The sequence below is a fragment of the Williamsia sp. 1138 genome, from assembly GCF_002095435.2.
Classification (GTDB): Bacteria; Actinomycetota; Actinomycetes; order Mycobacteriales; family Mycobacteriaceae; genus Williamsia.
The window spans coordinates 57,672-115,342 of the sequence record NZ_MJEJ02000036.1; the positions used below are offsets into that span (position 1 = coordinate 57,672).

Consider the following 57,671-nt stretch of genomic DNA (forward strand, 5'->3'; position numbering starts at 1 on the left):
GGCTGCGGACGATACGACGAGATCATGACCGCGATGCAGCAGATCTCTCCGCCTGTCGGTGAGTCGTTGAGCGACTACGCAATTCTCACCGAACTGAGCAAGCGGCTCGGCGTCGAGAATCAGTTCACCGAAGGACGCGACGAGTGGGACTGGCTCGAGCACATCTATGAGCGCTGGCGCGAAGCGATCCCCGACCAGTTCACCCCGGGCCAGAACTTCGCCGAATTCTGGGCGTCACGCCACCTCGACCTTCCTGGCGCAGACTCGAAACATGTTCTTTTCGAAGATTTCCGAAAGGATCCCGACAAACATCGCCTCGCGACACCCAGCGGCCGGATCGAGATCTCGTCGTCGACGATTGCAGGCTTCGGCTACGACGACTGCCCGCCCCATCCGACGTGGCTCGCACCTGAAGAGACCGTGGATGTGGGATCCGGGCAATATCCGCTGTGCCTGGTGGCCAACAACCCCGCCTCACGCTTGCACAGCCAACTCGACAACGGCGCCGTCAGTGTCGAGTCCAAAGTCCTCGGCCGCGAACCGATCCGGCTGAACCCCGGGGACGCACAGGCCCGCGGGATCGCGACAGGCGACATCGTACTGGTACGCAGCGACACCGGTGAGATGCTGGCCGGCGCAGTCTTGGACGATCGCGTTTCCGGCAATGTCGTGCAGATCTCGACCGGCGCCTGGTTCGACTACAGCTCACCGGACGTCGCCGGATGCATCCACGGCAATCCGAACGTTCTGACACGCGATACCGGCTCGTCGAAACTCGCGCAGGGATCAACCGGGCAGTTGGTACGTGTCGAGGTCGAGGTCTACACCGGTGAGGTTCCGGACGTCGTGGTCCATGATCAGCACCGCTGGATGTCCCCGACCTGATCCGTAGCCGCCGTCGACCGTGGGAATGTCCTAGGGTGAACCCGTGGCACATTCGGTAGAACTCATCTTCGACGCGGCGACGGATGCGGCCATCATCGCGCAGTGGGACGCATTGGCGGCTGCCGGTTTACCGAGCCAGGGCCGCACGCGGTCCGAGTCGAACCGGCCGCATGTCACGCTCGTCGCCGCCGACGCCATCGACGGGGCCATCGACCGTGACCTGTCCACCCTCACCGACGTGCCCGGCATGGAGGTGAACATCGGCGCGATGCTCCTCTTCCGTGGTCGCCGCGCCACCGCAGCCCGGCTGGTGGTCCCGTCCCGCGAATTGTGCGATCTGCACGCCCACGTCTTCGAGTTGTCGCGTGGGCACATCAGCGGCGAGCCGCTACCGCACATCCAACCCGGGGCCTGGACGCCCCACGTAACACTTGCACGCCGCCTGGCGGACGACCAGATCGGTTACGCCCTCACCACATTGGGCTTCGCACCGGAGATCTTCACAGCAACCGTGACAGGACTACGACGATGGAACAGCGACACCCGCGAGGAGTTCTACCTACTGTGACGCGGTGAGCCGACCGATGGCGTTGAGGGGCAACGGCAGCCAACTCGGCCGATGCCTCGCCTCGTATCCCGCCTCGTAGACTGCCTTGTCGAGTTCATATGCACGCAGGAGTGCTGACTGGTCGCGAGGATCTGCGCCGGTGACCGAGGCATATCCCTCACAGAACGCCGAGGCATTCCGGTCCACCCATTCGATCGCCCGAAATGCACGCTGGGCAGTCACATTCGGAGCACCCTGGCCCAAGAGGTGCTGACCCGCATAGTCGAAGGATCGAAGCATTCCGGCGACGTCACGGAGCGGACTGTCTGGCTTACGGCGCTCGGCGACCGATTTGATGGGTTCACCTTCGAAGTCGATGAGCAACCAGGTGGAGGGGGTCCTCAGAACCTGACCGAGGTGCAGATCTCCATGGATGCGTTGCACCGTGTCAGGCCCGGATTGCGCTGCCTCGTCGTACACGGCCGCGATCGCAGCACGGTGCTCTGCGAGTTCCGGTATCGCGTCGGCCGCTACGTCCAGCCGCGACCGCATACCCTCGATTGCACTCTCCCCCGGCCCGCGCTCCTCGGAGCCCAGACTTCGCGCAAGGTCGGCATGCACGTGGGCGACAGCGGCGCCGAGTCGTTCGGCATCACCGGCGAAATCGCTGCCGAGCTCCGCCGCGTGCAGGTCTGCCTCCGTGAACAGGTCACGCACGCTGATCAAGGCCATACTCCAGCCGTCAGCCGCGTTCTCGATGAAATCCTGAGCCATCGCCAGCGTCGTCGGTTCGCCATCGACGTCCGCCTCGACCCATCCACGCAGGTCGGCGACGTACTCGCAACCCACCTCACTGAGCGCTCGGTGGAGTTCGACGTCGGGATTGATCCCGGCCTCGAGCTGCCGGAAAACCTTGAACAACAACGTTTCGCCGAAGACCAACGACGTATTCGACTGCTCGGCACCGAGCACATGACCGGCTTCAGAGGTATCGATCGTCACGCCCGGGACGGTCTCGAAACGCAGGCCCCCGAGGTGCTCCTGCGCGCTCAGCGCCGTCAGATAGCGAGCGATCACGTCCGGATCGTGCAGGCCGTCGTAGGCGGCGACGCTGCCGGTCGCCGATTCGGGCAGAGCCCAGGACAGCAGCGGCTCGGACAGATGCGTGCGAAAACCCAGCGGAACCTGATAACGAACCGACGGCCCATTCTCGAACTCGACTTCGATGAGGACGTGCTCACCGGCAAATCCGTCGTCAGCAGTCAAAGGCACACGCGACGAGATCGTCACGTGCGTGATGCCGCGGTCCTTCGCCGAGAACCATCGTTGGTCAGGGAGCCATTGCCGCAACGCCTCGGCGAGCTGCTGGTCGCTTGGTACGTGGATGCTCATGGTTGAACCGCCGCCTCGGCTTCGCTGCTGAGTGGATACCCCTGGGCCACATGCGAATCCGATGGGTCCGGTTGTAGCGCAAACCAGTAGAAGCCGTGGCCCGGCAGGGTGATCATGTAGCCGTCGGGTCCGATCTTCGGGAACGGAATCGACCCGGTGAGTTCGACGGGTATCCGGCGTTCGAACGCCGACAGGTCGAGGATCACGCCCTGCGGGAAACGCGACAGGTTGTTCACACACAAGATGACGTCGCTGGTGCGGCGCTCCTGGTTCGACGGTGCCAACTCGCGCAGGTACGTCAGCACCGACGGATTGCTGTTGCCCAGCTCCGTGAACGTGCCCAGACCGAATGCGGGGTGTTGCTTGCGGACCTCGATCATGCGTCTGGTCCAGTGCAGGAGAGTGTTGGTCGCGTTCATCTGTGCCTCGACGTTGACCGACTGGAATCCGTACGTGGGATCCATGATCACCGGCAGGTACATCCGGCCCGGATCAGTCCTCGAGAAGCCGGCGTTGCGATCGGGAGTCCACTGCATCGGTGTGCGCACCGAATCACGATCGCCCAGCCAGATGTTGTCGCCCATCCCGATCTCGTCGCCGTAATACAGCATCGGCGAACCCGGCAGGCTCAGCAGCAGCGCGGTGAACAGTTCGAGCTGGTTGCGATCGTTGTCGAGCAGGGGCGCCAGTCGCCGCCGGATACCGATGTTCGCCTTCATGCGCGGATCCTTCGCGTACTCGGCGTACATGTAGTCGCGTTCTTCGTCGGTCACCATCTCCAGGGTGAGCTCGTCGTGGTTGCGCAAGAAGATCGCCCACTGCGCAGACTTCGGGATCGGCGGCGTCTGCTCCAGGATCTCCGAGATCGGGAAGCGGTTCTGCCGGCGCACCGCCATGAAGATGCGGGGCATCAAGGGAAAGTGGAATGCCATGTGGCACTCGTCACCGACATCGGGTTCACCGAAGTACTCGACGACATCGGCGGGCCACTGATTCGCCTCGGCCAGCAGGACGCGTCCCGGATACTCCTCGTCGACCACCTTCCGGCACCGCTTGAGGAAGACGTGGGTCTCACCGAGGTTCTCGCAGTTGGTCTGGTCGCGCTCGAACAGGTAGGGCACCGCGTCCAGTCGGAACCCGTCGATGCCGAGGTCGAGCCAGAACCGCAACACGTCGATCATCGCGTCGGCGACTTCGGGATTGTCGTAGTTCAGGTCAGGTTGGTGGGAGAAGAACCGGTGCCAATAGTATTGGCCGCGAACGGGATCCCATGTCCAGTTGGAGATCTCCGTGTCGACGAAGATGATGCGCGCCTCGGGATATCCGGTGTCGTCGTCGGCCCAGACGTAGTAGTCGCCGTAAGGTCCGTCCGGGTCGGACCGCGACTCCTGGAACCACTGGTGACTGTCCGAAGTGTGGTTCATGACGAGGTCGGTGATGATGCGGATCCCACGCCGGTGAGCCTGATCGATCAGTTCGACGAAGTCGTCGACGGTACCGAACTCGGGCAGCACGGTTCGGAAGTCCCTGATGTCGTATCCGCCGTCACGAAGCGGGGAATCGTAGAAGGGCGGCAACCACAGGCAGTCGACGCCGAGCCACGACAGGTAATCGAGTTTGTCGGTGAGTCCACGGAGATCGCCGACGCCGTCATTGTTGGAATCGTTGAACGCTCGGACCAGAACCTCGTAGAAGACGGCCTTCTTGAACCAGTCATTGTCGACCCGCAGCGGTTTCGCGTGGTCGAAGTCCTCCGATTGCGCCTCGACCAGATGGCCGTCGGCGGTGTGTTCGGCTTCGTCCTGCGGGTTCTCCAACGGCATGCGCACCTCGACTGTCGGCTCTACGGTGTACTCGGTCAACCCTACGTGCCCGGGACGTAGTTGGTCCTGCGGGCGCGAGTACCCAGTTCGAGCCGAAACTAACGCATCACTCCCTCAGCGTCGAAAGAGCTTGTCACCCAACCACACCAACGGGTCGTACTTACGATCCGCAACACGTTCCTTCATCGGGATGAGGGCGTTGTCGGTGATCTTGATGTGCTCGGGACACACGTCGGTGCAGCATTTGGTGATGTTGCACATCCCCAGGCCGTGTTCCTCCTGGGCAGATTTCCGACGTTCGGCGACGTCGAGTGGATGCATGTCCAACTCGGCCACCCGCATCAGGTACCGCGGGCCGGCAAAGGCTTCTTTGTTCTCCTCGTGATCACGCACGACGTGGCAGGTGTCCTGGCACAGGAAACACTCGATGCACTTGCGGAACTCCTGCGACCGCTGCACGTCGACCTGCTTCATGCGGTACTCCCCCGCCTTCAGCCCCTCGGGCGGCGTGAACGATTGGATCTCGCGGGCTTTCTGGTAATTGAAGGAGACGTCGGTGACGAGGTCCCGGATCACCGGGAACGTGCGCATCGGGGTGACCGTGATGACCTCGTCCTCGGTGAACGTGGACATCCGGGTCATGCACAGCAACTTGGGTCTGCCGTTCACCTCCGCCGAGCACGAGCCGCATTTGCCTGCCTTGCAGTTCCATCGAACGGCAAGATCGGGCGTCTGGGTTGCCTGCAGTCGGTGGATGATGTCGAGGACGACTTCACCGTCGTTGGCCTGCACGGTGTAGTCCTGCAGATCGCCACCCTCGATGTCGCCGCGCCATACCCTGAACTTCGCGTCGTAGCCCATCTCAGTTCTCCTTGGTCCCGCCGGCATCAGGGTGTCCTGCGATTTCCCCTGCTGTGTAGTACTTTTCGATTTCGGAGAAGTCGAAGAGTTCCAGCAACTCCGGACGCATCGGCGTCTGTTCCTCTTTGACCACGGTCACCTCGGGCACCGGCGAGTCGTCGCTTGCGTCCGCAGTGCAGACCAGCAGGGTGTTACGCCAGGACGAGTCCATTCCCGGGTGATCGTCTCGGGTGTGACCGCCCCGGCTCTCGGTCCGCAGCAGCGCAGCCTTCGCCACGCACTCACAGACCAGGAGCATGTTCCGCAGGTCCACCGCGAGGTGCCAGCCGGGGTTGAACTGCCGGTGCCCCTCGACCTGCATGCCTGCAAGCCGGCCGCGGATACCTGCGAGCACCTCGATCGCCTCCTCGACCTCCTCGGCTTTGCGGATGATCCCCACGAGGTCGTTCATCGACTGTTGTAGATCCGTATGGAGGGTGTACGGGTTCTCCGCCTTGCCCTCGGCCGGCGGGTCGAACGGTGAGAGTGCGAACCTCGCGGCCCGCTCGATGTCCTCGGCTGCGACGTCAGGCCGCTTCTCCAGGCCCTCGACGTACGCGGCCGCACCCAGTCCGGCGCGGCGGCCGAACACCAGCAGATCCGACAACGAGTTGCCGCCCAACCGGTTTGAGCCATGCATGCCGCCCGAGCACTCCCCGGCCGCGAACAGTCCCGGAACTCGCGCGGCCGCGGTGTCCGGGTCGACCTCGATGCCGCCCATGACGTAGTGACAGGTGGGCCCGACCTCCATCGGTTCGGCGGTGATGTCGACGTCAGCAAGCTCTTTGAACTGATGGTGCATCGACGGCAGGCGGCGGATGATCTCGTCGGCGGGCATTCGCGAGGCGATGTCGAGGTAGACGCCGCCATGTTCGGTGCCGCGGCCGGCCTTGACCTCTTCGTTGATCGCCCGGGCGACCTCGTCGCGGGGAAGGAGATCCGGGGTCCGCCGCGCACTGTCGTTGTCCGCCAGCCACTTGTCCGCTTCTTCTTCGGTCTCTGCGTACTGGCCTTTGAAGACGGGCGGGATGTAGTCGAACATGAAGCGTTTGCCGTCGGTGTTCTTCAGGACCCCGCCGTCGCCGCGAACGCCCTCGGTGACGAGGATCCCCTTCACGCTGGGCGGCCAGACCATCCCGGTCGGATGGAATTGGATGAACTCCATGTTGATCAAACTCGCACCGGCGCGCAGCGCCAGCGCATGGCCGTCCCCGGTGTACTCCCACGAGTTCGACGTCACCTTGAACGATTTGCCGATACCGCCGGTGGTCAGCACCACCGCCGGTGTCTCGAACAGCACAAAGCGGCCGGATTCGCGCCAGTAGCCGAAGGCGCCCGAGATCGCGTCGCCGTCCTTGAGCAGTTCGGTGATGGTGCATTCGGCGAACACCTTGATCCGAGCCTCGTAGTCTCCGGTGGCCGCAAAGTCTTCTTGCTGCAGCGCGACGATCCTCTGCTGCATCGTGCGAATCAGTTCCAGGCCGGTTCGGTCGCCGACGTGGGCGAGTCGGGCGTACGTGTGGCCACCGAAGTTGCGCTGCGCGATCCTGCCGTCCTCGGTCCGGTCGAACAGGGCGCCGTAGGTCTCCAGTTCCCAGACCCGGTCCGGGGCCTCCTTGGCGTGGAGCTCGGCCATGCGCCAGTTGTTGAGGAACTTGCCGCCGCGCATGGTGTCTTTGAAGTGGGTCTGCCAGTTGTCCTTGGAGTTCGCATTGCCCATCGATGCCGCGCAACCACCCTCGGCCATCACGGTGTGCGCCTTACCGAACAGCGACTTGCACACCACCGCCACCGAGTGACCGCGTTCCCTGGCCTCGATCACCGCGCGTAAGCCGGCCCCGCCGGCCCCGATCACGACGACGTCGTACCGGTGGCGTTCGACTTCGGTCATATGTTGATCGACTCCTCGCAGATAGCAATGAATTCAGCAGCGCAGCAGGACTTCCGGAATGTTCGTCAACCGATGAACCGCAGGTCGGAGATGGTCCCGCTGGACACCATCATGATGTAGAAATCTGTGAGCACCAGGGTGCCCAGGGTGATCCATGCGTACTGCATGTGCCGGGCGTTCAGCTTGGACACCTGCGTCCAGATCCGATAGCGAATGGGGTGCGCCGAGAAGTGTTTGAGGCGGCCACCGGTGACGTGACGGCAGGAGTGGCACGAGATGGTGTAAACCCACAGCAAGATCACGTTGCCGATCAGGATCACGTTCCCGAGCCCGATTCCGAACCCGCCCCCCTTGGCATGGAAGGCCGTCAGTGCGTCGTAGGTGTTGATCAGGGACACGATGACGGCGGCGTAGAAGAAGTAGCGGTGCGCATTCTGGATGATGAGCGGCAGCTTGGTCTCACCGGAGTACTTGCTGTGCGGCTCGGCGACGGCGCAGGCCGGAGGGGAGAACCAGAACGAGCGGTAGTAGGCCTTGCGGTAGTAGTAGCAGGTCAGCCGGAACCCCAGTAGGAACGGCAGGACCACGAACCCGAGCGGGATGATCATCGGCAGTTCCGGAAAGGGCGTACCGAAGTGGCTGGACCCGGGGACGCAGGACTCGCTCAGACAGGGTGAGTAGAACGGCGTCAGGTAGTGGTAGTCCTCGACCCAATAGGCGGTTCGGACAAAGGATCTCACTGTCGCGTAGATCACGAAGGCGGATAGACCCACCGCGGTCAGCAGCGGCGACAACCACCAGCGGTCCTCACGCAGTGTGCGTACGAGTATTCGTGCTCTGCCGGGTGAGAAGACCCCGGTTTTCTCCCGCTCAGTTGCGGGGGCGCTCACTTCGTCCGCTCACGCGAGTGGAACCCCAACCCCTCATCCTGCGCGCCGAGCCACGCGGACTCGTCGGACTTGCTGTCGGGGACATAGACGACGTCATTCTTGTTCACCGGCGGGCGCATCAGCGGGGGCGGCGACTTCTCGAAGTCGTGCAGATCGATCTCGAGGCGGTCGAGATCGTTGGTCATGCGTCGCACGGAGTCGACGTCCCCATACTGCAACTTCAGTGCGACGATGTGGTGCCGCAGAGCTCCGATGCTGCGATGGAGTTCGTTCATTCCGGCAGATGCCATGGCGTTACCTCCGAGGGCTATGTGACTCACACCACATTACTGCTCGGGTCACCTCAGTCAACGGTTTTCACCGAACGTGTCGCCCAGCGCGGCCGCCTTGGCGCGCAGAACCGCGCTCTCCCTTTGGTTTCCGGCCATCTCGGCCGCCACCAAGAACTCCGCGTGTGCCTCCGTGTCGCGATGCAACCGGGCCAGCAGCTCGCCCCGGACCGCCGGCAGCAGATGGGAACGCGACAAAGCACCCGTAGCGACCAGCTCATCCACGATGCCCAACGCGGGTTCCGGCCCGGATGCCATCGATACCGCTACAGCGCGATTGAGGTCGACCACAGGCGACGGCGCGATCCGGCCCAGCGCCTCGTAGAGGATCACGATGCGCTGCCAATCAGTGTCCTGCGCGGTCGGCGCGGTGGCGTGACACTGGGCGAGTGCAGCCTGCAGGCCGTACGGGCCTCTCCCCCGCCCACAGTCGTCGGCGCGGGCCAGGGCCTGCACACCGCGGCGGATCTGCGCCTGATCCCAGCGGCTCCGATCCTGATCGGACAGCAGGATCGGGGTCCCGTCCTTGGTGGTCCGGGCACCGAATCGTGATGCCTGAAACTCCATCAACGCGACCAGCGCATGCACCTCCGGCTCGTCCGGCACGAGCCCGGTCAGGATCTTGCCGAGCCTGAGCGCCTCGGTACACAGTTCGGATCGGATCCAGCGATCCCCCGACGACGCCGAATAGCCCTCATTGAAGATGAGGTAGAGAACGGTGAGCACTGCCGACAGGCGCTGGGGATACTCCTCGCGAGGCGGTACCTCGAAGGGCACGTCTGCCGCTTTGAGGGTTTTCTTCGCGCGCACGATCCGCTGCTGGATCGTCGCCGTCGAGGTCAGGAACGCCTGTGCGATCTCATCGGTGGTCAAGCCTCCGACGACCCGCAGCGTGAGAGCGATCTGCCCCTCGCGGGCCAGCACCGGATGCGCCGAGACGAACACCAGGCGCAGCACGTCGTCGTCGATGTGGTCGGGATCCCAACCGGGGTCGGCATCCGGCCGCGTTTCGAGGTCACGGGCGATGGCGACGTACTTCTCCTCCATCCGTTCCTGACGGCGCCACCCATCGATCGCCCGGCGCTTGGCCACGGTGGTGAGCCAGGCGCCCGGATTACGCGGGACGCCTGACTCCACCCAGGATGACAGTGCTTCCACCAGCGCTTCTTGCGCGAGGTCTTCGGCGCGGCCCACATCGCCGACCATCCGGGTCAGCGTGGCGATGATCTTGGCGGCTTCGATCCGCCAGACCGCGTCGACGGTCCGGCTGATCGCTTCCGGTCCGCTCACCGGCGCCTCAGTTGGACGTGCGGTTGGCCTGCTCCTCGCGCCACTGCTCTTCTTTCTGAATCCACTCGTTGTCCTGGGGGAAATCCTCGGGGCCGGCAACCCGGCGCACCTCGAGCTTGCTGCCCGGACCCAGCGGGCAGCGCGACGCCCACTGCGCGGCCTCTTCCTTGCTCGACACCTCGAGCATCCAGAATCCGCTGAACAATTCCTTTGCTTCCGCATACGGGCCGTCGGTCACCACCGGCGGGTCTGACTCGAAGTCGACGACGAATCCCTCCGAGGCGTCGGCCAGTCCCTCGCCGGCCAGCAGCACGCCTGCCTTCATCAGTGACTCGTTGTACGCCCCCATCGCGGCGATGATCTCGTCGAACGGGATCTCTTTGCTGGCGTCGATGGCTTCTTGCGAGTCCCGCATGATCAGCATGTATCGCATGGTCTTCTCCTCATTCGTTAGGTGTTGTCGAGGCCGGCGTTTGTGGTCCTCACCCATTCGTCGAACGAGCATCGCCCAGATCGACACCTCTTTCGAAAAAACTCTTCAGGTGCCGTCAGTGGGCGGCTTCATCCCACGATCTGCCGTAGCCGATAGAGACATCAAGAGGCACCGACAGTTCGATCGCACCGCCCATCTTGGCTCGCACGAGCGCCTCGAGGCGCTCCTGCTCACCGGTGGCCACCTCGAAGACGAGTTCGTCGTGCACCTGCAGCAGCATGCGCGACGACAGCTTCTCCTCGGCCAGCGACCGCTGGACGTCGATCATCGCGACCTTGATGATGTCGGCGGCGGTGCCCTGGATGGGCGCGTTGAGGGCGGCCCGCTCGGCGACATCGCGGCGCTGCCGGTTGTCACTGTTGAGATCGGGGAGGTAACGGCGACGCCCGAACAGGGTCGAGGTGTACTCGTTGCGGCGCGCTTCCTCGACTGTCTCCCGCAGGTAATCGCGCACCCCACCGAAACGGGTGAAGTACGCCTCCATCTGCTCTTTGGCCTCACCGGTACTGATCTTGAGCTGGGCAGACAGCCCGAACGCGCTCAGGCCATAGGCGAGGCCATAGCTCATCGCCTTCACGCGGCGACGCATGTCGGGGGTGACCTCTTCGATCGGTACGCCGAACGCCCGCGACCCGACGAAGCTGTGCAGGTCTTCGCCGGTGTTGAAAGCCTCGATCAGCCCCTCGTCCTTTGACAGGTGCGCCATGATGCGCATCTCGATCTGGCTGTAGTCGGCGGTCATCAGTGATTCGTATCCGTCGGCGACGACGAATCCCTGCCGGATCTGACGTCCGGCATCGGTGCGGACCGGGATGTTCTGCAGGTTCGGTTCGGTCGACGAGAGCCGCCCGGTGGCCGCCACGGTCTGATTGAACGTCGTGTGGATCCGGGCGTCGTCGGCGACCGTTTTGAGCAGACCGGCGACGGTGACCTTGAGCCGCGTGGCGTCACGGTGCGCGAGCATGTGCTCGAGGAACGGATGTCCGGTCTTCTCGAACAGCCCGGCCAAGGCGTCGGCGTCGGTGGTGTAGCCGGTCTTGGTCTTCTTGGTCTTCGGCATCTCGAGCTCGTCGAAGAGCACCACCTGCAGCTGCTTCGGCGAGCCCAGGTTGATCTGCTTACCGATCACCTCGTAGGCGAGTTCGGCCGATTCCCGGACACGAGCAGCAAACCCCGACTCGAGGTCTTCCAGATGCGGGACATCGATGCCGATACCGGCCGCCTCGAGTTCGGCCAGCACGAACAGCAGCGGCAGTTCCATGTCGGTCAGGAGCGAGCCCGAATCGATCTTGGCCAGTTCCTCATCGAAGCGATCGGCCAGTTCGGCCACGGCCTGCGCCTGCAGCATCGCCTGATCGGCCGCCGCCTGAACACCGGAATCCTCGTCGAGCAGCGACATCTGTCCGTCGTCGGTGACGGCGTCGGCGCGCAGTTCCCGGCGCAGGTATCGCAACGCGAGATCATCGAGATTGAACGACCGTTGACCAGGCAGGATGAGATAGGCCGCCAGCGTGGTGTCGCTGGTGACGCCGCCGAGCTTCCAACCCCGACCCCGCAACGCGTGAAATGCCCACTTGGCCTCGTGGATCGCCTTCGGGACGTCGGCATCGGCCAGCCAATCCGCGAGGGCCGTCTCGTCTTCAGGGCCGATCTCTGCGGGATCGAGATAGCCCGACTCCCCGTCGGCCGCCGCGATCGCGATGCCGGTGACGTCCGAGCCGTAGACCTGTCGCGGCCCCAGAATCGTCAGTCCGCTGCGACCGGTCCCCGGTGCAGCATGCGCGGCCAGCCAGGCGGACACCTCGCCGGCGCCGAGCATGCTGCCCCGGAGATCGAATCCGGATTCGGCCTCGGGCGCGGCCGAGGTCAGGGTGGTGAACAGCCGGTCGCGCAGCACCCGGAACTCGAGGTCGTCGAACAGCTGGTGGATCTTGTCGCGGTCCCAGGGGGCCAATGCGAGCTCATCCGGTTGTAACGGCAGGTCCATGTCGCGCACGAGTTCGGTCAGTTGGCGGTTCATCTGAACACTGGCGATATGGGCGCGAAACGCTTCTCCCACTTTGCCTTTGACCTTGTCCGCGTTGTCGACCAGCCCCGAGAGGGACCCGTATTCGCGGATCCACTTGGTCGCCGTCTTCTCCCCGACCCCAGGAATTCCTGGGAGGTTGTCGGAGGGGTCGCCACGCAGGGCGGCAAAATCGGGATACTGGGCCGGGGTCAGCCCGTACTTTGTCTCGACGGCCTCCGGAGTGAACCGGGTGAGCTCGGAGACACCCTTCTTCGGATAGAGCACCGTGACGTTGTCGCTCACGAGTTGAAGCGAGTCCCGGTCGCCCGTGACCACCAGCACCCGGAACCCCTGTTCCTCCGCGCGCGTGGTCAGCGTGGCGATGATGTCGTCGGCCTCGTAGCCCTCGCGGAAGAGCACCGGAATCCCCATCGCGCCCAACACATCTTTGGTCAGGTCGACCTGGCCACGGAACTCATCCGGGGCCGAGCTGCGCTGCGCCTTGTACTCCGGGAACACCTCGGCGCGGAAGGTCTGGCGTGACACGTCGAACGCCGCAGCGATGTGCGACGGGTTCTCGTCGCGCAGCAAGTTGATCAGCATCGAGGTGAATCCGTACACCGCGTTGGTGGTCTGCCCCGACGCCGTCTTGAAATTTTCGGCAGGGAGGGCGAAGAACGCCCTGAACGCCAGCGAGTGCCCATCGAGCAGCATCAGCGTCGGCGGCTCGGCCGCTTTCGTCGAGGACTTCGCCGTGGAACGGCCGGGCTGACTTGTCTGCGCAGGACTCACGGTCCCAAGTGTATGGAGCGGGGGTGACAGGCCCGCCGGTACGGCCCAAAACGTTGAAATCGCACAGCGTTTTTCGAGGTCACAGGTCTGGTAACTCAACAGTAACTGGGCGGAAACTTAGAAAGCCTGCCGAGTGCGGTTGCGGGTTATAGAGTCCGCCAAGACGACTTTTGATGTCCGGCACACCGCCGGGCGATGACCACCTTCGGGAGGATTCAAGCGTGATGCCCCGTCCTGCTCAACGAGCACGGGTAATAGGAGCCAGGCTGGGGGCGGGCGCTCTGCTCACCCTGCTTGCGTCACTCATGTTCGCCGGACTCATGGGCTCAGGTATCGCAGCTGCGGCACCGGCCCCCACCACCGACGACACCGTGCGCGTCTTCGGAACCCTACGTAATGGTTCCGAACCCGTCGCCGGCGTCAAGGTCGACGCGAAAGACGGGGCCGGCGCGATCGTCGAATCGGCCACCTCGTCGAACACCGGCACCTGGGAGGTGAACGTCCCGCCGGGCAACTACTCGGTGGTCATCGACAAGACCACGATTCCGGACGGGGTGGAGGTCCAGAAGGACACGGTCGCCGTGGTGGTGGTCGAGGGATCACCGCGACCGGTCATCTTCTTGTTCGGTGCCGAACGGAGCGCCAACGAGGTGTCCGCGGCGGAGGAGCTGACGCGGCTGACGATCGACGGTCTGCGGTTCGGTCTCATCATCGCCATCTGTGGCGTCGGGCTGAGTCTTATCTTCGGTACCACCGGCCTCACCAACTTCGCCCACGGCGAACTGGTGACACTCGGCGCCGTGGTCGCCTGGTTCTTCAACGTGAAGATGGGGATTCAGCTGATACCCGCGACGATCCTCGCGATCGTGGTCGGCATCGGCATCGGCATCTTGAACGAACTCGGGATCTGGCGGCCGCTGCGGCGACGTCGGTCCGGGCTCATCGCCATGCTCGTCGTCTCGATCGGTCTCGCGCTGGTGATGCGCTACCTGATCCTGATCTTCTTCTCCGATCGCGCCGAACCCTTCGACGACTATCAGGTGCAGAAGCAGATCGGTTCGGGCGCCTTCGCCATCACGCCGGTCAACCTCTGGTGCATCATCATCAGCCTCGTCGTGCTGGTCGCGGTGGCCGTCATGTTGCAGAAGACGCGGATCGGCAAGGCCATGCGCGCCGTGGCCGACAACCGCGACCTCGCGGCATCGTCGGGTATCAACGTCGACCGTGTCATCTTGTTCGTCTGGGCCATGGCCGGCGGGCTCGCGACACTCGGTGGCGTGCTGTTCGCCATGTCCGAGCTCGGCGGGCGCGTTCAGTGGGAGATGGGCTTCAAACTCTTGCTGCTCATGTTCGCGGGCATCACGCTCGGCGGACTCGGTACCGCCTACGGTGCGCTCCTCGGCTGCGTGATCGTCGGTTTGCTGGTGCAGCTGTCGACGTATTGGATCGATCCCGATCTCAAGTACATCGGTGGCCTGCTGGTTCTGATCATCATTCTCACCATCAGACCGCAGGGCATTCTCGGGTCCAAAGCGAGGATCGGCTGACACATGGACATCATTTCCGCACTTCAGATCTCGATCGCCCAGTTGGTCGGTCCGTCAGCGATCTTCTACGCGCTGCTGGCCATCGGCCTCAACCTGCACTTCGGCTACGCCGGACTGCTCAACTTCGGTCAGATCGGCTTTGCCCTGCTCGGTGCGTACGGCGTGGGCATCATGGCCGACAACTACGACCAACCTCTATGGATCGGCGCCATCGTCGGCATCGTCGCGGCCGGGGTCTTGGCCCTGGTACTCGGCTTCCCCACCCTGCGGCTGCGGGCGGACTATCTCGCGATCGTGACGATCGCCGCCTCGGAAATCCTGCGTCTGGTGTTCCGGTCGACCGCCGCCGACGATCTGACCCACTCCACCAACGGCATCTTCGGATACGCCTCTGGCTTCTTCGAGTACAGCCCGTTCGACAACGGCAAGCAGTACGACTTCTTCGGAGTGAAGTTCCAGGGCACCGACCTGTGGGCGATGGTGGTCGGCTGGGCGATCGTGCTGTTGCTCTGCCTGCTGGTCTGGCTCCTGGTCCGCAGCCCGTGGGGTCGCGTACTCAAGGCCGTCCGTGAGGACGAGGACGCCGCCCGCTCGCTCGGTAAGAACGCCTACTTCTACAAGATGCAGGCCCTGATCCTCGGTGGCTGCATCGGCGGTATCGCAGGCGTCTACAACGCATTGCAGACGCAGTCGATCAACCCCGACTTCTATTCGACGGCCCAGACGTTCTTCGCCTACGGAGCGCTCATTCTCGGTGGCGCGGCAACAGTCTTCGGTCCCGTGGTCGGAGCCATGCTCTTCTGGTTCCTGCTGGCGATCCCCGATGCACTGCTGCGGCAGGTCACCTCCGGTCCCGACGCGTGGTTCGACCTGAGCCAACAGCAGGTCGGCGCCATCCGCTACGTCTTGTTGGGACTGGCGATAGCCCTGATGATGGTCTTCAGACCGCAAGGAATTCTGGGCAACAAGCGGGAGGTGCAGCTCGATGCCTGACGGACGCCACGTGAAAGACGGAGACAACTCCGGCGAGCCCGACCTGAGCGTCGACTCGGCCACCCTCAGCACGGAGGCGGCACCGGCCACGCTGGCGGAATTGAAGGTGCTCGGCGCGGAAGAACGTGCGGCGATCTTCGCCGACGTGAGTCCGGAAGCCGGTTCCAGCAAGCCCGATCCGATCATCACCGTCGACGGAATCACCCGTACCTTCGGTGGTCTCAAGGCTGTTGATGTGCACCACCTGGAGATCCAGCGCGGCTGCATCACCGGTCTGATCGGACCCAACGGTGCCGGCAAGACCACGTTCTTCAACCTCATCACCGGTTTCGACAAACCTGACACCGGCACCTGGGAGCTGAATGGTCACCCGATGGGACGGGTTGTGCCACACAAGGTTGCGCGCAACGGCATGGTTCGGACCTTCCAGCTGACCAAGGCACTGTCAAAGCTCTCGGTGCTCGACAATGTTCGCCTCGGCGCCCGCCACCAGAAGGGTGAGCACATGTTCGCGGCGCTCGCGCCCTGGGTCTGGCGCAAGCAGGAGGCCGAAACGACCGAGCGCGCGTATGAATTGCTCAAACGTTTCAAGCTCGACGCCAAGGCCGACGACTACGCCGGTTCGCTGTCGGGTGGTCAGCGCAAGCTCCTGGAGATGGCACGTGCGTTGATGACCAATCCCGAGGTCGTCATGCTCGACGAGCCCATGGCCGGCGTGAACCCTGCGCTGACCCAGAGCCTGCTCGAACACATCAAGTCGTTGCGCGACGAGGGCATGAGTGTGGTGTTCGTCGAACACGACATGGACGTCATCCGCGACATCAGCGACTGGGTGGTGGTGATGGCACAGGGCAAGGTGATCGCAGAGTCACTCCCCGAGCGCCTCGGCGACAATGAAGCAGTCGTGGACGCCTATCTCGGTGGCCATCACGATCAGGCGCTCGAATTCGACGCCGACGGCAACCCCGTCGGCGAAACGGCGGCGCTGGCCGAAGAGGTCGAAGCCGCCATGGAACAGACCCTGAAGGCAGGCGGCGACCTGTCCGAACCGATCGTCCCCACACGGGACACACCTCAGGGCAACACGGACAGAAAGGACAAGGCATGAGCGGTCCCGACATGTCCAAATCGACCACAGCACAACCGGATAAAGAACTGACGCACGCCGAACTGGCCGCGACTCCCGAGGTGCACCGCGAGCAGGCCGTCAACGCGCTGCTGCGTGCCGACGACATCACCGCCGGCTATCTGCCTGGGATCAACATTCTCGAGGAGTGCAACTTCTACCTCGACGACGGCGAGATCGTCGGCATCATCGGTCCCAACGGTGCCGGTAAATCGACGTTGCTCAAGACGCTGTTCGGGTTGATTCCCGTGCGCGTGGGAGCGGTCAGTTTGCGCGGGGAGAACATCACCTCCGCCAAGGCTCACGTACTGGTGACCAAAGGCGTCGGCTACGTGCCCCAGACGCTGAACGTCTTTCCGGCACTGACCATCGAAGAAAATCTCGAGATGGGGATCTACCTGCGCCCGAAGAAGTTCAACGAGCGCTTCGACTTCGTATCCGAACTCTTCCCGTTGCTGTCCGAGCGCCGCAAGGTCAAGGCAGGCGCGTTGTCCGGTGGCGAACGTCAGATGGTCGCCATGGGCCGCGCGTTGATGATGGAGCCGTCGGTGCTGCTGCTCGACGAGCCTTCGGCCGGGCTGTCGCCGATGTTCCAGGACGAGGTCTTCATCCGCATCAAGAAGATCAACGCCACCGGCGTCTCGGTGATCCTGGTGGAGCAGAATGCCCGGCGGTGCCTGCAGATCTGCGACCGCGGGTACGTGCTCGATCAGGGTCGCAACGCCTACACCGACACCGGATTGAACCTCGCCAACGACCCGAAGATCATCGAGCTGTACCTGGGCACCCTCGCCGGAAGCTCTGAAAAGAAGTAATTCACAGCGCCTCTCGAGCCCACACACCCGCATCCGCCTGACGGATGCGGGTGTTTTGGTGTTATCACGCCGCCTGAAGTCGGAGGAACTGTGACTCGCCAACGCAAGAGGGCCCGGACCTTGCGGTCCGGACCCTCTCGTGTGCGTTCAGTTATCCGATGTCAGGACATCAGTTGTCTGAAACCACCTTGTAGTCGGCGACCGGATCGATCGTCTTGTTGTTGGCGTCGAACTCGAGAACGCCGTACGAGCCGATGGACGGCTCGCCTGCGGTCACGAATGCGAGTTCACCGGTGACACCGTCATAGTCGATGTCGGTGCCCGCCTTGACCAGTGCCAAGCACTCGGCGTACGTGGTGCACTTGGTGCCGTCCTTGGTCACGCCGTTGATCTCCGAAGCGATCGACATACCGTTGGTCGACTTGGCGATCTCCGCAGCGAGAGCAGAGATGACGGTGGCGTCATAACTCTCCTGTGCGTAGTTGAAGTCGATCAGGGCCGGGTCGACTGCCTTGAGCCGGGCTGCGAAGTCCGGTCCCAGCGCGGTCAGCGGTGTGGTGCCCTTCATGCCCTCGAGAATGCCGGGTCCGACAGACTCACCCAGAGCGTTGCCCATGTTGCCGTCGACGCCGAAGACCAGCTTGTCCTTCGGTCCGATCTGGACCTCGTTCATGCGGGTGATGATCTTGGCGCTCTCCTCGAACCCGATGACAGCGATGCCGTCCGGATTGAAGTTCTTCACCTGGTCGACTTCAGCGTTGAACGACTGCGCGTTGGGGTCGTAGATGATCTTCTGAATCTGATCCGACGGGATGCCGGCGGCCTCGAGGTCGGCGATGGTGTTCTCGGCGAGACCGGTTCCGTAGGGGTCGTTCATTGCCAGGATGGAGACGCGCTGGACGCCACCCTCAGCGATCACCTGGGCCAGGGCCTGGGCCTGCAGCGTGTCGGCAGGGGCTGTACGGAAGTACATGCCCTTGTCCTTGTAGCAGGTGAACTCGTCCGAGGTGTTGGCCGGCGAGAACATGACTGCTCCGGCGCTGGCGATCTTGTCGATGACCTTCAGGGACACCGAGGAGGACGCTGCACCGATGATGACCTGGGTGCCGGCCGCGAGCTCGCGGTCGACGGTGGCGCTCGCGGTGTCCGTGGTGGTGTCGCCGGAGTCGCCGTTGACTTCTTCAACGGGCTTGTCCAGCACACCGCCTGCGGCGTTGATGTCGTTGACCGCCAGCGTGACACCCGCGAACTCGGGCGGGCCGAGGAACGCCAGGCTGCCGGTGGCAGGAAGCAAGGTGCCGATCTTCAGGGGATTCGTGCTGACCGGGCCGGGGGTGGCCTGGTCGACGTTGTCGCCGCAATCTGCGGTGGCTGTCGTGGTCTCGCTCGACGACGAATCTTCGGAATCGTCTGAGCTGCTACACCCGGCCAAGGCCAAGGCGGCAACAGCCGCTGCGACTGTTCCCCTCAAGAGATATCTGTGGGCCATCAATATTCTCCTCGCGGTAAATCACTCGAGCGCGGCGCGACTTTACGACGCATACGACCGCCACTCGCTCGGGTAAAGCTAGCGCGATCGTGTTGCCCAGGAGTAACGTTCGTGAAACTCAGAGCACGTCCGCGCAGGCTGTGACCAGATCGAGACCAACGGGTTGTTGCGGCTGTCGCAACAGGGCCAGACGTGTCCACTCCCGAGCCCACAAGAATTCTGTTAAAGCATTGTCCGGCAGGCTATTTGGCCTTGGCGCCCAAAGTCTCGATGACCACTTCAGCAACCGCCTTCATGGTGGTCCTTCGATCCATTGCCGCGCGCTGAATCCACTTGAAGGCCTCAGGTTCGGTAAATGCATGCGTCTGCATCAATATGCCCTTGGCGCGTTCGACCAATTTGCGGATCTCCAGACGCTCCGTCAGATCTGCAACGTCGGCCTCGAGCAGATGGAGCTCGGTGTAGCGACTGACCGCCACCTCGATCGCCGGAACCAGGTCGGCCTTCGTGAACGGTTTCACCAGGTAAGCCATCGCGCCGGCATCACGCGCCTTCTCCACGAACTCACGCTGACTGAACGCGGTCAGCATCACGACCGCCGACAACCGCTTGCTCGCGATCTCTGCGGCCGCATCAATACCGTCACGCACCGGCATCTTGACGTCCATGATCACCAGGTCGGGCCGGAGCTCCTCGGTGAGGTCGACGGCCACCTGACCGTTCGGGGCCTCCCCCACGACGTCGTAGCCCTCTTCTCGGAGCATCTCGATGAGATCCATCCGGATGAGCGAGTCATCCTCGGCGACCAGAACCCGTCGCGTCGTGGGTGTCGACCCCTCTGTCTCGGCTGCGCTTGCGTCCGTCGTCGCCATCGGTCCCACCTCCACATTGAAATGCCTGCCCACTGGCACGGGCGACCGGAGTTTCACCCCCGCCACACGCACCACGATAGGACGCAACAGTACCGGTTGGATTCTCACCGGGCGCGTCATCTAAAGTGACCTCTGCAGGAAGACGCCCCCGTAGCCCAATTGGCAGAGGCAACGGATTCAAAACCCGTCCAGTGTCAGTTCGAGTCTGACCGGGGGCACCGAGCAGCCTCTATGCCGCAACCCGCTTCATGTCCCCTGCAGTACTCCTCGATCCCCCATCAGCGCTCGCCGCCGCGTTCCGCGGAACGCATCAGAAGCTCTTTGTCGGTGGGTCCGGATACTGTCACCGCAGAACTGAATCAGGGGTCATCAGGGGGCAGAAGTGTCGGTCAACGCAAGCGAGTCACAACCGTTCAGAGTGGTGGACGGGTCGTCGAACATCTTCGACACAGCCGATCCCGCAGGGTTGTCGGACGTTCAACTCACTGAACGAGTCGTCGGATACGCCAGTCAGATCGCGGCCCTGACCGCGCAGTTCTTCGACCTGCTCGTCGAGTTCGACAACCGTGGAGTATGGAACGGCGAAGGAATCCGTTCCTGCCCACAATGGCTCTCCTGGCGCACCGGACTGTCCTTACGCACCGCCCAAGACCACCTGCGCATCGCCCATGCACTCACCGAACTGCCACACCTGCACACCGCATTCCACGACGGACGACTGTCGTACTCGAAAGTTCGCGCACTGACCCGCGTCGCCACCATCGACCGCGAACAAGAACTGCTGTCAGTAGCGCTGTCAGCAACGGCGGCACAGGTCGAGCACCTCGTTCGATCCATCAAACACGTCGACCACCGCGACGACGACAGCGCAGCGAAACCAGCCGAATCCGACGCCCGGTGGCGGTGGAACGACGACGGAACACTGTCGGTGACCATGCGGCTGCGACCCATCGACGGCGCCCGACTTCTCGCCGGCATCGTGCGCAGTGAATACGAACGCACCCGCACCAGCGACGATCCTGATCTTCCTACGGAAGTCCCAGACAGGGCGCCCACCGATACCGCTACGCCGAAACCAGATCTCTGGCGGCACGTGCCCTCCAACATCGCCGAGGCGGTCGTCGCAATGGCCGACTCGGTCGCGACCATGATCGACATGCCCGAGTTCGCGCCCGGAGCCGAAATCGTGATCCACACCGACGACGAGGACGCCGAGACCGAACCGCACCTCGACGGCGGCCCGGCGCTCTCGGAAACCGAAACAGATGAGGCGGCATGCGGTGGATCGACACGCACCGTCAGACACCGGCGCAACAAGACCGGCACATGGGGTGTGGCGATGACCTGGGGTCGCAAACGCCGCCTACCCACCCGGTCATTGCTCCGCGCGCTTTTCGAACGAGACCGCGGATGCCGGCACCCCGGCTGCGGTCGCACCCGACACCTACACGCCCACCACGTCCGCTTCTGGCGCAACGGCGGCACCACCGACCCGGACAACCTGATCCTGTTGTGCTCTACCCACCACCGCGCACTCCACACCGGCGAGTTCACCATCACCGCACTCGGACACCAGCGGTTCACCTTCCACCGCACCGACGGCACGGTGATAGAGACCGCGCCGGCCACAACAACTCCCACCGGCTGGCAAGCCAACCCCGCCATCGCACAAGACGCAGTCGAACCCGTCGGCGGCGGACGCCTCGACCTCGGCTACACCACCGAAGTCCTCTACGCCATCTGGGAACGGCGCACCGCACAACACGAACAACACATCGCCGCCTGACCGCGCTCCGCGGAACGCTTTGGCCCTGCCGATTTCATCTGCGCGCCGACTCCTCGTCGCAGAGAGCAAAAGTCCGAGTGGCCGGCACCCCTACCCTCCGCCCTGCCTCGCGCGGCGCTTCGGTGTTGGCCGCGGAGGCCTCCTCCATGTCGAGATCCGCGCCGACCAGAGCCACATATCGCAGCGCCAATTCCACGCCTGACCTGTATCCCGCATCGTATTCGGGGTCACGCTTTGTGGCCGTGATGATCTCAGCGGTCAACCGAGCTTCGATCGCTTGCAGGCTCGCCTTCTCACGACGGCGGTCGCGGCGTCTACTCGGTGCCGAGGCGTCGGTGTGACCGGCTTCGGATGTCAGTTTGTCGAGCACGCAGATTCTGGCGAACCGCATACCGGCCTCGTGGCCGACTCGGAACACATTCGCCCGACGGTCCAGACGCGTAGTAGTCGAGAAGTGCTCGTGCAGTGCGGCCAGTACCTCGGCGAGTGTTCGATTGCGCGGACCGGGGTCAAGCATTCTTGCGCCTCCTGACAACCGTCCGTTCCGCCACTGCCCTCTTTTGGTCACGTTTCTGCTTGAGCACTAGACGCTTCTTCTTCGAACTCGAATTCTTTTCCGCCATCATTCCTCAATGCCCTAGGTGTATCGCGGCTACAAAAGCCGCTCACCGACCGACCATAGCCCAGAAAAAAATAAAGTCCAGCCGCCCAGGAACCCACCCCAAGGTAGCCCTGTGCCCCGTTTCGAGATTTTCACATCTTTTTTGCCACAGTAGATTTCGGAAAAATGTCCGCACATAGAGCGGGCTGGCTTTTATTTTTATTCGGGCTAGAGTCCGGGTAACTGGTAAACAAAGGAGTGTGGCCGTGAAAGCGGTTGTCATGGAGTGCTGTTTTCGGATCTGCGCAACGCCGGCGCGGATTCTCGCGTTTCGGTGCCATGCGGAGAAACTTGCCGACGCGGCGTTCTCGCAACGAACGCGCCGCTCGAGCGCGACGATCGATTCGGAGTCCCGACTGTTGCCGCGGCAGTGGCACATGCAGAACGACGTCACCCGTCTTGGCGAGCCGCAGTGCCAGGAGGTGTGCTTGGCCTTCGCAGACAATCCGGCCCGACTGACCGCGGCCGCCCTCGAGGCGCTCTCCCGCGACATCCTGGCCACGCTCGATACCGACACGGTGGAGGCGTCGCCTGAGACCGTTCCGTGGATCCTCACGCTGACGACGGACCCCGATGCTGCGTACCGACGACAGATGACGGACAGGCACCCGAAGTTGCACACCACTGCCGGCCTCGCTGCCGACGCTCACGCATACCTCAAAGTTTCAGCTACACAGGAGATCCTGCAATGACCACCATCCCGCTATCCCTGCATCAACCGCAGACCAAGGTTGGCGACCAACGCACCTTTACATTGCCAACCGATCGGGTATGCACCGTGACGGTGGTGGTGGTCGTCGGCCGCGAGAATGACCTCAGGGATCGCGTGTGTGACGCGCTGGCCGATTCGGGTGCAGTCGTCGAGGTCATCGACCCCGGCTCACCCGAACTACTGACTCGACACAGCGGGCACCGTCGGTCGGGTCATGCCGAGTGTTCCCCTGTCTCGCACCGCGACGGTCTCCAGTCATACGTCTTCACCGTAGCCAACGCGTCCGGCTCGGGTAAAAGATCAATGGGTGGTCGGTGGAGGCATCGGTGGGCCCGACGTATAGAGATGGAGCGCTTGCTCGCAGCCGCAGCAGACGCAACCTCGACACCGGACTCGTGCCGCATTCTCGTCGTCGGCGAAGAGCGCGAGACCGCTCAGAACCGAACGGATCCCTCGCGGTTTGCGAACCTTGCTCGTGACATCGCATATGAGGCCGTGATCAACGGAACGCACGTGGAGTCCGCAGCCTACATACCGGTCGCGGACGGTACCGGCCTGCCCGGCGCTCTGCGCCGTGTCGTCGACTGGTGCGCTATTGCTCCGCAGCCCAGGTGATGTCCAGAGGCAGCCATTACTCCGACGTTGATAACGTGGCCTTCAAGGTCCACGAAACGGCGGGTACACATGTCAGCCTCAAGCGACGACGTTGATGTTCTTGTAGCCGGCGGTGCCATGCCGCCGATCGCCAGCGTGTATCAGCCCATCGTCGACCTGAGCGATCTGCGGACCATCGGATACGAAGCGTTGGCGCGCTGGCCTGATGCACCACACCTGCAACCCGGAGCCGTCTTCTCCGCTGCCAGAGCAGCGGGAGCTCTCGACGAACTGGACCGCGCCGCCCAACAGGCAGCGCTGCAGGGCGCACACCACGCCGCTCTGCCTGGGTCCTACGCGCTCTTCGTCAACGTCGAAGCCGACACCACCCCGGCGGTAGCGCTGACGCAGCAGATCGCGTCCGCCCGCCACCACTGGGCCGGGCGTCTGGTTGTCGAGATCACCGAACGGGCGCTGCTCGTAGACCCTGGCCGAGTCATCGACATCGCCGAAAGCGCACGCGCAGAGGGTATCGGCGTGGCGCTCGATGATGTCGGCTCCACCGCCGACAGTCTCACCATGCTCGACTTCGTGGCACCCGACATCATCAAGATCGACGGCCCGCTGGTACGCGCCCGCAGGCCCACGTCGTCGGACGCAGCGACCATCGCGGCGATCGCCGCCTACACCGAAACCAACCCCGCCACCCTCATCGTCGCCGAAGGTATCGAAACCGCCGCCGACCTGCTTCAAGCTCGCTCGTTAGGAGCCGGATACGGGCAAGGCTGGTACCTGGGCCGAGCCGGTCAGCTGCCCACCGACCTACCGGACGTGCACCGGCCCCTTCCCCCGTTCGCTGCGCGAACCACAGCCGGTGGGAATGACTCACCGTCGGCGATCCTCGAGCACCTACCCGCCAGAGTGGGGCGCAAAGACCTACTCGCCGCACTGTCCCGGCACCTCGAAGACTCTGCCGCAGGTGCCCACGGACCGGTCACCGTGCTCGCCACCTTCCAGCACGCCCGCAACTTCACCGGCGCAGTGGCCGAGCGTTTCTCGGCTCTGGCGAGCGTTCACCCCCACGCGTTTGTCGTCGCCCTCGGCGTCGACATGCCGCCGCATCCCGCGCCCGGCGTCCACGGCACCGCCATCACGCCCAGCGAACCCCTCGCGCAGGAATGGACGATCACCGTCACCGCCCCACACTATTTCGGCGCTCTCATAGCCCGCGAGTTGGGCGGCCCCGCTACCGAACCCGACCGGCACTACGCCTACACCTTCACCCATGACCGACCACTGGTCACAGCGGCCGCACGCACACTCATGCGACGCATCCACCGCACTGACGCACCCCTCCCACCGCCTCACTGATCGGGCCCCGGCCGCGCCCATACGCGAGGAAAGTCAGCGCCAAACCCCCGGCGCTAGCGGGTCGCCGGTGAAGATCGGCCGGCCGTAACAATGAGTGCGCGGCCCCCCATCATGAAGCAATTCCAGGTGTCCCCCTATAGGTGGACACCCGGTGTCCCCCACCTGATCGTCCTCGTGGTGGACGCGCCGAACCCCGGCACAGATGGATAGTTACGAGTAACACCGATCAAAGACCGGCGCACAACGAAAGAAGTTGCGGGAGATGACAAACGATGAAACACCACAGCAACCCGCCTTCTCTGGCCCCCTACCAATCGGCGCCAGAGGGAGCCGTTTCAGCAAGGCCGGCCATTCGTACCGGCGCACAGGACCTGTGGGTCGGGCAGCTCGGCCTGCGGCCCTCCGCGGGCGTCAATCTCGACCCTGCCGTGCTGCGGCCTTTCAGCCTCGCTGCACTGGGCCTCACCCGCCTCGACCGGCGGCACACCCAGGCTTCGCCGCTACCAGTGGTAAGCCGACTGGCAATCGATATGACCGACCCACATGCGCTATCGATCACCTACCTCGAGCACCCCGACGACGCCGAAACACCACTGGTGCACACGCAGTTCGCGGACGAGCATCCTGCGGATTGGACCACCGCGCTCACCAGGCAACAACACCTGCTTCTGACAGTGTCTGCCTACGGACCGCCACTGAATTCTGCCACCGCCGCGACCGCAGCTCGTGCGCTCGGCGACGCCTGGGCTGGAATCATTGCTTGCAGCCCGGACTGCGCGCACCGATCTGATGTCTCACGACCGCCGGTCTGCGTTCGACATCGCCTCACTGACAGACGACAGCGGCTGGCGGGCAACCATACAGTCGACTCCTAGCGACACCAAGCCTGCCACCGACTTTGACGCCACACCGGTAGCCGCTTCAGGCCTGACCTGAGGCGATCCATGCCTCGAGCGCAGCCTGAGTCTCTCGAGACGGTTCTGCGCTGGAGGAACGTCCGGAGTTCCGCCGCATCCTTGCCGCGAGAGCTGAAGTTCAGCACGCTGTGGGCGCACTCGACCACACCCCGGTCGCGGTCAACCCTCTCCAGTACCTCGATGACAAGTTCATGGGGTACCTGGCCGAGCGACGTCGCGATCCCCAGAACGACATCCTCAGTGGCCTGGCCACCGCCACTTATCCGGACGGTTCGACACCTGATCTGATCGAGGTGGTGCGTCCTGCGACATTCCTGTTTGCGGCTGGACAAGAGACCGTCACCAAGCTCCTCAGCTCAGCACTACGCGTGCTGGGCGATCGCCCGGAGTACGAGAAGATGCTGCGCGAAGACCGGAGCCTGATCAAGCCTTTCCTCGAAGAGTCTCTGCGATTCGACAGCCCTACGAAGGTTGACTTCCGACTGGCGCGCACCACCACCACGATCGGCGACGTGGAGATCAAGGCCGGCACGATCATCATGCTGTGCCTGGCCGGCGCAAACCGAGATCCGCGAAAGTTTGACAATCCCAACAAGTTCCGACTTGGTCGCAAGAACCTACATGACCACGTCGCGTTCAGTCGTGGCCTGCACACCTGCGCAGGAGCACCCCTGGCGCGAGTCGAGGGTCGCGTCACAATGAATCGCCTCCTCGATCGCATTCAGGACTTCCAGATCAGCGAGGTGTCACACGGTTCGATACACAACCGGTCATACCAGTACGACCCTTCGTTCCTCTTGCGCGGACTCTCTGAACTCAATATCGAGTTCACCCCCGCACCTTAGGGACAGAGAGGATTCGGAGCCCCGCGCCTAGAGTCCATCCAGTCTCGTTCTCACATCGCGTGAAACGCGATGACAACAAAGAAAGGTATCACATGCCAGGAAGAGTTGAAGGCAAAGTCGCGTTCATAACGGGCGCTGCCCGGGGGCAGGGACGCAGCCACGCAGTACGGCTCGCAGAAGAAGGCGCGGACATCATCGCCATCGACATCTGCGGGCCCATCGCGCCCGATTCGAGCATCGCCGCAGCGACCCCTGAGGATCTGGCCGAGACAGCTCGATTGGTCGAGAAGTTCGACCGTCGTATCGTGACGGCAGAGGTTGACGTACGCGACTTCGCTGCGCTCAAATCCGCAGTGGACGAGGGCGTCGAACAATTGGGACGCCTCGACATCATCGTTGCCAACGCCGGAATCGGAACGGGTGGCGTACGTCTGGATCTCGCCGACGAGAACGACTGGCAAGAGATGCTCGACATCAACCTGTCAGGTGTGTGGAAATCGGTGAAGGCAGGCGTCCCCCATCTACTCGAAGGTGGGAACGGCGGATCGATCATCCTGACGAGCTCGGTAGGAGGATTGAAGGCTCATCCGAACATCGGACCCTACGTCGCCGCCAAACATGGCGTTGTCGGTCTGGCGAGATCGTTCGCGATCGAACTCGGCCAGTTCTCCATCCGGGCCAATTCGATACACCCACCAACGTCAACTCGCCGATGTTCATGCACGAGGCAACGATGAAGATGTTCCGCCCTGACCTGGAGAATCCGACTGCCGACGACATGGCAGTCGCCGCACAGCACATGCACGTGCTTCCGGTCGGCTGGGTGGAGACCGAGGACATCAGCAACGCAGTGCTCTTCCTTGCCTCAGACGAATCCCGCTACATAACAGGGCTTCCTCTGACTGTCGACGCGGGAAGCATGCTCAAATAGAGTCGAATTGGCTTGACGGCCCGTAAAGGCCCGAGGGCGGTGTCCCTTTCGCGTCCCACGCGCGACACTGTTGTCGTGCGCAACCCACCACATGTTGGGCCCTCCCATACAGGACTGGCTGCCGACCCAGCTGCATCTAATTCCCGAAGTGCTAGAGCAGGCGTCGTGCGCTCATTGAATCAGCTACAGGACGACTGTCCAATCCTACGTTTCGCCGCGGTCGACCTGCGCTAATGGGTATGGATCGGTGAATCGCCGCGTCGGATTGGCCCCCGCGAGGATTCAATCCGACGTGGCTAACGACTATCGGGGTGGGCAAGTGCTGCTCCGTCACCGACCGGCCGCTCAGCCTGTTCATTTGTCGATGCGCAGAGGCCTCCGCGTTGGAACCATCGTCCGTCGCGGAATGCTCTTGGGGTCTTCTGGAAATCATGAAGGTATGGTTCCCCCGGCGAACAGGAGGGCGGTGCTCACCCGCCCGCGAATTCGCGCACGAACGACAAGGTGTTAGAGACTGCCGATCGTCGGAAGTGATCGTCACTGAACTGATCGCCGCATTAGTCGTGAGCGTTCCCCGCCGGCCGCGGTGCAGCACACTGACGACTCCTGACGCCGCTTTAGGCCCAGCGCCATTCGGCAAAACCCTCGGCAGTAATGCAGGCGATTCCGTCGACCGGCAACAGCACAACTACCCCTCGACCGCTACTGCCTCCCGCGGTGTGACTTTGTGCCCTAGGGCGAACATCCTACTCGTGCTGCACTTATGTTGCTGTTCAACGAGTGCGCTCACAATGCTGACGCACTATCCATACATCTACCCGATAACCAGGAACCGGTGGCCCGCGATGTGGGATTCATTTTGGGATTTCTTGTGGTATACGATAGTCATCTTTGCGTTCGTCGCATACCTGATGATCCTCTTCCACGTCATCGTCGACCTGTTCCGCGACGAGTCCTCGTCGGGTTGGGTCAAGGCAGCGTGGATCCTGTTCCTGGTATTCATTCCTTACATTGCGCTGTTCGTCTACCTCATCGCCCGAGGTAGCGGCATGGCCCAACGGTCGGTGGCTGCTCATGAGGCAGCGAAGCAGCAGACCGATTCGTACATCAGGCGAGCGGCGGGCACGTCCGCCTCCGACCAGATCTCCACCGCCAAGGGACTTCTCGACGAGGGCGTTATCGACAGAGCGGAGTTCGAACAGCTGAAGAGCGCAGCAATGAACAGCTAGTCCACCTGAAAAGCGAGGCCGCTCAACACAGCCCCTGGACCGCTCGCCTCCTGATCACTGCGAGCCCCGAAGCGCTCTGAACCGTCTCTTGGTCCGGTTTTGGCGCACAATCCACGCCAGATCTTTGTCAGGGTTCGCTTCCAGCTCGGCAAACCGCTGCAATCCGTTCTCCGGCTCGGCCGCAATTGCAACACTCCAGCAGTAACCCAGTGCTTGCCGCAAGACCCGCCACGAGTGAGATCGTCTCGTGTCCTGATCATTTGCCACCAGTGCGGCTCCCGCCACGTCGCAGGCATCGAGAGCCAGTGCCGCCGTGGTCTTGTCGACCAGAAGCCGCGTTTCACAGATGGTTGCGATCGCTGCCCTGAGCTGTAACGGGTCGCGTGGATCCGAGAGCCAACTCCTGACCAGTTCACGCAGCTGTGGTGGATCGGCATCACCGATACGTTGGCCCGCCATGGCGGCCGCTTCGCGCACTCGCCACGAATCGTGGTGCGTCTCGGCGGTGAGCTGAGATATCAGCAACGCGCGCGCTTTTGTGGGGGACCTGTTGATCCGTTTGCCGTTCGCCCGGGGTCCGGGTAGGCCAGAATGCGCGGCCAAAAGCCGGGTCAGTTCTGCGTAACCCATGGACTCGAACGAGACCTCAGGCATTCAAACCTGATTCACGCAGGCTTACCCGCTTCTTCGACTCGATTCTGAGCTCCTGTCCGAGTTCACGGCGTAACCACAGACCAGTACACGTGGCAACGGTTGCCGCCATGCATATTCCGCCAACCACGAACGCAACCACCATGACCCCCGCCGTTGTCTGCTCGTCGACAAACGGTCCCGGCAGCAGTGTAAACGTCAGTCCTACCATCCACGCCGCGACGTTGACAGGTATCCACCGCCACGCACGCCGCAGTACCCGGCGCAAGACGATCCATTGCGCAACCGGAATGGATAACAAGAGGATCAGGGCCCCGACGATGGTGCCGGCCCAGAGCGGGCGGCCGAAGTCGACTGCGTGACCGCTGTCGTTCAGCGTCGACGGCAGCATGCCGATGGACCACGCCGATGAGGCAGCGACTCCTGTCGCCAGAGTCCAACCGCGGACCGGAACCCGCAAGGGACTGCTGCGCAATACCATTGATTGAGCAAATCCCAGCGAAGCGCCGTCTAATCCCCCGGCCACGATTACCAGGAGCCACCGGAGCCACCGGAGCCACCGGAGCCACCGGAGCCAAGGATTGTCGATGGACCATGAACTGGCGGCCAGGGCGGCCACGGGGAACATGAGGACCTCTTGGTAGTCGCTGTAGTTGTGGTAACCACACCGATACCGGAGGTCCTCACCTATTTACTGGTGCCACACCGTTCACAACGTCCCTGGTCATTACAGCTAACCCCGGGGTCGCCACCACTGCCCTTCGTCTCTGAACAACTCCGGCTGGGTGGATGCGGTGTCGCGGGTGATTCCCGGTATCACCTGGTAGGTGATGGACTCGCGTTCACTGACCAGTGCCAACGGCCACCACAGCGCGCGCACGTAGCTCTCGGCTCTGTCCACTCCGTCCCAGTCGTAGAGGCCTCGATAGAGGCCGTTGCCGTCGTGGGCAAGCCAGAGTTTGGACACGAATCCCGGGAATCCGACGAACAATGGCGTATTGAACAGGCTTTCACGCCGGAATACGGCGTGGGCAATCTCGTTCTGGCCGACGCCACGGAGCCGAAACCCGACAGCCAACGTCACCGGTTCGGCGTGCGAGACGGCATCGACAACAGTCTCGCGGTAGACCCGCGCCGAGGATCCGTCAGCGAAATCGATCCGCCGCTCCAAATTGGTCGTGGGTTGACGAATCCTGCGGTGGGCCAGCAACCGCGAAGTGTTGTAGATCGAGCCGCACAGTTCGCGGGCTGCAACGATCCCGCGCTGGCGATCAATGGACCGCGCGCCGTTCACGGAGGCGCAAGCCGGATGCCGTGGTCTCATTTCCGCCACACGGTGGTCATCTCTCCGACGACGGCGATCACCTGGAGACCTGCGAGGCCACCGAGGAAGACTGCTGCCCAGATCGACGCTCCCGTGAGCACACAGACGGTGAACAGACAGAGGACCGCGAGAAGTGCAGCTTGATCAGCTGTTTCGTGACCGAGCATTCTTCTGCTCCCTACCGCGTCGTAGCTGGTGCGGCTATTGGGACAGCAGGCAGTGGCCAGTCGAGACCGCCCCTGACGGCACCGTCGATCGGTGCGACTCTATCGGTCTGCTGCACAGCCGCTTCAGAGTCACCAACTCGCTTGGCAGCGCTGTTCTCGCGAACGAAAAGGTTCTCGATGTCAGTGATCGCGCTCATCAACTGCGCGGGGAACACCACAGTGGTGTTCTTCTCGACACCGATCTCGACGAGAGTCTGCAAGTTGCGTAACTGGAGGGCGATCGGATGAGCGCTCATCGTGTCCGCAGCTTCACCCAGAGACGCAGCAGCCATCGACTCGCCTTCTGCGGCGATGATCTTCGCACGCTTCTCTCGCTCGGCCTCGGCTTGTCTGGCCATCGCGCGCTTCATGCTCTCAGGCAGCTGGATGTCTTTGAGCTCTACCAAGGTGACTTCCACTCCCCACTCCAGCGTCGTCATGTCGAGGATGCGCCGGATGTCCGAGTTGATGGTGTCTGTGTCGGCGAGCGCCTGATCGAGTGAGTGCTGTCCGACCACCTTGCGCAACGTGGTCTGCGCGATTTGATCGATCGCGGCGCGCACATTCTCGATGGCGACCACCGACTTCACCGCATCCACCACGCGGAAGTAAGCCACCGCCGAGATGTCGACACTGACGTTGTCCCGAGTGATGATGCCCTGCGATTGGATGGGCATCGTCACCACCCGCATCGACACCCGCGCCATGCGATCGACGATCGGGATCAAGAACCTCAACCCAGGCTCGCGGACGCCAATCACCCGGCCGAACCTCAGCAAGACACCGCGCTCGTACTGCACGACGACCCGGATCGACAGGGCGAGCAGCAGCAGGGCGACAACGACGACAACGATTCCGATCACGATCCAGCCGATCATGTGGCTCCCCTTTCACTCACGCCCAGCCGACCATGTCATCGCGGGCTCCACAGTCACCTTCGCGCTGATTCCCGGCATCCGTGAGGGCCAAATGTCACTCCGATGTATCCATCGGTCGTCTCATGAGAACAGCGGTGCTCGTACGCGATTACCCAATCAGCCGGAAGTGGGCCCTTTGACCCTTTTCCTGTCAACGCTCGAGGCCGACACTGCTCGTTATGAGCAAATCCAGCCGCGTAGTCTCAGCTGGCGTGCCAAGTCATCTCGACATGGCCGTCCAGGCTGTGCCGATGCTCGACCTCGCCCTCCACGACAGACCGCTCCCGGACATCAGCGGCTCACTACGCGTCGCCGCCACGTGGTTGTGGACTCGTTTCGACCCCCTGGCCAACGCTGAACTCACCGCCACACTCGCCCACCGAGGCCTCGCACCGGCCGATACATCCGATCTCAAACAAGTCGATGTCGCATTGCGTTCGGCCAGCACATTGATGTTCGACGAACTGCTCGCCTGGTGTGTCGCCGGCGCGTGTCAGCGGTCGGCTTCAGCGCATCCGCCTGCCCGTGACGACTACACGCTCAGTGGCTGAAGACGACCGACCACAGCCAGCCCCGCGCCGGGATCGCCGATCAGGCTTCGTCTGCCATGGTGAAGTAATTCTCTTCCTCCTGTATGAAGTGCAGCCGCAACAGTTCGTGGAGCCCGTACAAAGTGGCGATCAGGTCACTGCGTTGGTCCGGACTGATCTCGCCGTGCTCATCGGCACGTAGGCGATGAGTGTGGAGTCGGCGGCCCAAACGGTCGATTTCAGCGTGCATTCGGCTCATCGTCGCCGTCGCCTCCGAGCTCCCCAGTGGCCTCGCCAATGCGGGATACAGATCCTCGTCCTCAGCGTGCTCGTGCGGGAGTACCACCTGCGACACAAACGAATCCGCTGCTTGCAGCGCAGGATACGCCGACCGTACGTCCCCATTGGACAGCTCTTGCGCCGCGGTGGTGAGCAGCGACAGCCGGCCCCTCATCTCGTCGTGCTCTTTCGAGAACCGGTGGATAAGTTCGTCGGTCTGACTGCTGATCCGCTGGGATCGTTTTCTCCCACCGCTGAGCGCCCGCAGCGCGTTCAGAATCACGATCACGTCGATAGCTTCTTGAACCAGAGCTCCGGGCGCGGGCGCCAGCAAGCCGAATGCCGCCACAACCATGGCTACCAGCGACAAACCCATTCCCACTCCGGCGCTTTGCACAGCTATCCGCCGAGAGCGACGGGCGGTTTCCATGGCATCAGCAAGCCTGTCGATGCGGTCTGTCGTCAGGACGATGTCTGCGGCCTGCGAACTGGCCGCCGAGCCTCTCGCGCCCATCGCCACACCCACGGTGGCAGTGGCCAGTGCCGGCGCGTCGTTGACTCCGTCGCCCACCATGATGGTGACTGCCTGGCGTCGCTCGGCGCGCACCCGCGCGACCTTGTCGGCGGGGGTCTGCTGGGCATACACCTGATCGAGTCCCAGAACAGCTCCGATCTCCTGCGCGGGCCGAGCGCGGTCTCCTGTCAGCATGATGATCCGAGACAGTCCGGCACCGCGCAGTCGTCTCAATGTCGACGACGCGTCGCGACGAACCTCATCGATCAGTGTTATGGCCGCAGTCAGGATTCCCTCGACTTCGATCCAGGCAATCACGGACCCGTCAAGTTCGGACTTGCGCAGCGCGGCCTGCGCCCACGTCGGTCCGTCCTCAGGCAGAACACGCGAACCCACCGAAACCCGGCAGCCGTCCACGGTGGCGGTCACCCCCGTGCCGGCCTGTTCGACGACGTCGGTCGGCAGCGAAAGGGGCATACCCCGCGCTTTCGCTTCCCGGACTATGGCCTCGGCCAGAACGTGCGCCGAGACCTGATCGGCGGAGGCCGCCAAACGGAGAATGTTCGCGGGGTCCTGGCCGGGCGCCACATCGATGGCAAGGCCGCTTGGTCGACCCGTCGTCAATGTCCCGGTCTTGTCCAGGACAAGGGTCGTGGCGTGTCCCAGATTCTCCAGTGCGGCACCATCTCTGACGACCACACCGAAGCGTAACGATCGCGACAGGCCGGAGACGATGGCGATGGGCGCGGCCAACAGCAACGGACACGGCGTCGCAACCACCAGAACCGCGACCGCTCGCGTCAGGGAGCCGTCGACGACCCACGCCACGGACGCGACCACCAGCGTCAGCGGCAGGAACCAGGCAGCAAGTCGATCAGCCAATCGGACGACCGGCGCCCGTTCGGACGACGCATCGTCGGCTAGACGGACAATACCCGCGTAGGTGCTGTCCGAAGCTGTTCGCAGCGCTGTCATCTCGAATGCGTTGCCTGCATTGACGACACCCGAACGTAGGTCATCGCCCGACGTTACGGTGACCGCAACAGATTCACCGGTGAGCATGGACTCGTCGAGGACTGCAACGGAGGAGTTCATCCGGCCGTCGACCGGCACTGTCTCACCGCACCCTACCGAGATGACGTCCCCGACCTCGACTTCGTCGAGGTCCACCACTTCGAGCGTCGTGCCTACCCGGCGCCGCGCAGTACGTGGGGCGTGCGCGACGAGAGCGCTCAGGTCGCGAGACGCTCGTCGCGACGCGGTTGCGTCGAGCACTCGGCCGGTGGCAAGCATGACGGCGATCAGAATTCCGGCGAGGAACTCCCCGACGACGATGGTTCCGACCAAGGAGAGCACCGCGATCACATCGACGCCGACCCGTCCGTGACGCAGACCTTCCACTACCCACCACACCGCAGGTAGCAAAGCCACGAGGGTTCCGGCAATCCAGAGCGCGTCGGCGATGTCGGTTGACTCCGAAAGCCACGCGATACCGCCCGCTGTCAACGCGGCGGCCGTGACCACGAAGAGCGCCGTTTCCACGGAAATCCCCACGTTCATTCCTGGCCGCGGCTTGTGCACGTCATCCGCACGCACGTCTTTTCCTCCTCGATGCCCACCGGAAAGTCTCCGCTACGCCGATTCGCCGCCCTAGGGACGAAAGAAGTCGGCGTAGAGGCCTATGTCCTCTCCTCGCGCGCCGATGCGGGCAGTTCACTGAGGAGACAGTTCACGTCGCCGAATGGAGCAGTGCAGTGATCAAGGTACTTGTGGCAACGGCCAGCAGGCACGGGTCGACCCGGGAGATCGGCGAACAACTCGGCACTGCGCTATCGGCTGGTCTACTCGCGCGGAAAGTTGACGCCGAGGTCGAAGTTCTCGACGCCGACCAGATCGAGAGTCTCGCCGACGTCGACGCACTGATCTTGGGAAGCGCGGTGTACATGGGGCGCTGGCTCAAGAGCGCCCGGAGTCTCGTCGATCGTGAAACCAAGAGTCTGGAAGCAATCCCGGTCTGGTTGTTCTCCAGCGGTCCAGTAGACGACACCGGCAAGAGTGATGGCGGCAAGGCCACACCTGAGGTGAAAATCGCCAGTGCCGCGTGGGCGCAGGATCATCACACGTTCGGCGGCAAACTCGACCGAGCCGAGCTGAGTTGGGGTGAGCGTCTGGTTGCGTCCGCCGTTCACGCGACTGACGGTGACCATCGCTCCTCATCCGAGATCGGTGAATGGGCCGACGAGATCTGCGGATCATTGGCCGAAATGCCCGTTGTCCGAAACGACTGGTGAGTTCCGCAGAGGTTTTGGCATGCGAGCATGGCGAGTATCAGAGCCAGGACCGATCTTGGGCGAACCAATCGAGCTGGTGACCGAAAAGAGGCCGGTGCCACAGCGCGGCGAGATGCTCCTCGCGGTCGAGGCCTGCGGGGTGTGCCGTACAGATCTACACGTCGTCGAGGGCGACCTGCCAGTCCACCGACCATCGGTGGTTCCCGGCCATGAAGTCGTAGGACGTGTGCTGTACATCGCCGAGGGAACCTCCACTGCTTTCCGCGTCGGCGATCTGGTCGGCGTCCCCTGGCTTCGATCCACCTGCGGCACTTGCAGCTACTGCCGCACCGGAGCCGAAAACCTTTGCTTGCGTTCCCGGTACACCGGCTGGGATCATGGCGGCGGGTACGCCGACTACGTTGTCGCCGAAGCCGCTTACGCCCTGGAACTGCCGACCGGTTATTCCGCAACGGAGCTCGCTCCGCTGCTGTGCGCCGGGATCATCGGCTACCGCGCACTGAAGCGAGCAGAGCTCCCACCTCGCGGCCGTCTGGGCATCTACGGATTCGGCGGTAGTGCCCATCTGGTGGCGCAGGTCGCGATGCACCAAGGAGCAATTGTGCACGTGATGACGCGTGATCAACGAGCGCGGGACCTGGCACTCGAACTCGGTGTCGCATCAGCTCGAGACACGTACGACCAACCTCCCGAGCCTCTCGACTCGGCGATTGTCTTCGCCCCGATCGGCGACATCGTCCCTACCGCGCTGGAAGCGCTCGACCGTGGCGGGACCCTCTCACTGGCGGGCATCCACATGACCGACATCCCGCCCCTGAACTATCAACGACACCTGTTCCACGAGAAACAGATACGCAGTGTCGAGTCCAACACCCGCGCAGACGCCCGTCAGTTTCTGCGCTTCGCCCAAGATCACCGACTCCACGTAGAAACCACTGAATACTCACTCGAGCAAGCGCTCACTGCCCTTCGAGACCTCAAGGAAGGGCTGTTCGCGGGGGCTGCGGTATTGGTCCCCCTCGAGAAGGGACTCCCCTATGCGACTTCTTGACCGGGTGGCGATCCGCTTCCACATTCTGGGCCGGGCCGTCAGCGATATGATCTCCGAGCAGCAGATGAGCCGAGAGCTGTTCCGTCGCGATTACCGTGTCGGGCCCGGTAATCTGCGCCAGATCCTGGACGATCTGGTGGCCGAAACCCTCCTGACGCAAGACCAGCGTCTGATCGACGGCATGATGCAGAACGTCTACCGGGCAACGCCGGCAGGCAGGATGGAATTGGGGCGCGATCGGCGACTACTGAGCAAGCTCACCCACGAAGTCTTCGGTGATGCGGTCCCCCCGGCGCCATCGGGGCTTGTCGTCGATGCTCCAGGACATTCCGTCCTCAGTTCGATGCTTGCTGTGCAAGTCCCCGCGAGCCAACGGGATTGCCGCAAGGCTCCGGAACAGGGGCGCTCTCTTGCCCACCGCCGGTGACACATCTGCGCCCGTAGACCCACAGGAAGCGATCCCGGGTCTGCTGCGTGACCTGGACACCGACCCCATGGGTCTGTCCGATCGCGAAGTCGTGAGACGGGCGCTGATCTATGGCCGGAACGAACTGACTCGGCGCCATCGCAGTCACTGGGCTCGACAATTGCTTCGCCAAATCACCCACCCGTTGGCGCTGCTGCTGTGGCTGGCTGCAGTGTTGGCATGGTTCAGCGACTCTCGACCGCTTGCCATAGCAATCGTGGTGGTGGTGATCATCAACGCAGCCTTCGCATTGGTGCAGGAGCGCCACGCCGAGCAAGCCGTAGAAGCGTTGTCCGCCTTCATTCCCGCCACCGCACGAGTGGTCCGACAGGCACCGGAGATGTCCGTCGAAGCGTCCGAGCTCGTACCCGGCGACGTGATTCTGCTCGCCGAGGGTGACAAGATCCCCGCCGACGCAAGACTGCTCGACGGCTCCTTGGATGTCGATCTATCCACGCTCACCGGCGAATCCGCCACCGTAAGGCTCGAGACCCGCACGGCGGCCGGGACCGGACCCATCATCGAAGCAACAGACCTGGTCTTCAGTGGCACCACCATCGTGACCGGCCATGCACACGCCGTCGTCTTCGCCACCGGAATGCAGACAGAACTCGGACGGATCGCCGCCCTTTCTGCGCGGGTCACCCAGGACGAGAGCCCGCTCGAAACACAGGTCAAGCGCGTAGCGTGGCTCATCGCCGCCGTCGCGGTGACGATGGGACTCGCCTTCATCCCGCTCGGAACCCTGCTGGCCGGCCTGTCATTACAGGATTCGGTCAACTTCGCGATCGGTCTTCTCGTCGCCAACGTACCCGAGGGCCTGCTCCCTACCATCACGCTTGCACTCGCCGTCGGTGTGCGAGTCCTGGCGCGCAGCGGCGCGCTCGTCAAGAAGATCTCGGCAGTGGAGACGCTGGGATCGACGACCGTCATCTGTACAGACAAGACCGGCACACTGACGCTCAACGAGATGACCGCTGCACGTATGTGGACATCGCAGGGCGTGCTCGAACCTCCCACCGGTGGCAACGACTGTGCCTCTCGCACAGCGCACGTCATCGCCAACTGCTGCTCGGCGAGTATCACCACGGATGACGACGGCACAACCGCCGAACGCGGAGATCCGACCGAGTTGGCGCTACTGCGCGCGTCCCAGGAACTCGGAGTCGGCCCGGGGCCCGGAGAACCCTCCGATCGGCTTCGGGAGTTCCACTTCGAGTCCGCTTTGCGCCGGATGTCAACGGTGACGCGTTCAGCACCCGGCACGGCCCGGATCAATGTCAAAGGTGCGCCGGAAGAAGTCCTCCAACGATGCACCACAATCGCCGACGGCAGCGGCGACCGCGCGCTGACATCCGTCGATCGCACGGCGATCACCGCCATGGTGACCGAATGGGCAGCCGAGGGACTCCGGTTGATGGCCGTCGCCGAGCGCACGATCGATGAGACGTTGGTCGAGACACTCAGCCGCGAGAACACCGAGCAAGGCCTCACCATGCTGGCGATCGTTGCCCTGATGGACCCACCACGACCCGAGGTCGCGGAGGCAGTCGCCACCTGCCACTCCGCAGGCATTCGGATCATGGTCGTCACCGGCGACCACGGCCTCACCGCACGCGGCATCGCCGAAAGCGTCGGGATCGGCGCGGGTAGCAGCTTGCGGGTGGTGACCGGGACGGAGCTCGAGCTGATGCCCGAGGCCGATCTCGATCTTCTATTGGCCGAACCGGGCGAGATCGTGTTCGCCCGCAGTTCTCCAGAAGCCAAGCTCCGCATCACCGACGCCTTACGTAGTCAAGGCCATGTTGTGGCGATGACCGGAGACGGCGTCAACGACGCTCCCGCTCTGCGACGCTCGGACATCGGTGTCGCGATGGGGAAATCGGGGACCGACGTGGCACGCGAAGCAGCCACGATGGTGCTGACCGACGATAACTTCGCGACCATCGTCACCGCCGTCGAAGCCGGCCGCCGCGTCTACGACAACGTACGCAAGTTCATCGTCTACATCTTCGCGCACGCCACTCCAGAGGTCATTCCCTTTCTGCTGTACGCACTTTCTGGAGGCCAGATTCCTCTACCCCTGACCGTCATGCAGATCCTGGCCATCGACCTCGGTACCGAGACCCTGCCTGCCCTCGCCCTGGGACGCGAACCTGCCGAACCCGGACTGATGGATCGACCGCCGCACAAACGGGGCCAGAACGTCGTCAGCCGCGAGATCTTGGTGCGCTCATGGGGTCTTCTCGGCGGTGTATCGGCCGCGCTCGTTCTGGCACTGTTCCTGGGAACCCTCGTCAACGGCGGCTGGCACCTGGGTGATTCGGTGTCGAGCGGACCGCTGCACGATACGTGGATGCTCGCCACCACGATGAGCTTCTTGGCCATCGTGTCGTGTCAGATCGGCACCGCGATCGCAGCACGCACTCAACGGGCCTCACTTCGCGAGATCGGTCTGGGAACCAACCGTCTGCTTTTGTGGGGTATCGGATTTGAGATCGTCTTTGCCGTCTTGGTGGTCACGGTGCCGCAGCTGCAGGACATCTTCGGAACAGCTTCCCCTCCGCTGTATCTGGCGCTGTGGCTGATCCCGTTGCCGTTCATCGTGTGGGGCAGCGACGAGCTGTATCGCTGGTTCCGACGACGGATGTCCCAGACTACCGATCGCGACCCCACAGCCCCAGCCTCCGATCGAGAAAGCCAACCACGATGAGTACCGACACCAACGCACCATCCCCGGGTCATCGACCGCCGGCCGATGTGGTCTTTCGAGACCTCGACGAAAGCGACATACCGGCAGTTGAGGATCTGTACCGAAGCATGAACGAACACGACGCCTACATGCGGTTCTTCGGCGCCCGCCCCAAACACCTCCACACTGTTGCGGCATACACCTGCCGCCGCCTCGAGGGCAGCTACGCGCTCGGCGCATTCCGTGGTGAACGACTACTAGGCATTGCCAACTACATCCGCGGACCACGTCCCCAAACCAGACCGCATCCTGACGTCGAGATCGCGATCACTGTCGACCACAGCGTCCAGGCCCGCGGGATCGGGACCGGCTTGCTGGAGCACCTCGTTGCACATGCGCGATCGGCGGGGATCCGGTGGCTGACTGCAGAGATCTTGGCCGAGAACAGCCTGATGATCGGGGTGCTCCGCGATATCGGGCTCACCCACGAGCTTCATCTCGACGGAACGACCATGACCTTGGAAATCGATCTGCACGCCGGCGATCTCGACGATTCAGCGTGTGTGTGAGGGGCGAGGTCATCGTGCGGTGGGGACTATCATGACCGGAATCTCGACCGTGTGCAGTACTGCCTGGCTGGTCGAGCCCATCAGGATGGACGGAAAGCCCCCGCGCCCACGACTGCCCATCACGACGAGCTGGGCGTTGTGCGCCTCGTGCACCAGCTGCCGTACCGGGCGATCCCGGACAGCACGAGGATGTACACGGACAGTCGGAAACTGCTCTTTCCATCCGGCAAGGCTTTCGGCGAGCATCAGATCGTCGAGCACGTCTGCGGCAAACATGGTGGTGGCCAAACCCTCAGGCAATGCTCGGTCGGGGTCGAAGTCGATCAGCGCGTGCACGGCCACCAGATCGACTCCACGCAATGACGCCTCCTCGAATGCCTGAGCCAGAGCCGGTTCGCTGTTCTCAGTGCCATCGACGCCGACCACCACCGGCGAGTCCGAATCAACAGTTCGGGCAGCCGACCCCACCACGGCGATCGGGCAGCGAGCATGGGTGACCACCGCAGTGCTGACCGATCCGGCGAGTCCTCCGGTGAATTCGCCCAGGCCTCGCGAACCGACCACCAGCAACGTTGTTGTGCTTCCCCGGTGCATCAGCACCTCGGCGGGTGCGCCCGACTCGATCACGGTGTTCACCTCGAGGGCACGTCTTCCGGCGATGTCCTTGGCCGTTTGTGCCGCCGTGTCCAGAGTTCGTTCCGCTTGCCGATGGATCACCTGCGGGGTGTTCAGACGCAGATTCACCGCGTCGGAGAGACTGGGAATCCGATCGCGCGACACCGTCACGATGGTCAGCGGCACCGAGCGAACAAGTGCGTCACCGGCCGCCCAGCGCACGGCGTCGAGAGAACGCTCGGATCCGTCGACCCCGACAACCAGCCGCTGAATACTCTTCATGGCAACACCTTTTCCGTGCAGGAGATCAAGACGCCATGTTCTGGCCTGTTTTGAGTGCTTTCAGTCTCCGCCGGCACAGACGGTGATACCAAGTGTCCTTGGGCATCTGCGTGAGGGCCCACCGGCCCTACACCCGATCGCGCGCTCGCGAGACCGTCGAATTATCAACGAGTTCATTCTTCGATACACGGGAGTCACCATGGAGAACAAACCAGTAGTGGTAGGAATCGACGGGTCAGCAGCTGCGCTCGACGCAGTCCGATGGGCCGCCCATGAGGCCATATTGCATGCCACGCGCCTGACGATCGTGTGCTGCGTGGATGACGACATTCTCGCTCTCAGTGACTATCCGTGGCCTGATCGATACTACGAACAGCTCAAGGAGCACGCTCAGAAGGACCTCGCCGAGGCGTCGTCCGTGGCGGTATCAGAGATACTCGCCGCCGGTAGCGACATCGCTGTCGACACCAGGATGCTGCTCTGTGACGCCCGAATCGGTTTGCAGCGGTTCGCCGCCACCGCCCAGGTTCTCGTGGTCGGTGCGTACGGAGAAACTCGTCGAGCCTCGGGGTTGCTCGGTTCGGTCGCCGAGGCCGTGTCCACCCACGCCGGGTGCCGGGTGGTCGTGGTACGCGAGCAGCTCGATTCGGTACGCGAGAGCATGCCCAACACAGTGGTCGTGGGAGTCGACGGGTCACGGTGCAGCGAGCTGGCGGTGGAGTCTGCCTTCGAGGAGGCGTCGCTGCGCAATGCGAGCCTTTTGGCTATCCATGCGTGGAACTTCAAGAAGATCCAATCGGTGTTCAGCACCGATCATCGCGCCCTGTCATGGAAAGAGACACGCACCGCGGAAGAAGCTGTCCTGTCCGAAAGCCTTGCTGGACAGTCTGATCGGTACCCCGATGTCGAGGTCACCCAGCAGGTACACAACAGCGACCCCGTCGGAGCACTGCGCGATGCCGGCGACAACGCATGCTTGTTGGTGGTCGGCTCCCACGGCCGCGGCGGCTTTACCGGGCGATTGCTGGGATCAACGAGCCGGGCATTGCTCCATACGGTGACCTGCCCGATACTCGTTGTCAGAGCATGACCAGCAGCCGCGAGCAGGATTCTCGCAGCACAGAGCCACCGGCTCCTTACACTGGACACAGCCGATGTCCGGCGACGCCGAAGGAGCCACAATGACCACCGTGTTCTTGGTCGATGACCACGAAATAGTTCGCCGCGGGCTCATCGAACTCATCGACGCAGACCCCAACCTCACCGTGATCGGCGAAGCAGGTACCTGCTCGCAGGCGCTGGCCCGGATACCGGCGCTGCGCCCAGACGTCGCCGTGCTGGACGTCCGGTTGCCCGATGGCAATGGCATCGAACTGTGCCGGGAACTACTGACAAAACTCGATGGTCTCAAATGTCTGATGCTCACATCGTTCACCGAGGACCAGGCCATGATGGATGCGATACTGGCCGGCGCCAGCGGTTATGTCGTCAAGGACATCACCGGCATGGATCTGACCAAAGCCATCAACGATGTGGGTGCCGGCAAGTCACTTCTCGACAACCGTGCCGCGGCTGCCCTCATGGATCGGCTTCGGGCCCGCCAGGACGCTCCCGGGCCGCTAGACGGGCTCACGGAGCAGGAACGAACGTTGCTGGATCTGCTTGGTGAGGGGCTGACGAATCGCCAGATCGCCGCCCGGATGCACCTGGCGGAGAAGACCGTCAAGAACTACGTATCCCGCCTGCTCGCCAAGCTGGGCATGGAGCGACGGACACAAGCGGCCGTCTACGCCTCCAAGATCAAGAGTCCCAACCCACCCCAGCGCGACTGACCGATGACATCGCTCGTGATCTCGCGATCACAGGTCCCTGCCACTGATGACCAAAGGCCCCGATAGCGGCAACCAAGGACAGGCGATCCGTCAGGCCCCCGCGTCATACGGTTTCTAGTGAAACCGGTTGACACACATGAAGGCGACGGGAGCCACCACAATGCTGAGTCTGTTATCGCGCGAGCTTCATCTGTGGCGACTGATGCACTTGTCGTCCAACAGGCTCATCCGGCCCTATGACCGCCTGGAATCTCTGATCATGCTGCTCGCCACAGCACTCGCCGTGTGCTCTTTGACCATCGCGTTCATGGTCGGCAGCGCCACCTACGCCAACGACAAACAATCGGTCTTGCTGGAACAGCAGTCCCGCCACTCGGTCACCGCCACCATCCTCGGGACCGCGCAGGAGTCTCGGGAACCGGTCAGCGCGACCTGGACCTCAACCGATGGACGCAGCGTCACCGGCAGCGTCGAGTCGAAGTCGGCAGACAAGCCGGGCGTGCACAGAACCATCTGGATCGACCAGAACGGCACGCCGGTCGACAAACCCCGAGCAGTGGGCAACGCTGTCGCCCAAGCCATCGCCGTGGGGCTGACCACCGGTCTGGCCATCGTCGGTGTGTGGCTGCTGCTGATCTTCTCGGTGCGCACCTTCGGCGACAAACAACGGTTTGCGGCGTGGGAGGCGGAGTGGCAAGCCGGCGCGATCGACAGCACCCGATGACCTCCGATCCCCCGCACCGCCTTCACCCAAGGAGCGACCATGTCCATTACCTGTCCGGATCAGCGGAACCTGCACGAGATCTTGGCGCTGGCCTCGCGGGCGCCGTCAGTGCACAACACCCAGCCGTGGCGGTGGCGGCTTCACGGCGATGAGCTGCGCTTGTACGCCGATACGTCGCGGTCCGTGCCGGCCGCCGACCCTCACCAGCGGCAGATGGTGCTGAGTCTGGGTGCCGCCCTCGATCACTTATGCGCCGCTGCCTCCGCCTACGGGTGGGGCGTCGACGTCGCTCGACTTCCCAACCCGAATCGGCCCGATCATCTGGCCACGGTCGAGTTCACCGGCCGCCTGCCCATCCTCGACGGGCACCGTCGCCGCGCGGTCGCGATCCGCGAGAGATTCACTGACCGGCTCCCGCTGTTGCCGCCTCCAGCTATAACGGTGTCCGATGTAACCAGAGTGACTGCCGCCCAGAACGATACGAACATCACAGCACTACCGGTGAGTAGCGCGCCGTCGCTCGCGAAGGCATCGCAACTCAGCGCGTCGCTGCGGCGCTACGACATCAACTATCACGACGAATTGGTCTGGTGGACCCGGCGACCAGTCGTCGAGCATGACGGGATCCCGGCCGCGGCACTGCTTACCGCGTCGGAAAGTGAGCGCGTCGCTGTCGGCAGGGACTTTCCTGTGATCGGGGGCGGTCAGCCCCGCAGGCCGGATGTCGAGTCCGACGAAGCAACCGTTGTCGTCCTGGCCACCCGTGGCGGCACCCGGGAAGACCTGCTCCGCTGCGGTGAGTCCTTGTCCACACTGCTCATCGAGGCCACCATCGCGGGACTGAGCAGCTGCACGCTTTCACATGTCCTCGAATCGCCCGAGAGCACCACCCTCATCAGCGCGTTGCTCGAGGACGCTAGCGTTCCACAGATCATGGTGCGTCTCGGTGTGCCCTCGCACGCAGATGAGAAGCCCGCCCGCAGCCCGAGGCGGGATGTCGACGAAATCCTCTCCGTCGACAGATGAGCTCTGATCCTGGGGCTATCGATCTCCCAATCAGGGACTTATGCCTCTGCCACGACCAATCAAGCTTCGCTTCAATGTAATTGAACGCCAACCACCGAAAAGGAGTGCCATGAACAACATCTTGGCCAGTCGCCACAACCCCATCCACTCGCTATTGCCTGACGTCGCGGATCTGTTCGCTGCATTCCCGGCGATCGGTGCACTGCGCCCCAATTCTCATATGATCCGTGTCGAAGACGAGCTCGGCGAGAACCAGTACCTGGTACGAGCCGAACTGCCGGGTATTGATCCGAACAAGGACGTCGAGATCATCGTCCGGGACGGAATGCTGACGATCAAAGCCGAGCGAGAGACACGCGACGAGACCGACGTCCGATCGGAGTTCGCCTACGGGTCTTTCGTTCGAACCATGTCGTTGCCCGCCGGCTACATCGAAGAAGACGTGAAGGCGACATACGAGCAAGGCGTCCTCACCGTGACGGTGCCACTGGCAGCATCAACCTCGCCGGGAAAGCACATCGCGGTGGAAGTAACTGAATCCAGTTAGTAACTCAAACACGAAAGAGGGTGAACCGCTTCGCGGTTCACCCTCTTTGACTTGTCAGGTCAGTGAACGACGAGGACAGGACATTGCGAGTGGTGTAGGACGTTCTGGCTGACCGAGCCGAGCAAGGCCCCGCTCATAGCTCCGCGTCCTTGTGACCCGACCACCAACAAGCCCGCCCCGGCGGAGAGCTCACCGAGCCCGCGTGCGGCGGAGGCATCGCCGTACAGTGTCGCGACCTCGACATCGGGAAACTTGTCTCGCACCACTGCAACGTGTTCGGTCAGCCAGGCCGTGCCGTCGTCGCGCAATTGTTCCCAGTCGATCAACGCACCGCTGTAGCCGATACCCACCATCGCGGACACCTGCCAGAAGTGTGCCGCCACCACACGTGCGCCCATCAGGCGGGCGTACTCGAAGGCAGCGAGAAGCGCCTTGTCCGCATGCTCTGAGCCGTCGACGCCGACCACGACGTCGCCACCCTTGCTCTCGTGAGCTCGCCACGCGACGACAGGGCACAGCGCGGCGTTGGTGACGGCGATGACCTGGCTGCCGAGCAGAATGTCGCGAAGAGGGCCTGAGCGACGCGATCCGATCACCACCATTGCGGCCTGCTGCGAGTGGGCACGAACAAACTCAGCCACCGATTCGTTGCAGATGGCGGAGGAGACCTCCACCCCGGGATCCACCTCACCGATCGCCTCGTGCGCTTGTTTCAGGTGATCTGCGCCGACTTCTCGGAGTTGATCCAGGAGCGCACGCTCACTGATCAGCGCCGATCTCCCCAATCCCATATACCACTCGTCGGTGGGCAATGCATGGATAAGATGGACTGGCGCAGAGCACTTCTGAGCGTACTTGGCCGCCCACCGGACGGCGCCGAGGGCGGTCTCCGAGCCGTCGACCCCGACTATCACCGCCCCGGGCTGAATTTCGATAGCCATGTCCACGTTCCCTTCGAAGATGTCGTTCCTCAAAGATAGAACTGGATGGGACCGAGCGATGTTGGCGTTGCGCCTGACTTGTAGGGACTTTCGTCACCCAAGGTGCAATCACAGAGGTACCACCCACCGAACCGAGAGACCCACACCGGACTCCCCCGCCGACAAGGTCACATCGCCGCCGAGGTCGCGGGCACGCCGGCGTAGGTTGGCCAAACCGCTGGGACTGATTTCGACAGGAAGGCCCACTCCGTCGTCGACGACATCGACCACCACCTCGTCGCCCACAGCGATGCTCAACGTCAGAGTGCGTGCGTGAGCGTGCCGCACGACATTGCTGACGCATTCTCGGACAACAGCCAGGACGTGCTCAGCGAGAACGGGTTCGACAGCACTCAGCGGACCAGACATACGCACATAGGCCTTGATCGGAGCCTCACCGAGCTGCTGGTCGACGATCTCGTGGACGCCCTGCCGCAAGTTGAGCGAGCTACTGTCATCGCTCTGCAGATCGAAGATCGTTGTTCGTATCTCCTGGACGATGTCCTGCAGGTTGTTGACCGTCTCAGTGAGCCGGCCGCGCAGCTCCGGCGACTGAGTGCGTTGAAGTGTGCCTTGGAGACTCAAGCCCGCGGCGAAGATTCGCTGAATGACATGATCATGAAGGTCCCGGGCGATCCGGTCACGATCAGCAAACACCTCGAGTTCGCGCTTACGGCGAATCGCTTCCGCCATCGCCAGAGCCAAAGCACCCTGATCAGCAAAATTGGAGACCATCCCGAGCAGTTCATCGGTGAACGAGTGCCGCCCGGACCTGCGCACGGTCACCAAGACACCACTGATCGTCTCGGCGGTACTGAGCGGCACCACGAGCGCCGGACCGAAGTGCTCGGCGTAGGAACCCGTGGGGGCATACTCGAGATTGTCGCGCACATATGCCGTTCGGTGCACGAACGCTGCGCCAGACGTGGACCCTTCGATGGGCACCGTGCGGTCGAGGAGTTCGGCGGCATCTTCACCTTCGGCAACGGATATCACCAGTTGATGGACATGCTCGACTGGCGTTTGCGGATTGTCGGGCTGTGCGATGAATACCACATCGGCATCGGTGAGCACCAAGGCTCGGCGCGCGATCATGCTCAGTACGCTGGCGATGTCAGCGCCCGAGAGCAGCTCGGTCCTGATATCGCGGGTGGCCTCAATCCATGCCAATCGGGTTTGCGATTCTTTGTACAGCCGCGCATTGTCAATGGCAATGGCTGCCGCTGAAGCGAGAGCCTGGATGACCAACTCATCATCTTCGGTGAAGCTCGCGCCGCCGTTTTTCTGGGTGAGATACAGGTTGCCAAAGATTTCGTTGCGCACCCGGATGGGGGTGCCAAGGAATGTGGTCATAGGGGGATGGTGCGGGGGGAACCCAACCGAGTCCGGATGCTGAGACAAGTCGTCCAGGCGCACCAGCTTGGGTTGATCGATCAACAGCCCCAGCACTCCACGACCCGTCGGCAACGGCCCGATCTTCAACCGTGTCTCGTCATCGATCCCTTGATGAATGAAGGCACTCAAGTCGTGCCCCGCGCCACGGACTCCCAGGGCCCCGTATTGCGCATCGACAAGGGTGACGGCAGAAGTCACGATCGACCGGAGAGTCGACTCCAGATCCAGGTCGGCAGTCACCACCAGCATGGCTTTGATCAAGCCATCGGTGTGCGCACGCGCCTCGGTGATCTGCTCCACCCGATCCTGCGCCTCTTCAAGAAGCTCGCTCAGTCGCGATTCGCGCACGTCTCTATCTGGTTTTCCGGAGGCTGCCGACGACTTGTCCATGACTTCCCCGACGTCGAGTACGGCTGCTTGTCAGCGTGCGCAACTAGTGTAACAACACTTACTTGCCACTTCCCGGTAACCAGAATATAGGCCCTAATTACATCCACGGGGTTGCTGCGGCAGTGAGTACTTAGGTCACCTGTATCAAGGGTTTTCGCCAGGTTCGACGCCCGGTTTCCTGGAGTTGACTGGTGTTTGTTGTTCAGCTCACTGAGGAGAATTCGATGACCACACATGCACCCACCGTTGTCGGTGTCGACGGCTCGTCGACCGCGCTGGACGCGGTGCGTTGGGCCGCTCTTGATGCCGCTCTCCACCACTCGGATCTGCTGTTGATCTCGTCCACACTTCCCCCTGTCGACGCGGTCTTGCCGGGCAGTTACTACCAGGCTCTGCGCGAGCAGGCCGACTCCGCATTGATCGAGGCCGAGGCGATGGCTCGGCGGACGGTCTCGGCTGAGCTGGACATATCGACCATCGTCGTCTCCCGGTCTCCTATTCCCATGTTGATCGAGCTGTCAGCGACCGCACGAATGATCGTCGTCGGAAGCCGCGGCATCGGAGTGATCAACCGAGCCATTCTCGGATCGGTGAGCGCGGCTCTCGCATCGCACACCCGCGCACCACTGACCGTGGTTCGCGGGTGGTCCGACGATGCGCAACGCCGTTCGGTCGTCGTCGGTACCGACGGATCCGCGGCCAGCACACCCGCACTGGAGATCGCGTTCGATGAAGCCGCCGCTCGTGGGGTCGGGCTCACCGCGGTACACGCGTGGTCTGATGCCGACTTCGCACTGGTCCACGCCACTCAGGGCGTCGCGGTGTTCGATTGGGCGACGCGTCTTGGCGAAGCCGAACGAGTGCTCGAAAAGACTCTCGGCGAGCTACGTCTCAAGTATCCAAATGTCAAAGTCCGCCGGGCCGTGGTCCGCGACCGCCCGGTCCAGGCCCTTCTCGACCACGCGCAAGCAGCTCAACTGGTGGTCGTGGGTAGCCACGGCCGCGGCGGCTTCGCCGGCATGTTACTGGGATCGACCAGCCGCAAAGTACTCCACAATGCGCACAACCCGGTCATGATTGTGCCTAGTCATCACTGACCCCAGGTGTGGTCGTCAGCGCCCTGATGCCAGCAGCGCGCCGATGCGGTGTCATTGCCACCATTCCAAGACCCTCAAGCAGCGCAAGGTGTTCCACTTGCTTGGGCCAGCCATCTCCATCGTCATCCAGTACCGGCCCGGATAGGGTCGGTAGTGGCGCCATGTTCCGTCCATGCTTCGAGCGGCGCTGACGACCGCGACCGCGTCGCTGAGTCGCTCATCAGGTTCGGCTCCACTGAGCCGGAAGAACTCGAGGCCGCGTACCACGTCGAAGTGCCACTGGGGCGGGAACGGAAACCGGGTGAACGCCGGGTCGATGATGGCGCCGGTGCGATGGGACTTGAACAGGCGGTGGCTTAGAAAGAACTCGCGACCCCGATGAAGTGCATCGTCAACCGGAACCTGCCCGGTGGTGCTCCGATAGGTGAGCAAGGATTCGAGGACGACTATTGAGGTATTGAAGGATCCGTGCCGGGATCCCGTCCGAAGGGACTCACAATTCCAGCCTCCGTCGTCAAATTGATTGTCGAGCAGCCACTGCACCGTCGCGTCCAGTCGGTCATCTCCGTAGCCGAAGTAGGACGTCAACGACACCAGCATGCCGGTCATGCAGATCTCTGCCGTCGGAACAGTCTTGGAGAAGGTGAGGCCACCACCGACGAATCTGGCGCCGGTCCACAGTTGTCGACAGCCGAGCAGAGCTTGACTGTTGCCAGCTGGCAGACCAAGCCGCTGCAGAAGCAAAAGCGTGTATGTCGTCGACGTCCACTTCGGGCTGTACAACGCACCGGCCCAGAGGCCTGATTCGTCCTGGGCGGCGAGCAATTGCCGCCCCCACCCGCGGTGTGCGATGTTGCTACGCTCGCGTTCGGCATCCGCCAACCGGCCGGGGACGAGGTCGCTCGTCACTTGCCAGCGAATGGCCGGATCGCTCTCGACCGTCAGCCACTGCACGATCTCTTCACGATCCATGTCCACCACACGTGCTCAATGGCTCGACCAGACATCGATCGCCGCACGTACAGAATCTGCCACCGCGGTCGAGGTGTCGATGCTCGACGCGCTCGGCCAGACCGTCGCGCCACCGTGATCTGCCATCGAATGGGCGATCACGGCCGTGGCGTCCGATGCGGATTCGCCTCGGCGCAGGATCCTCTCCGCTGCAACATCTTCGGCAACGATGCACTGAATTGATCTAAGTACAGCACATGTCTGATCGGCTAGATCCAGTGCATAGTCTCTTTCAGTCCCATCGACCCATGAGGCGTCAAGAATCACCGACCGACCGGCCAGCAGGTGCATGTGTGCATGTTCGAGCATGGCGCCGTAGACCACTGCTTTGTTCTGCGCGGAGTACAGGCCTTCCCCGAACACGGCGGCGTCTCCGGCGATGACACCGGCGCCGAGAAGTTCTCTGCGCACAACATCGCTGGAGATCAGGACCGCATCGACGGCCTGTGCCAGATGGGTGGCGACGGTGGTCTTGCCCGTGCCAGGCAAGCCTCCGACCAAGCCCAGGCGAACTCGGCCGCGCAAGAGGTGCTCGTGAGCGAGCCTGAGGTGGCGATGCGCGCTGTCGTGAGCTGACGAAACCCCCTGAGTGACGCGGATCAATTCTACCTTGGCTCGGACCAGAGCACGGTAGGCGATGTAGTGGTCGACCAACGTCGACGGCGCGTCGTCTCCTGCTGCGTGTGTATAGGCCCTCACGAATCTCCGGGCCAGTCCCTGGTGCCCGTGGTATTCGATGTCCATCGCCAAGAACGCCGCATCGTCGATACCGTCGACGAACCGGAGGCGGTCGTCGAAATCGAGGCAATCGAGGATCTGGGGGCCATCGGGGAGACAGAATATGTCTTCGGTCGAGAGATCACCGTGTCCGTCGATCACCCGGCCGGTGCTGATTCTTTCAGTCAGCAGAATCAAGCGGCCGTCGATGTACTGCATGGCCAGTGCCCGCATATGTTCGATCATCTCGACCTCACCCGCGGTGACATCGAGGTCGAGTATCTCGTGGAGATTGTCAGTCCATCGGCGACGCAGCGCGTTCGGAGTACCTTCGGTGTCGATTGCTGCGCTGCGGACCGCACTCTGATGGAAACGCGCCAGACGGCGGGCAAGATCCTCAATCGGCGCCGAACCTGCCCGCCCGTCGTCGAGGAGTCGGGACAGCTTCGTCTCTTCGGGCATGCGTCGCATGACTACCAGCGGCTCGGGTGGATGATCAGGTGAACGCAGGTGACCGAGTCCGAGGTAGGCATCCGGAGCCAACCGCCGGTTGAGTGCGATCTCCCGGACGCATGCCGCATCTCTCTTGGCAACCGATCCAAAGTCCAGAAACGCTGTGGTGATCGGCTTCTTCGCCTTGATCGCCCGATCGCCGCACAGGATGACCACCCCGGAATGGGTCTCGCGAACCTCGATGGGCACGTGGTCGAAGGGCGAGGTCATCGTGCTGCCGCCGGCACCTCGGCTGTGGATGGTGCGACTACCGGCCCGGTCCCGGTGACCGCGCCGCCGTCGATGATGAACTCTGATCCCGTGCTGTAAGTGCCCTCCACGATCATGAAACGAATCATCGCTGCCACTTCCTCCGGCTGCCCGAAACGTGCGATCGGTTGGCCTGCCGCCACAGAGGCATCCAATCCGGCCGTCATGGGGGTGGCGATGGGCCCTGGATGCACTGAACAGACCCGGATGTTGGCGTCACTCAAGTCGAGCGCGGCCGCCTTGGTCAGCCCGCGCAGCCCCCACTTGCTGGCTACGTACCCCGCTAGATTCTGGTAACCCATCAGACCCGCGGTCGACGACACGTTCACCACGACTCCACCACCAGCTCTACGTAGAGATGCTGCCGCACAATGTATTCCGAGAAATGGACCGACGAGATTGACGTCGAGCACCCGCCAGAATGCGGCGGGTTCGAGGTCATCGATACCTCCGAACTCGAGGATACCGGCGTTGTTGACCAGCGCGGTCAACGGACCGAACTGCCGTTCGCTGTGGGCCAGGACAGCGTTCCAATTGTCGACATCGGTCACATCGAGGTGCTGATAGACCGCCGACGCGCCCAAAGAGGCCGCCACTGCCGCGCCCTCATCGTCGAGCACGTCGGCAACGATCACGTTCATCCCGACCGCCGCGAGGGCCCGGACCGTGGCCTCACCGATGCCGCGGGCCCCGCCCGTGACCAGTGCCGCCCTACCTTCGAAGCTTCCCATGTCAAGTCCTTGGTTGTCCGGATGCGTTTCGTCCAGCATGGATGGCTCGGGGAATGGCGACGACGGGAGAAAGTCCCTTCGTCAGGGCACTTATCCCCCTAGCGCCATCTTCCTGGGTGCAACACGCTGAACAGGAACGATTGGAGCCCCTTCATGTCTCAGCATTTGCCTGATCCCGCCACCATCACGTCGGCGGCCGAGCTCGCGCTGCGCGCGCCGTCGGTCCATAACTCCCAGCCGTGGCGAATACGGGTGAGCACCGGTTCGGTGCACCTGTATGCAGACCCGGACCTACACCTGATGCAAACAGATCCAGATGGCCGCGACCTGTATGTCAGCTGCGGGATCATGTTGCACCACATGCGGATAGCCCTGGAGGCCCTGGGCTGGCGTGCCGACGTGACCAGACTTCCGATCACCGAGGACCCCTACCACATCGCTTCACTGGCACTACATCCGCACAATCCCTCAGAGCATGTGGTCGCTTTGGCAGCTGCAATACCCCGACGCCGATCCGACCGCCGCTGGTACAGCTCGTGGCCGGTACCGGAGGCCCACCTCGCCACGCTCGGTAAGCGAGCGGCCGCAGAGGGCGTCGTCCTCGACCGTGCCCAGATGTCGACCTTCTTTCGCCGGGCCGCGGTGACCGCCGCCGAAGCCCACGCGAAAGACCCGCTCTACCAGGACGAAATGGCGCTGTGGAGTGGCAACCACCGCATTGAAGACGGAGTGCCAGGCGCCAATGTTCCGGCTTCGCCAGCGCCCGCCGACGACAGTAGCCGCAATATGCCGACCCGGGCGTTCGCGGCCCCATCACTCGAACAGACGGCGCACGTCGATTCCGATGACGATGCCGGCGTCCTGCTCTTGGTGAGCACACCCGGGGATGACCGGGCATCTCAGGTTCGCGCCGGAGAAGCTGCCAGCGCCATCCTTCTCGAGGCAACCGCGATGGGTCTGGCCACGTGTGCTTTCACCGAGCCACTCGAACTCCCCCATACACGCCGTCTCATTCAACAACATGTCTCGAGTACCAACAGCTTTCCGCAATTGATCATCCGTACCGGTTGGGCACCGATGAACGCCGATCCGCTGCCGCCGGCTCCGCGCCGATCGGTGACCGCCGTCGTGGTGGGTATCGACTCGAACCTCCCCGTCACGTAGATACGCCCGGCCGCAGTGACCATTGAGTCGACGACGACACCTCGGGGGACGATCGTTATGCCTGGAATCCTCACTCTGACCATGAATCCCGCATTGGACGTTCACACCTCAGTGCCCCAATTGATGCCCACCGAGAAGATGCGATGCGGTGTCCCCCGTTACGACCCGGGAGGAGGTGGCGTCAACGTGGCGCGAGCACTTGTCTCACTGGGCACGGCAGCCGCGGCAGTGGTCACATCCGGAGGTCACTCGGGTGCGCACCTGCGAGCCTTGCTCGCGAATGACGGCGTCGAGGTCCACGCAGTCTCGATCGCCGAACCCACCCGCGAGAGCATGACCATCACCGAGCAGTGGACGGACAATCAGTATCGGTTCGTCTTGCCCGGGCCCGTCCTACGCATGCCCGAAGAGCGTCGGTGCCTGCGGGTAGTCGACCAAAACCTGCCCACCGACGGCTATCTCGTCGTCAGTGGGAGTATGCCTCCCGGGTGTTCGGGCGCGTTCTTTACACGCATCGCGACCATCGCTGCACGACACAATTGTCGCATCATCGTCGACACCTCGGGTCCTGCTCTACGACATGTGACGAACGCACACCTGCTCAAGCCGAGCATTCGGGAGCTCCGCGACCACGTCGGTGCCGCCCTTGCAGATCGTCGATCACAGGTGGCTGCCTCGCGGGACCTCATCGCCGCAAAAGTGTGTGAGATCGTGGTGATTTCACTGGGTCGCGGGGGTGCGTTGCTTGTCACTGCAGATAGTGCAACAGATTACGACGGAATTCCGGTTCCATCCGGCACCGGCGTCGGAGCGGGCGACAACATGGTCGCAGCCATCACCTACGGGCTGGCACGGGAATGGACCCTCATCGAAGCTGTGCGGTTCGGAACGGCAGCGGGAGCAGCGACATTGCTCACGCCCGGCACCCAGCCGGCCGAGCGTGCCGAAGTGGACCGACTCTACGCACGCGCGGTCGCTGAAGCGGCCTGATGTTCCGCACGGGCTGAAGCGAGCAGCAGCCGCTTCTCGGCGCGCGCAACCTGCCTGCGTGCGTCGTCGATCGCGTCCGGGTTGACCGAGATGGACGAAATACCCATTCTTACCAGCTCGTCAGCGAACTCCGGATGTGTCGAAGGGGCCTGACCGCACAGCGAGGACGTGATGCCCAGACTGCGGGCAGAAGCGATGATGCGGTCGATGGCATCGAGGACGGCGGGATCCCGTTCGTCGAACAGTTCTGCGCACGTCTCCGAGTCTCGATCGACACCCAGGATCAGCTGGGTCAGATCGTTGCTCCCGATAGAGACCCCATCGATGCCCGCGGCGACGTACTCGGGTAGCCAGTAAAGCACTGATGGCACTTCGGCCATGACCCATCGATGCATGTCTCGATGATCCTTCAATGCGCTGGCGTCGACGAGTTCCAGACAGCGTTCGAGTTCCCACTTGGTTCGCACGAACGGGATCATCAGGTGGATGTTGGGATGGTTCTCCCGGGCAGCGGCCAGCGCCTGCAATTCCAGCTTGAACACATCCGGGTCCCGCAGATAGCGGTAGCATCCGCGGTACCCGATCATGGGATTGTGCTCGACGGGTTCGTACTGCTGACCACCGGTCAGTTCGCGAAACTCATTGGTGCGAAAGTCGGTGGCACGGTAAATGACTGGCCGGGAACCGAACGGTCCGGCAATACGGCAGAGCGCGGTGGCCATGTTGTCGACGAACATCTGTTGGTCACCGTCGGCGATCACCGCCCGCGGGTGTCGCCCGTCCAGCGCTTCGGTCAACATGAACTCGGCACGGAGCAATCCGACGCCATCGACATCCTGAGCGGCGACACGGTCTGCGTTCTCGGGTGACGTCAGGTTGACGTAGACCTTGGTTGCGGTGATTTCCCCCCGTGAAGAGATGATTGTCGCCGCCGGCGCAGACGAGGTCGTCGAGGCGACTGGTTTCGCGACGCCCGATACGACCTCACCCGTTTGCCCGTTCACCGTCACGAGTTCTCCGTCGTGGAGCTCGCTTGTGCCCGAATGTGTGCCGACAACGCAGGGCACACCGACCTCGCGGGCGACGATCGCAGCATGGCACGTCACTCCACCGCTATCTGTGACCAGCGCCGCAGCGCGCCTGATGGTCGGTAGCCAGTCGGGGTTGGTCATGGGGGCCACAAGGACTTCCCCGTCTTTGAGCAGGTGTCCGTCGTGCGGACTCGTCAGGACGCGTACCGGTCCGCTGGCGACTCCCGGAGCCGCCGGCAGACCGCGCAGCAATACCTCGCGATGATCACCTCCCGTGCGATGGATGGCTGTTTTCGGGCGGGCGAGTGTGGTGATGGGACGAGACTGGACTATCCAGATGGTCCCGTCGTGATCGATGGCCCACTCGATGTCTTGCGGACTGCCATAGTAATTTTCAGCATCGACTGCAAGAGTGCAGATATCACGAATGGTCTCATCGTCTAAGACGCGCCGACGTCGCAAGTCTGCTGCGAGTGGTACTTGGTGATCGTGACCGTCGACCCCTTCGACGATCTCGAACTCCTGATCGCCTACTCGTACCTTGAGCACTGCGAGGTCCTGCTTGTCGACGACGTAGGTGTCAGGCTCCACCGCGCCTGATACAACAACCTCGCCCTGACCGCGAGCGGCTTCGATCACCAGCCGGGCGCGGTCTCCGGTGCTCGGATCGGCGGTGAACACAATGCCCGATGTGGTCGGTGCGATCATGCGCTGAACAACGACAGCCATGGCCGGTGGCGCAGAAAGGTGCTGAGTAGTCCGGTACGTGATGACGCGCGGCGTGAACAGGGACGCCCAGCATCTCCGGATTGCCCACATGAGCTCAGTCTCCGAACCTACGTTGGTGAACGAGGCGTTCATACCGGCGAAAGACGCTGCGCTTCCGTCCTCTCCAATAGCCGAAGACCTGACCGCGACCGTGACGTCGTCGCCTTTACCCAATTCCTGGTATCCCACGCTGACCGCAGCGTGCACATGCGAATCCATACCCGCTTTCGTCACCAGCTCTGCCATCTGCTCACACAACTCAGCAAGGCGGACGTCGTCGCCGACCGCCGACAGGGCGGCCTCGTGAGCCACGAGCAATTGCGAGTACACGCCCGCCTCGTCCATGGACTGATTGAACGCCTCGGCACCGAGCACGAATCCCGCCGGCACCGGCAGGCCGGCACTAGTGAGTTCACCCAGGTTCGCGCCTTTGCCACCGACCTCAGAAGCCTGCGCCAGGCCAAGTTCCGAAAACAGATGTGTGTAGGTCATGACACCACGCTGAACCATTCACCACCGCGAGCACAGTGGCCATTGTTCTCCCCCGCGGGGTCGATCGGCAGCATTCGAAGGACTTTGGACCACAGACCCCCACAGATCACCCGTTAGGGCATTTGGACTCTAGAGCCGCCGCCTGCAAGACGCTGCACTGGTGGGCGACTGCCGCTCTCCGAAACCCCCGAGACCCGTTCGCTCAGGAGAACCACAATGCACCGTGACGACACGGCTGAGGTGAAGAGCAATGTGATACGTCCGGACGCCGAACCGCCTGAGGCACAGTCAGGCACCGCATCGGAGGACGTCATCGAATGGCCCGATCCGAGTCCCCCTGGAGGACTGGTGGTGGTCCACCATGCGACCTCGAAATACCGAACCCTGACCCGAATCCGCTCGACGAGGACTTTGTTCCGGCGAACCGAGGACCACCGGCACTTGGGTCCGGCCATGACGAACGGAATAGTCCGAGTCAAACGAAGGAGTGCCATGTCTG

At 63.0% G+C, this 57,671-nt stretch carries 52 protein-coding genes, 1 tRNA gene and 2 pseudogenes (2 of these 55 cut by a window edge); 30 read left to right on the forward strand and 25 right to left on the reverse strand.

Features of this window, described 5'->3' with window-relative positions; translation table 11 throughout:
* Positions 1-885, forward strand: partial view of a molybdopterin-dependent oxidoreductase gene (locus BH683_RS08660; protein ID WP_084835855.1) — the end only. The gene continues 1,413 nt to the left of window position 1, outside the view; the window shows 885 of its 2,298 coding nt (coding positions 1,414-2,298); the start codon falls outside the window, past its left edge; it ends in the stop codon at positions 883-885.
* Between the two features lie 43 nt (positions 886-928).
* Positions 929-1,453: a 2'-5' RNA ligase family protein gene (locus BH683_RS08665; protein ID WP_084835856.1), complete on the forward strand. Its 525-nt coding sequence runs from the start codon at positions 929-931 to the stop codon at positions 1,451-1,453.
* On the opposite strand, the gene BH683_RS08670 is transcribed toward BH683_RS08665, so the two are convergent.
* The 9 genes from BH683_RS08670 to polA all read right to left on the reverse strand — a co-directional run bounded on the left by BH683_RS08670 (position 1,445) and on the right by polA (position 13,240).
* Positions 1,445-2,824: a phosphotransferase gene (locus tag BH683_RS08670; protein ID WP_084835857.1), complete on the reverse strand. Its 1,380-nt coding sequence runs from the start codon at positions 2,822-2,824 to the stop codon at positions 1,445-1,447. The genes BH683_RS08665 and BH683_RS08670 overlap by 9 nt on opposite strands.
* Complete coding sequence (treS, locus tag BH683_RS08675; protein WP_084835858.1) at positions 2,821-4,647, reverse strand: maltose alpha-D-glucosyltransferase; 1,827 nt, start codon at positions 4,645-4,647, stop codon at positions 2,821-2,823. Before treS ends, BH683_RS08670 begins: the two co-directional genes overlap by 4 nt.
* 114 nt (positions 4,648-4,761) lie before the next feature.
* Positions 4,762-5,508 carry a succinate dehydrogenase/fumarate reductase iron-sulfur subunit gene (locus BH683_RS08680; protein ID WP_084835859.1) on the reverse strand — a complete coding sequence of 249 codons (747 nt, stop codon included), beginning with the start codon at positions 5,506-5,508 and terminating at the stop codon, positions 4,762-4,764.
* Between the two features lies 1 nt (position 5,509).
* Complete coding sequence (locus BH683_RS08685) at positions 5,510-7,438, reverse strand: fumarate reductase/succinate dehydrogenase flavoprotein subunit (protein WP_084835860.1); 1,929 nt, start codon at positions 7,436-7,438, stop codon at positions 5,510-5,512.
* Positions 7,439-7,503: 65 nt separating this feature from the next.
* The gene (locus tag BH683_RS08690) at positions 7,504-8,328 is read right to left on the reverse strand and encodes a hypothetical protein (RefSeq protein ID WP_084835861.1); all 825 of its coding nucleotides are present in this window, start codon (positions 8,326-8,328) and stop codon (positions 7,504-7,506) included.
* Positions 8,325-8,618 (reverse strand): hypothetical protein, encoded by a 294-nt coding sequence (locus tag BH683_RS08695; RefSeq protein ID WP_084835862.1) that lies wholly within the window; start codon positions 8,616-8,618, stop codon positions 8,325-8,327. The genes BH683_RS08690 and BH683_RS08695 overlap by 4 nt, the downstream gene beginning before the upstream one ends.
* Positions 8,619-8,675: 57 nt before the next feature.
* Positions 8,676-9,947, reverse strand: coding sequence for an RNA polymerase sigma factor (locus BH683_RS08700; RefSeq protein WP_084835863.1), 1,272 nt, complete (start codon positions 9,945-9,947; stop codon positions 8,676-8,678).
* Positions 9,948-9,954: 7 nt separating this feature from the next.
* Positions 9,955-10,380, reverse strand: a complete 426-nt coding sequence (locus BH683_RS08705; RefSeq protein WP_084835864.1) for a YciI family protein — start codon at positions 10,378-10,380, stop codon at positions 9,955-9,957.
* A 115-nt stretch (positions 10,381-10,495) separates the two neighbouring features.
* Positions 10,496-13,240, reverse strand: coding sequence for a DNA polymerase I (polA, locus tag BH683_RS08710; RefSeq protein ID WP_084835865.1), 2,745 nt, complete (start codon positions 13,238-13,240; stop codon positions 10,496-10,498).
* 224 nt (positions 13,241-13,464) lie between these two features.
* Here polA and BH683_RS08715 point away from each other — a divergent pair, with 224 nt between their 5' ends.
* The 4 genes from BH683_RS08715 to BH683_RS08730 are packed head-to-tail and all read left to right on the forward strand — an operon-like array spanning position 13,465 to position 17,721.
* Positions 13,465-14,787, forward strand: coding sequence for a branched-chain amino acid ABC transporter permease (locus BH683_RS08715; RefSeq protein ID WP_084835866.1), 1,323 nt, complete (start codon positions 13,465-13,467; stop codon positions 14,785-14,787).
* A 3-nt stretch (positions 14,788-14,790) separates the two neighbouring features.
* The gene (locus BH683_RS08720; RefSeq protein ID WP_084835867.1) at positions 14,791-15,780 is read left to right on the forward strand and encodes a branched-chain amino acid ABC transporter permease; all 990 of its coding nucleotides are present in this window, start codon (positions 14,791-14,793) and stop codon (positions 15,778-15,780) included.
* Positions 15,773-16,888, forward strand: coding sequence for an ABC transporter ATP-binding protein (locus BH683_RS08725; RefSeq protein ID WP_084835868.1), 1,116 nt, complete (start codon positions 15,773-15,775; stop codon positions 16,886-16,888). The genes BH683_RS08720 and BH683_RS08725 overlap by 8 nt, the downstream gene beginning before the upstream one ends.
* A gap of 11 nt (positions 16,889-16,899) precedes the next feature.
* Positions 16,900-17,721, forward strand: a complete 822-nt coding sequence (locus tag BH683_RS08730) for an ABC transporter ATP-binding protein (RefSeq protein WP_084835918.1) — start codon at positions 16,900-16,902, stop codon at positions 17,719-17,721.
* Between the two features lie 169 nt (positions 17,722-17,890).
* Here the strand turns inward: BH683_RS08730 and BH683_RS08735 are convergent, their stop codons facing one another.
* Positions 17,891-19,210, reverse strand: coding sequence for an ABC transporter substrate-binding protein (locus tag BH683_RS08735; RefSeq protein WP_084835869.1), 1,320 nt, complete (start codon positions 19,208-19,210; stop codon positions 17,891-17,893).
* 242 nt (positions 19,211-19,452) lie between these two features.
* Positions 19,453-20,082: a response regulator gene (locus tag BH683_RS08740; protein WP_084835919.1), complete on the reverse strand. Its 630-nt coding sequence runs from the start codon at positions 20,080-20,082 to the stop codon at positions 19,453-19,455.
* A gap of 144 nt (positions 20,083-20,226) precedes the next feature.
* On the opposite strand from BH683_RS08740, the gene BH683_RS08745 reads away from it, so the two are divergent.
* Both BH683_RS08745 and BH683_RS08750 read left to right on the forward strand, forming a co-directional pair.
* Positions 20,227-20,300, forward strand: a tRNA-Leu gene (locus BH683_RS08745).
* 164 nt (positions 20,301-20,464) lie between these two features.
* Positions 20,465-21,868 carry an HNH endonuclease signature motif containing protein gene (locus BH683_RS08750; RefSeq protein WP_246833260.1) on the forward strand — a complete coding sequence of 468 codons (1,404 nt, stop codon included), beginning with the start codon at positions 20,465-20,467 and terminating at the stop codon, positions 21,866-21,868.
* A gap of 34 nt (positions 21,869-21,902) precedes the next feature.
* Here the strand turns inward: BH683_RS08750 and BH683_RS08755 are convergent, their stop codons facing one another.
* Entirely contained in the window at positions 21,903-22,385 is a 483-nt protein-coding gene (locus tag BH683_RS08755) for a hypothetical protein (protein ID WP_084835870.1), read from the reverse strand.
* Between the two features lie 350 nt (positions 22,386-22,735).
* Here BH683_RS08755 and BH683_RS28635 point away from each other — a divergent pair, with 350 nt between their 5' ends.
* The 7 genes and pseudogenes from BH683_RS28635 to BH683_RS08790 all read left to right on the forward strand — a co-directional run bounded on the left by BH683_RS28635 (position 22,736) and on the right by BH683_RS08790 (position 29,128).
* Positions 22,736-23,221, forward strand: coding sequence for a hypothetical protein (locus BH683_RS28635; RefSeq protein ID WP_210405183.1), 486 nt, complete (start codon positions 22,736-22,738; stop codon positions 23,219-23,221).
* Entirely contained in the window at positions 23,218-23,856 is a 639-nt protein-coding gene (locus BH683_RS08765; RefSeq protein WP_143696015.1) for a hypothetical protein, read from the forward strand. The genes BH683_RS28635 and BH683_RS08765 overlap by 4 nt, the downstream gene beginning before the upstream one ends.
* A gap of 69 nt (positions 23,857-23,925) precedes the next feature.
* Complete coding sequence (locus BH683_RS08770; protein ID WP_084835872.1) at positions 23,926-25,206, forward strand: EAL domain-containing protein; 1,281 nt, start codon at positions 23,926-23,928, stop codon at positions 25,204-25,206.
* Between the two features lie 272 nt (positions 25,207-25,478).
* Complete coding sequence (locus tag BH683_RS28365) at positions 25,479-26,081, forward strand: hypothetical protein (RefSeq protein ID WP_143696016.1); 603 nt, start codon at positions 25,479-25,481, stop codon at positions 26,079-26,081.
* Between the two features lie 170 nt (positions 26,082-26,251).
* A pseudogene (locus tag BH683_RS08780) lies at positions 26,252-26,968 on the forward strand (cytochrome P450); the annotation flags it as partial.
* A gap of 92 nt (positions 26,969-27,060) precedes the next feature.
* Positions 27,061-27,899 (forward strand): annotated as a pseudogene (locus BH683_RS08785) (mycofactocin-coupled SDR family oxidoreductase).
* Between the two features lie 845 nt (positions 27,900-28,744).
* Positions 28,745-29,128: an SHOCT domain-containing protein gene (locus BH683_RS08790; RefSeq protein WP_084835875.1), complete on the forward strand. Its 384-nt coding sequence runs from the start codon at positions 28,745-28,747 to the stop codon at positions 29,126-29,128.
* 54 nt (positions 29,129-29,182) lie between these two features.
* Here BH683_RS08790 and BH683_RS08795 read toward each other — a convergent pair whose 3' ends face one another.
* The 5 genes from BH683_RS08795 to BH683_RS08810 form a co-directional block, all read right to left on the reverse strand.
* Positions 29,183-29,782, reverse strand: coding sequence for a hypothetical protein (locus BH683_RS08795; RefSeq protein WP_084835876.1), 600 nt, complete (start codon positions 29,780-29,782; stop codon positions 29,183-29,185).
* Entirely contained in the window at positions 29,775-30,260 is a 486-nt protein-coding gene (locus BH683_RS08800; protein ID WP_143696017.1) for a hypothetical protein, read from the reverse strand. Before BH683_RS08800 ends, BH683_RS08795 begins: the two co-directional genes overlap by 8 nt.
* A gap of 252 nt (positions 30,261-30,512) precedes the next feature.
* Positions 30,513-31,073, reverse strand: a complete 561-nt coding sequence (locus BH683_RS28830; protein ID WP_210405184.1) for a hypothetical protein — start codon at positions 31,071-31,073, stop codon at positions 30,513-30,515.
* Positions 31,074-31,099: 26 nt separating this feature from the next.
* Complete coding sequence (locus BH683_RS28640) at positions 31,100-31,270, reverse strand: hypothetical protein (protein WP_168176545.1); 171 nt, start codon at positions 31,268-31,270, stop codon at positions 31,100-31,102.
* Between the two features lie 11 nt (positions 31,271-31,281).
* Complete coding sequence (locus BH683_RS08810) at positions 31,282-32,187, reverse strand: slipin family protein (RefSeq protein ID WP_084835878.1); 906 nt, start codon at positions 32,185-32,187, stop codon at positions 31,282-31,284.
* A gap of 251 nt (positions 32,188-32,438) precedes the next feature.
* On the opposite strand from BH683_RS08810, the gene BH683_RS08815 reads away from it, so the two are divergent.
* The gene (locus BH683_RS08815; protein ID WP_143696018.1) at positions 32,439-32,777 is read left to right on the forward strand and encodes a hypothetical protein; all 339 of its coding nucleotides are present in this window, start codon (positions 32,439-32,441) and stop codon (positions 32,775-32,777) included.
* Between the two features lie 40 nt (positions 32,778-32,817).
* Here the strand turns inward: BH683_RS08815 and BH683_RS08820 are convergent, their stop codons facing one another.
* Positions 32,818-35,109, reverse strand: coding sequence for a heavy metal translocating P-type ATPase (locus tag BH683_RS08820; protein WP_084835880.1), 2,292 nt, complete (start codon positions 35,107-35,109; stop codon positions 32,818-32,820).
* Positions 35,110-35,303: 194 nt separating this feature from the next.
* Here BH683_RS08820 and BH683_RS08825 point away from each other — a divergent pair, with 194 nt between their 5' ends.
* From BH683_RS08825 to BH683_RS08840, 5 genes are read left to right on the forward strand one after another with little or no spacing between them, the layout of a single operon-like run.
* Positions 35,304-35,840 carry a flavodoxin domain-containing protein gene (locus BH683_RS08825; RefSeq protein WP_246833261.1) on the forward strand — a complete coding sequence of 179 codons (537 nt, stop codon included), beginning with the start codon at positions 35,304-35,306 and terminating at the stop codon, positions 35,838-35,840.
* A gap of 19 nt (positions 35,841-35,859) precedes the next feature.
* A complete protein-coding gene (locus tag BH683_RS08830) occupies positions 35,860-36,891 on the forward strand; it encodes a zinc-binding alcohol dehydrogenase family protein (RefSeq protein ID WP_084835881.1) in 1,032 nt (343 codons plus the stop codon).
* Positions 36,878-37,318, forward strand: a complete 441-nt coding sequence (locus BH683_RS28370; protein ID WP_143696019.1) for a helix-turn-helix transcriptional regulator — start codon at positions 36,878-36,880, stop codon at positions 37,316-37,318. The genes BH683_RS08830 and BH683_RS28370 overlap by 14 nt, the downstream gene beginning before the upstream one ends.
* On the forward strand, positions 37,302-40,070 hold the full coding sequence (locus BH683_RS08835; protein WP_281492294.1) for a cation-transporting P-type ATPase: 2,769 nt from the start codon (positions 37,302-37,304) through the stop codon (positions 40,068-40,070). The genes BH683_RS28370 and BH683_RS08835 overlap by 17 nt, the downstream gene beginning before the upstream one ends.
* Complete coding sequence (locus tag BH683_RS08840) at positions 40,067-40,618, forward strand: GNAT family N-acetyltransferase (RefSeq protein ID WP_084835883.1); 552 nt, start codon at positions 40,067-40,069, stop codon at positions 40,616-40,618. The genes BH683_RS08835 and BH683_RS08840 overlap by 4 nt, the downstream gene beginning before the upstream one ends.
* Positions 40,619-40,627: 9 nt before the next feature.
* On the opposite strand, the gene BH683_RS08845 is transcribed toward BH683_RS08840, so the two are convergent.
* Entirely contained in the window at positions 40,628-41,515 is an 888-nt protein-coding gene (locus BH683_RS08845; protein WP_084835884.1) for a universal stress protein, read from the reverse strand.
* 199 nt (positions 41,516-41,714) lie between these two features.
* Between BH683_RS08845 and BH683_RS08850 the strand changes: the two genes are divergently transcribed.
* The 5 genes from BH683_RS08850 to BH683_RS08870 all read left to right on the forward strand — a co-directional run bounded on the left by BH683_RS08850 (position 41,715) and on the right by BH683_RS08870 (position 45,644).
* On the forward strand, positions 41,715-42,605 hold the full coding sequence (locus tag BH683_RS08850; RefSeq protein WP_168186998.1) for a universal stress protein: 891 nt from the start codon (positions 41,715-41,717) through the stop codon (positions 42,603-42,605).
* Positions 42,606-42,696: 91 nt separating this feature from the next.
* Complete coding sequence (locus BH683_RS08855) at positions 42,697-43,347, forward strand: response regulator transcription factor (protein WP_084835886.1); 651 nt, start codon at positions 42,697-42,699, stop codon at positions 43,345-43,347.
* A gap of 160 nt (positions 43,348-43,507) precedes the next feature.
* Positions 43,508-44,071, forward strand: a complete 564-nt coding sequence (locus tag BH683_RS08860; protein WP_143696020.1) for a hypothetical protein — start codon at positions 43,508-43,510, stop codon at positions 44,069-44,071.
* 39 nt (positions 44,072-44,110) lie between these two features.
* Positions 44,111-45,097 (forward strand): hypothetical protein, encoded by a 987-nt coding sequence (locus BH683_RS08865; protein ID WP_084835888.1) that lies wholly within the window; start codon positions 44,111-44,113, stop codon positions 45,095-45,097.
* A 109-nt stretch (positions 45,098-45,206) separates the two neighbouring features.
* The gene (locus tag BH683_RS08870) at positions 45,207-45,644 is read left to right on the forward strand and encodes an Hsp20/alpha crystallin family protein (protein WP_084835889.1); all 438 of its coding nucleotides are present in this window, start codon (positions 45,207-45,209) and stop codon (positions 45,642-45,644) included.
* A gap of 59 nt (positions 45,645-45,703) precedes the next feature.
* Here BH683_RS08870 and BH683_RS08875 read toward each other — a convergent pair whose 3' ends face one another.
* Positions 45,704-46,585, reverse strand: coding sequence for a universal stress protein (locus BH683_RS08875; RefSeq protein ID WP_094647349.1), 882 nt, complete (start codon positions 46,583-46,585; stop codon positions 45,704-45,706).
* 108 nt (positions 46,586-46,693) lie between these two features.
* Positions 46,694-48,409 (reverse strand): GAF domain-containing protein, encoded by a 1,716-nt coding sequence (locus BH683_RS08880; RefSeq protein ID WP_084835890.1) that lies wholly within the window; start codon positions 48,407-48,409, stop codon positions 46,694-46,696.
* Between the two features lie 224 nt (positions 48,410-48,633).
* On the opposite strand from BH683_RS08880, the gene BH683_RS08885 reads away from it, so the two are divergent.
* Positions 48,634-49,506, forward strand: coding sequence for a universal stress protein (locus tag BH683_RS08885; protein WP_084835924.1), 873 nt, complete (start codon positions 48,634-48,636; stop codon positions 49,504-49,506).
* Positions 49,507-49,557: 51 nt separating this feature from the next.
* Here the strand turns inward: BH683_RS08885 and BH683_RS08890 are convergent, their stop codons facing one another.
* The 3 genes from BH683_RS08890 to BH683_RS08900 are packed head-to-tail and all read right to left on the reverse strand — an operon-like array spanning position 49,558 to position 52,727.
* The gene (locus BH683_RS08890) at positions 49,558-50,478 is read right to left on the reverse strand and encodes a hypothetical protein (protein WP_084835891.1); all 921 of its coding nucleotides are present in this window, start codon (positions 50,476-50,478) and stop codon (positions 49,558-49,560) included.
* 15 nt (positions 50,479-50,493) lie between these two features.
* Positions 50,494-51,957, reverse strand: coding sequence for an AAA family ATPase (locus tag BH683_RS08895; protein ID WP_084835892.1), 1,464 nt, complete (start codon positions 51,955-51,957; stop codon positions 50,494-50,496).
* The gene (locus BH683_RS08900) at positions 51,954-52,727 is read right to left on the reverse strand and encodes an SDR family NAD(P)-dependent oxidoreductase (RefSeq protein ID WP_084835925.1); all 774 of its coding nucleotides are present in this window, start codon (positions 52,725-52,727) and stop codon (positions 51,954-51,956) included. The genes BH683_RS08895 and BH683_RS08900 overlap by 4 nt, the downstream gene beginning before the upstream one ends.
* A gap of 153 nt (positions 52,728-52,880) precedes the next feature.
* Between BH683_RS08900 and BH683_RS08905 the strand changes: the two genes are divergently transcribed.
* Together BH683_RS08905 and BH683_RS08910 are read left to right on the forward strand one after the other, a co-directional pair.
* Positions 52,881-53,891, forward strand: a complete 1,011-nt coding sequence (locus BH683_RS08905; protein ID WP_094647351.1) for a nitroreductase family protein — start codon at positions 52,881-52,883, stop codon at positions 53,889-53,891.
* Between the two features lie 57 nt (positions 53,892-53,948).
* Complete coding sequence (locus tag BH683_RS08910; RefSeq protein WP_084835893.1) at positions 53,949-54,881, forward strand: 1-phosphofructokinase family hexose kinase; 933 nt, start codon at positions 53,949-53,951, stop codon at positions 54,879-54,881.
* Here BH683_RS08910 and ppsA read toward each other — a convergent pair.
* Entirely contained in the window at positions 54,851-57,172 is a 2,322-nt protein-coding gene (gene ppsA / locus BH683_RS08915; protein ID WP_084835926.1) for a phosphoenolpyruvate synthase, read from the reverse strand. The two genes, BH683_RS08910 and ppsA, sit on opposite strands and share 31 nt — an antisense overlap.
* 492 nt (positions 57,173-57,664) lie before the next feature.
* On the opposite strand from ppsA, the gene BH683_RS08920 reads away from it, so the two are divergent.
* On the forward strand, positions 57,665-57,671 hold the 5' portion of the coding sequence (locus tag BH683_RS08920; protein WP_168186999.1) for a universal stress protein. It continues 947 nt past the right edge of the window; the window shows 7 of its 954 coding nt (coding positions 1-7); it begins with the start codon at positions 57,665-57,667; the stop codon falls past the right edge of the window.

Bases quoted from the DNA above. Each gene is read 5' to 3' on its own strand.
- BH683_RS08670 (WP_084835857.1), bottom strand. From the start codon at position 2,824: ATGAGCATCCACGTACCAAGCGACCAGCAGCTCGCCGAGGCGTTGCGG.
- treS (WP_084835858.1), bottom strand. From the start codon at position 4,647: ATGCCGTTGGAGAACCCGCAGGACGAAGCCGAACACACCGCCGACGGC.
- BH683_RS08680 (WP_084835859.1), bottom strand. From the start codon at position 5,508: ATGGGCTACGACGCGAAGTTCAGGGTATGGCGCGGCGACATCGAGGGT.
- BH683_RS08685 (WP_084835860.1), bottom strand. From the start codon at position 7,438: ATGACCGAAGTCGAACGCCACCGGTACGACGTCGTCGTGATCGGGGCC.
- BH683_RS08695 (WP_084835862.1), bottom strand. From the start codon at position 8,618: ATGGCATCTGCCGGAATGAACGAACTCCATCGCAGCATCGGAGCTCTG.
- BH683_RS08705 (WP_084835864.1), bottom strand. From the start codon at position 10,380: ATGCGATACATGCTGATCATGCGGGACTCGCAAGAAGCCATCGACGCC.
- BH683_RS08715 (WP_084835866.1), top strand. From the start codon at position 13,465: ATGCCCCGTCCTGCTCAACGAGCACGGGTAATAGGAGCCAGGCTGGGG.
- BH683_RS08720 (WP_084835867.1), top strand. From the start codon at position 14,791: ATGGACATCATTTCCGCACTTCAGATCTCGATCGCCCAGTTGGTCGGT.
- BH683_RS08725 (WP_084835868.1), top strand. From the start codon at position 15,773: ATGCCTGACGGACGCCACGTGAAAGACGGAGACAACTCCGGCGAGCCC.
- BH683_RS08730 (WP_084835918.1), top strand. From the start codon at position 16,900: ATGTCCAAATCGACCACAGCACAACCGGATAAAGAACTGACGCACGCC.
- BH683_RS08735 (WP_084835869.1), bottom strand. From the start codon at position 19,210: ATGGCCCACAGATATCTCTTGAGGGGAACAGTCGCAGCGGCTGTTGCC.
- BH683_RS08740 (WP_084835919.1), bottom strand. From the start codon at position 20,082: ATGGCGACGACGGACGCAAGCGCAGCCGAGACAGAGGGGTCGACACCC.
- BH683_RS08755 (WP_084835870.1), bottom strand. From the start codon at position 22,385: ATGCTTGACCCCGGTCCGCGCAATCGAACACTCGCCGAGGTACTGGCC.
- BH683_RS08765 (WP_143696015.1), top strand. From the start codon at position 23,218: ATGACCACCATCCCGCTATCCCTGCATCAACCGCAGACCAAGGTTGGC.
- BH683_RS08770 (WP_084835872.1), top strand. From the start codon at position 23,926: ATGTCAGCCTCAAGCGACGACGTTGATGTTCTTGTAGCCGGCGGTGCC.
- BH683_RS28365 (WP_143696016.1), top strand. From the start codon at position 25,479: ATGAAACACCACAGCAACCCGCCTTCTCTGGCCCCCTACCAATCGGCG.
- BH683_RS08790 (WP_084835875.1), top strand. From the start codon at position 28,745: ATGTGGGATTCATTTTGGGATTTCTTGTGGTATACGATAGTCATCTTT.
- BH683_RS08795 (WP_084835876.1), bottom strand. From the start codon at position 29,782: ATGCCTGAGGTCTCGTTCGAGTCCATGGGTTACGCAGAACTGACCCGG.
- BH683_RS08800 (WP_143696017.1), bottom strand. From the start codon at position 30,260: ATGGTATTGCGCAGCAGTCCCTTGCGGGTTCCGGTCCGCGGTTGGACT.
- BH683_RS28640 (WP_168176545.1), bottom strand. From the start codon at position 31,270: ATGCTCGGTCACGAAACAGCTGATCAAGCTGCACTTCTCGCGGTCCTC.
- BH683_RS08810 (WP_084835878.1), bottom strand. From the start codon at position 32,187: ATGATCGGCTGGATCGTGATCGGAATCGTTGTCGTCGTTGTCGCCCTG.
- BH683_RS08820 (WP_084835880.1), bottom strand. From the start codon at position 35,109: ATGAACGTGGGGATTTCCGTGGAAACGGCGCTCTTCGTGGTCACGGCC.
- BH683_RS08830 (WP_084835881.1), top strand. From the start codon at position 35,860: ATGCGAGCATGGCGAGTATCAGAGCCAGGACCGATCTTGGGCGAACCA.
- BH683_RS28370 (WP_143696019.1), top strand. From the start codon at position 36,878: ATGCGACTTCTTGACCGGGTGGCGATCCGCTTCCACATTCTGGGCCGG.
- BH683_RS08840 (WP_084835883.1), top strand. From the start codon at position 40,067: ATGAGTACCGACACCAACGCACCATCCCCGGGTCATCGACCGCCGGCC.
- BH683_RS08845 (WP_084835884.1), bottom strand. From the start codon at position 41,515: ATGAAGAGTATTCAGCGGCTGGTTGTCGGGGTCGACGGATCCGAGCGT.
- BH683_RS08850 (WP_168186998.1), top strand. From the start codon at position 41,715: ATGGAGAACAAACCAGTAGTGGTAGGAATCGACGGGTCAGCAGCTGCG.
- BH683_RS08855 (WP_084835886.1), top strand. From the start codon at position 42,697: ATGACCACCGTGTTCTTGGTCGATGACCACGAAATAGTTCGCCGCGGG.
- BH683_RS08860 (WP_143696020.1), top strand. From the start codon at position 43,508: ATGCTGAGTCTGTTATCGCGCGAGCTTCATCTGTGGCGACTGATGCAC.
- BH683_RS08865 (WP_084835888.1), top strand. From the start codon at position 44,111: ATGTCCATTACCTGTCCGGATCAGCGGAACCTGCACGAGATCTTGGCG.
- BH683_RS08870 (WP_084835889.1), top strand. From the start codon at position 45,207: ATGAACAACATCTTGGCCAGTCGCCACAACCCCATCCACTCGCTATTG.
- BH683_RS08875 (WP_094647349.1), bottom strand. From the start codon at position 46,585: ATGGCTATCGAAATTCAGCCCGGGGCGGTGATAGTCGGGGTCGACGGC.
- BH683_RS08880 (WP_084835890.1), bottom strand. From the start codon at position 48,409: ATGGACAAGTCGTCGGCAGCCTCCGGAAAACCAGATAGAGACGTGCGC.
- BH683_RS08885 (WP_084835924.1), top strand. From the start codon at position 48,634: ATGACCACACATGCACCCACCGTTGTCGGTGTCGACGGCTCGTCGACC.
- BH683_RS08890 (WP_084835891.1), bottom strand. From the start codon at position 50,478: ATGGATCGTGAAGAGATCGTGCAGTGGCTGACGGTCGAGAGCGATCCG.
- BH683_RS08895 (WP_084835892.1), bottom strand. From the start codon at position 51,957: ATGACCTCGCCCTTCGACCACGTGCCCATCGAGGTTCGCGAGACCCAT.
- BH683_RS08900 (WP_084835925.1), bottom strand. From the start codon at position 52,727: ATGGGAAGCTTCGAAGGTAGGGCGGCACTGGTCACGGGCGGGGCCCGC.
- BH683_RS08905 (WP_094647351.1), top strand. From the start codon at position 52,881: ATGTCTCAGCATTTGCCTGATCCCGCCACCATCACGTCGGCGGCCGAG.
- BH683_RS08910 (WP_084835893.1), top strand. From the start codon at position 53,949: ATGCCTGGAATCCTCACTCTGACCATGAATCCCGCATTGGACGTTCAC.
- ppsA (WP_084835926.1), bottom strand. From the start codon at position 57,172: ATGACCTACACACATCTGTTTTCGGAACTTGGCCTGGCGCAGGCTTCT.